Below are 41856 nucleotides of genomic sequence, written 5' to 3'. Positions count from 1 at the left end.
GGCGGACGTGCGCCCTCCGCTGAAACTGATTTGGACATTCCCTTCCGGGAGTTTGAAATGGTGCCGCATCACTCGCCCTCCCCGATCTCTTCACGCCGCTCTTTGATTGCCAGCGCGCGCTTTCGCGTGATGCCGAGCGCTGCCGCCGCCATTTCAATGATCGCGTCGTTCCAAGTGCTGATTGCGCTGGTTTCGGTCTGGAATGGCCGGACGGCAAACCACTCGCCAAGGCATGCGTTCGGAAGGCGACCGCCGCCGATGAAACCACTGTCATCATGACGGCGACACGAAATGGAGTACACGAGGCCGTTATTGCCGAAGCTATGCAGCGTCGTGCGCTGGACATAGACGTTCGCTTCACGGTCGCAGCCCGGGCAACGATAAGGTCGAGTATTGATCATTCTGCTTCCCCGATCTCTTCACGGAGTTCCGGTTCGCGCGGCTTCCGCCTTTTCAGCAGCCGCAGAACCCATGCCTTGAACTGCGCCAGCCCTCTCGCCAGCAACAAAATCGGCAAGGCGAACAAGCGCCGAATTGCTCTCGCCATGACGGGAACGCTCCTCTTCGTACAGCGCGTCGATGCTCCCGCCCGCGCGCCGGAATGCTTCAAGTATCGAAGCCCACGTGCTGAGCTTCATGTCTGGGATTTCGCGGTGACGGAGACGAAGAAGGGTAGTCGCTGGAGCGCCCCACTTGGTCTGGGCGCGTCCGGCAGCAGCTTCTTGCGTGTCTCCAAGGCCGCGATACTCGCGGCGAAGGAGCCATTCGCTCATCGCTTTTGCATCTTTGACGTACGCGACACTCATTTTGTCTTCCACGACATTAGATTTGTTCCGCAAGGCGTTCGCTCCATGTCAATTTCGACTTGCTAGAGCCGAAGGGAGACACAGTGAAACGACCTTCAAAATCCGACGGGAAAGGCCAATCGCTTGCCGGCGATGTGCTGCCCTTCCCGTCCTTGGCCCGGTCCGCTGGGCCAACAACAATTCAATTCTCCAGCCCCGCCGCAAAACTGGCTGGGGATACTGAGGGCGCCGGGGTATCCTCGGCTTCGGCGTCCTCGACTTTCGTTTCCCTCGGTTCCGTCACCCATGCCGTCGTGCTGAGGCTGAGGGGAGGATCCCCGAAGGTGAATGTGTTGGCCGGCGCGCAGAGGGAGGAGTGGCCAACGCGCCGGCCGTTCAATCAGCCGGAGGAGGAGGAGCCGCGCTGACTGAAATGGATCTGGTCATTGTTGGAGTTCTGCCGCTCGTCATCGGTCCCGGCCCAGACGAGCGCGATGGCCGTGAGAAGGCAGACGCCGCAGAAGGCGAGAAGGCCGTAAAGGAACCACGTCATGCTGCCCTCCTCTTCAAAGGCTCAAGGCCTTCCGAGGCGCGAAGCTCGTCGACGAATTCGACAACCTTCGTCCAGTTCGTGGCCTTCGGTCGGCCACGCTGGCCAGGAGCCTTGATGATGTAGCTGGAGGCCCGACCGTGGGTGGTGAGGGTGTAGCCGCGATCGGCAAGGAAGGTTTTCACCGCCTGATAGTCGCCGGATGTGCCAGCGTCGAAACGACGGACGCCGTTGCGCTGGATGTAGGCCTTCACGATGCTGGACACCTCGGCGCGGGCGATCTGCTTTCGGCCGATGTCCTCGACGCCCTCAACGAGGCGCTGCGCGATGGCGTCATATCCCTTTGAAATTCGGAGCGGTTTCATGCGGCCACCTCTTCGCGAGCCTTGAGGCAGGAATGACAATGAGTGGTGCCCGATCCGCCGCAGGTTTCACCGGGATTCCGGCAATAGGGGCGCAGGACGAATTTCGGTTTGGCCGGGAGAGCGCGGGCGGCGCCCTCCCCGTTCTCATCATGGTTTGCGCGCTCCGCGCTGCCATCTACATCGTCGCCTCCTGCGTTGGCGGCGGCGCTCGTCTCGTCGGCGTAGTTGCCGGTCGGCTTGCTACCGTCGCTGGGAAGAACCGTCGCTACAGTCGGGACGGCGTCACTCTCGGAAATGGAATTGGTGGCTTGCCCCGATTTGGCGTTGCAGAATGCCGACGTGTCGTCGGACCGGCCTGGAACAGCGTTAGCAGCGCCGTCCATTTTTTCGCCGCCGGCATCGGGACTTGGTATGCTCGGTTCGCCACCGGGAACCGCGAAGGGCGCGGGCCGGCTAAGCTCTTCCGCCGTTTCCGGCGCTGTTCTGATGTCTTCGTGCTTGGTCTGGATGTTGAGGCCGTTGTCGGAACGGCGTTCGTCGAGGACTTCACCGGTTTCCCGGTCGTAATCCTCTCCGGCCGGCTCCTGCAACATGCCGAGCGCGATCATATAGGTGTCGAGCAGCGCGTCCCGTTCCGCCCGCTCGTTCGCGTCGACCTTGCGGAGCTTGATGATCGCGTTGATGGTGCCGACGTCGAAACCGCAGCCCTTGGCCTCGGCCTTCACATCCTTGATGTCGTCAGCGATAGTCTTCTTCTCCTCCTCCAAGCGCTCGATACGCTCGATGAAGGAGCGAAGCTGGTCGCGGGCTACTGCGCTTGCGTCGGTCATGCTGATACCGCCTTGATCTCAGCGCGGACCTGTTCAATGGCGCGCGCGACGTCGTTCTGGAAAAGCTTGCGGAGGAAAGAGATATGATCGGAGCAAATGGTCTCGCATCGCTCCCTCTCCGCCATAACGGCGTCGTGGATGGCCTTGGCGATGGCCAGATACAGCAGCCAGTCAGGCTCTTGGTCGCCCTTGCTGTAGTCGGCTCTAACGATATCGGTGGCGATGCGGTCGATATCGTCGGGGATGGGGATGGTGGTGTCGGTGCTCATGCGGGCACCCTCCCGTTGGAAGCAACGGCGAGCCGGATTTCACGGGCGAGATATCCTGCACAGAAAAAGATCGCGCCGACGACGAACGCCGTGCATTGCCTCGGGATGTCTACCGCCCAAGGCGCAATCCAGATGCATGCGCCGCCGAAAACCATCAAAGCCATTGGGGGCAGGATGTTGCTCATGCGACGTTCTCCGATATCCCGAAGAACTCGGCCGGCGACAACTCAATGTCGTTTGCTTTTGCGTATGAAAGCAAAGCCGGAGCTTCCGATTGGGGTATCAAACCTCCCGTCCCTCCGCGCTCCTTCGGGTACATCCAGCGATATACGCGGGAGACGTGCTTGCCTGTGATCTCAGACACCTTCTCGATGCCGATCTTGGCGATAATGGACTTGGCTGGGTCGAGGTGCTTTTCGCTCATGTCGCAATATTTGCGATTTTCGCGAGTTTCTGTCAAGTCAAATTTGCGAATTGCGCGATATCAAAATTTGCGAAACTCGCGATTATTCATCGCATGAGTGACCCGCAACACGAAATTCGCGTCTGGATGAAGGAATGCCTTGAGATTATGGGGCACGGCTCGAAAAGCCGACTAGCCGCAGCTCTCAACGTTAAGCCTGATGCCGTCACGCGCATGATGAATACCGAAGCGGACGGCAAAGAAGTTCGCACAATCAAGGCCCACGAGCTGGGGATCATGGCGCGGTTTTTCGGGAAGGACCCGCCGGGCGGAGACCCGACCAAAGTTCCCTTTGTCAAGATACGTGGCAAGGCTGGCGCAGGACCGGACGGCTCCGTCTTGTTCGCAACGGGAGACGGGTACTTTGGTGAAGCCCCTGCCCCGGAGGGCGCGACAGAGAATACCTCAGCGTTGGAAGTAGAGGGGGATTCGATGCGAGGACTGGCGAATGACGGCTGGCTGATTTTCTATGACGAAAAGGAAGCCCCTAGAGCGGAGCATATGGGGGAGCCATGCGTATGCTTTTTGGAGGACGATCGAGTGTTGGTAAAGACGCCCTATCCAGGATCAGAGCCGGGGCTTTATCACCTGGAAAGCGTGAACGCGCCAATGATGCTGGACGTGCCGGTTCGGCATTTTGCTTTCGTGACCGACATCAAGCCGCGTCGGTCGGCGCAGAAGCATATTCGCCGGAATCCAAATGCTGAAATTCAAGACATCCGGCTCGATGGCCATCGGTCATAGGTGATGATCGTCGGGGGTTAGGTAACGTCAATACCTTGCCGTGGTGGTGGCAATCTGCGGGGGCAGAAAATGAACAAGTTGTGGTATGGTGATAATCTCACGATCATGCAGAGCATGAAAAAGCATTCCGTCGATTTAATTTATCTTGACCCGCCATTTAAGTCTGACGCGAATTACAATCTTCTCTATAAAAACCTCACAGGGAAGCCCGTGCCAGAACAGGCTGAGGCATTCTTCGACACTTGGGAGCTTGACGCCGCGAAGTTGGAGGCGGCAAGAACAATGCCAGTCCTTATGCGCGAGCACGGCGTCGATGATAACTACGTTGCTTTCTGGAATATCTGGATATCTGCACTACGTAATTCACAGCCTCAACTCCTAGCCTATCTAATATATATGGTCCAACGGCTTCTTCACATGAAAAGCATCTTACGACCAACTGGTTCTATTTATTTGCATTGCGACCCGGCGGCGAGCCACTACATCAAGGTAATGATGGATGGGATTTTCGGCCATGAAAATTTCCGAAATGAGATCATATGGAAAAGAACAGGCGCGCACGGTGGCGCCACCAGATGGGGCGATATACACGACGTTATTCTATTCTACACAGCGTCGTCCAAATACAAATGGAACAGAGTTCTGCAGGCACACGACCCCGATTACATTGACACGAAATACCGTTTCGTCGATAAAAGAGGGCAGTACAGGCTGGTTGTGCTGACCGGCCCCGGAATAACGCGCGGAGCGTCTGGTCAACCCTGGCGTGGTTATAACCCAACGGATGCAAATCGGCACTGGGCTGTACCGAAGCGTGCCATCCAAGCCTTGAGGGATGAAGGCGTCGAGATACCGGAAGATCTCCACGAGCAACTAGAGCTTTTATACCAACACGATCTTATCCGCTTCCCTGAGCGCGGTCGCGGCGGTGGTCCTGGCGTCCCCGAATTCAAGTTGCACCTCGAAAAAGGGCAGCCAATTCAGGACATGATACTTGATATCCCGCCGATTAACTCGCAGGCAAAGGAGCGCCTTGGATACCCTACTCAAAAACCGATAGCGTTGCTGGACAGGATAATACAAGCTTCGAGCGATAAAGGCGACGTCGTTTTCGACCCATTCTGTGGCTGCGGAACTACTGTTTATAGCGCCGTGAAAAATGAACGCCAATGGATCGGGTGCGACATTGCGATCCTCTCCATAAAGCTTGTCCGTGAAGTGCTTACCGAGCGCCATCGGTTGGTCGAAGGGCACCATTTCGAGGTGGATGGCATCCCGGTGAGTGTCGAGCAGGCGCAGGAACTATTCAGCCGAGACGCGTTTCAGTTTCAGCATTGGGTCGTTGAGAAAGTTGGCGGGTTCCCGATGCAGAAGAAGGTGGCTGACCGAGGTATCGATGGCCGCATGTACTTCGAGACGAAAGATGCCCTAGGTGAAATGATTATCTCGGTCAAAGGCGGCAAGTTAAAGCCCTCGGACGTGCGCGACTTGCGAGGCGTGATAGAACGCGAACGATCGAGCCTAGGGGGCTTCTTATCTTTGCAGGAGCCATCGAAAGCAATGCGCACCGAGGCGGCAGAAGCAGGGTTCTTCGAATACAACGGCAATCGTTATCCGCGCATTCAGCTGTTGACGGTTCGCGAAATCCTTGAAGAGAAGCGTGAGTTCCATATGCCGACTCGCGTCAATACAAAGATTACGACCGGGCAACAGAGCCTCCCTCTTTAAAGGCATTTCAGTGTTGCACGTCCGTCGCGAAGCCCGCCTCATTGGCGGGCTTTTTCGTGCGCGCGTTTTCCACCCCCAGTTCCCTTTTAATCAACCATGTAAACTATATTCGCGATTTTCGCGATTTTAGGCTTGACTGCTTTTGCGATTTTCGCGAATATCTCCTCAACAGCGACCTACCCATCTGGATCGCTTCACCCAAAGTTGCGGTTGGCCTGCGATTTCTGAACGGCGCGCCTAACCCGACCACGCGAGAGATGAGGAGCCCACCCATGCAGACCGAAGCAGACCGCATTGCCATGGCAATCCAGCGCATTCGCGACGGCGCCATGCTCCGCCCGGCCGGCCAGCGCGCCGGCTATGTCGCTGCCAACATCCTCCGCCAGCAGGAGCAGGCCCGGCGCTTCGTCGAGATGCGCAACCCGCCGGCATCGTGGTCTCTCCCGCAGTCCGAGGCCCTTATCCACGGCCTCGTCGCTCTTGAAGCCGAGTTCCGCAATGCCGGGAGGGTCGCAGCATGACCTTCGACGCCAACACCCTCAAGCGGCTGGCCTACTTCCTTGTAAACACCGACATGTCGGAACTCGTCGAGGCTGGCGTCATCAGCGAAGGCAACAACGACCAGTGGAAGCGCTTCAACCACGACTTCGATGTGTTCGTGATCAAGCTGCCAGACGACCGCAGGCAGAAGCTCTGCGACCTGATCAATGACCGTCTCGGCCTTCGCGCGTCTGTTCTGGAGGCTGCAGAATGATCCTCACCTGCACCAGATGCGAAGGAGAAGGCTCGATCTATGCCAGCCGCTACGGCGGGAACGATCCTGATGTATGGCGCGTCGGCCCCTGCGAGGACTGCGGCGGCTCCGGCAATATGGTGTGCGAAGCCAGAGGCTGCAACGAGAACGCCGTCGCGTTCAACGATGACGGCGAGGCTCTTTGCGAAGACTGCATCTTCGAGTGGACGCTTTCCGGCGCCGATCTGGAGGACGTGGCATGACCCGCTGCGACCTCTCCACCCACCACGAATGCAGCTGCATCGCCTCCAACGTCCCCTGCAAGGTTCAGGCCCCGCTTGATCTCGGAACCTATCGCGGGACGAACCACCCCGGCCCGCTGGATGGGTATCCGAAGCTGGCGCGAGACATGAACGTCGCGCTGATCCTCCTCTCCATCATCGTTTTCGCAATCATCATCGGAGCCGGCGCGACTGTCGGGCCGATCAACGTCTAGGAGCAAGGCATGTCTCAGGAAAACCCATGGGCTTGGTGGCAAGCCGCTCTGGAAGGCAATATCGGCCCGATGCATGAAGGGGACCCCAGACAGGGCTATTACCGCACGCGCTTCGAGGGCGGCCAGTGGGAGCCCGTCGCGATCTGGTTCGAAAACGACCAGTGGAACGCGATGCGCGGCGAGCGCATGGTCGATGCCGCCGACGCCTGGAATTTTTGCCGGACGCACCCTGTCACCTACGAGGCCTATCAGAAGGCAATCGAGGGCGCGGGCTGGGATGACGAGCCGCCGGCACCCGCTATTGGGCACAATCTTCCCTCCGATCCGTTCGAAGCCCTCACGCTCGAATATCAGGCGGAGAAGGAGCAGGCCGAGGCGTTCATGAAGACGCCGATCACGACGCAGGATCAGGCGGACAAGGCCGCGATCTGGTCGAAGCGGCTTGCCACCATCGCCAAGAAGGCCACCGACCTGCACAAAGTCGAAAAGCAACCGTCGCTCGATGAGGGCCGTCGCATCGACGACAAGTGGCGCGGGCTCAAGGAAGAGCCGGCCGAGGTGAGCAAGAAGCTCAAGCGGCACATGGACGCCTATCTCCAAGAACAGGCGCGCATTGAGCGCGAGCGTCAGGAGGCGGCTCGCCGTGAGGAGGAGCGTCTGCGCCGGGAAGCCGCAGAGGCCGCCCGCAAGGCCGCTGAGGCTGACCAGCAGTCCGAGGCCGAGCGCCAGGCCGCTATCGAACGCGCTCGCCAGCTTGAGCAGGAAGCCGCCGCCAAGGCCAAGGAAGCCGAGGCGAAGAACGCTAGCGCCGGCCGCACTGGTGCGCGTGTCGCGCTTCGCACGTTCGTCTCAGCCAGGGTCAACGACTATCAGGCTGCGGCGACCGCGCTCGTGCTGATGAAGCACCCCGATATCCTCGCCATCATCGACCAGCTTGCCAACCGCGCCATTAAGGCCGGCCAATCGCTTCCGGGCGTCGAGCGCATCGAAGAGCAGAGGGCCGCATGATGAACGTCATTGCAAAAATCCACGAGCCTAAACCCCTCATGGTCGAGATGGCCGATAAATACGGCCTTCAGCCAGCAGAGTTCACGGCGACCGTCCGGAGCACATGCGGGATGGGGAAAGCGTCGGCTGAAGAATTCGCGGCTTTCATAATGGTAGCGAAGGAGTACGATCTTAACCCGCTCCTGAAGGAAATCTACGCCTTCCCGGCCAAGGGCGGCGGCATCGTTCCCATCGTGTCGATTGACGGATGGGTCAATCTCGTCAACTCGCACCCTGCGGCTGACGGTTTCGAATTCGAATTCGAGCACGCCGAAAGCGGAGACCTGATTTCCTGCACGTGCCGGATGTACCGCAAGGATCGCGGTAGGCCAGTGACCGTTACCGAGTATCTTGCGGAGTGCGTGCGGTCCACCGATCCGTGGAAGATGAAGCACCGGATGCTTCGTCACAAGGCGATGATCCAGGCCGCGCGGTACGCCTTCGGGTTCTCCGGCATTTACGACGAGGACGAGGGCTCCAAGATTGCGGAAATGCGGGACGTCACTCCTGCCGCATCCAGCCAGACGCCGAGGCCTCCGGCACCGCCCGCCCCCCCGAGCGCGAAGGTTATCGAATCCGACCCCGCACCCGAGTCCGAAGAGCAGACGACGGAATCCGATTTCGACCTCGGCGCTTTCCTCGAAGAACTGGAGACCTCGCTGGCAACGGCGAAGGATTCCGCGTCGGCCGCTGAAATCTGGAACGACTATGACGCGCCGGCCATCCTCGAAAGCAACGGCCACGCCGACATGATCGATGCGGCCTACGCTATTCGCGACCGCGCCTACGCGAAGTTTGAACCTTACAACGGGGGCTGACCATGGCGAAGAACGAGCATCCCCCCATCTATGTCCTTCGCCGTGGCGACAGCCTGATCGGCGAAATGGAAGCAGACCGCGAATGGATCAGGCAACAGCCGCACGACCAGCGCATCAAGGTTCTGATGCATGGCGGGCGCTCGCCTTCCAAACTGCGCTTCTACTGGTCATTCCTTGGCAAGGTGGTGAAGGCCACGGACTGCGCGCCATCGACCGAAACCCTGCATGACATCGTCAAGCTGCACACTGGATTCGTGGTGCCGATCATGGTGAAGGGTTTTCCCGTCGCCGTTCCTAAGTCGATCAGCTTCACCAGCATGAGCGAGGAAGAGTTTAACGCCTTCCTTGAGAAGGCAATCGAGTGGATTGCGGCCACCTATGATGTAACGCCCGAAATGGCGTTCGGGGAGGCAGCATGAACCTCTCCCGCATCGTATCCGACATCATCTGGTGGTGGCGCAAGGGCCACCCTACCCTTCGAAAACTTCCGAACTGGCGCCGCGCAGCAGATGCCGAGCTTATCGCCAGACACCGCGGCTGCACCCAAGCCATTCACCGCGCCCGCAAGGAAAAGCGCAAGGCCGTCCTTGATGACCTGAGGAGGGTGTGATGGCCCGCACCGAATTCTCCCGCGCCACGAAACGCGCCGCCCTGGAGCGCTCCGGCCATCGCTGCGAGGCCGAGGGCACCCGCTACGGATTCGAGCCCGGGCAACGGTGCAACTGCCACCTCTCGCTCGGCGTCCAGTTCGACCACAACGTTCCCGATCAGCTCGGAGGCGACAACAGCCTCTCGAACTGCATGGCGATCTGCATCCAGTGCCATAAGTACAAGACGCGGAACGACGTGCGCCAGATCCGCAAGTCAGACCGTCAGCGAGATCGGAACAGCGGTGTCATCCGCCCGGCCGGAAAGCTGAAAGGCGCACCCTTCCCGAAATCAGCGAAGCCCGAGCGCGACCCGAACAAGGGTCTGCCGCCTCTCCCGCCGCGCAAGCTTTACGAGGAACGCCCGTGAGCATGACCCTATCCGAACGCATAGAGCTTATCGAGATGGCGATGGACGGCGTGACGCCGGGGCTTTGGTACCTCTGCGAGTTTAAGCGGCCAAACGCATATCACGTTCGGTCAGAGCGTCGCCATTGGAGCATTGTCTCGGCGATGGAGACAGAAGGATGCTCAACACCCAGCATGGATGTCCCCGATGCAGAAGCCCGAGCCAACGCCGCCTACATCGCGGCCTGCTCTCCCGACCGGATGCGTGAAATCCTGTTAGCCTACCGCACTCTGGAGGATGAGGTCGAAAGACTGAAGCTGACCCGCAAGCACAGCCGAATTGCGGCGGCCGGTCTTTATGACGCCTTCGAGGGAGAAAAGAAGCGCGCACAGGCCGCGGAGGCGAAACTGGAGGCGATGGAGCAGGATGTTGCGGAGAAGGATGCAGAGATTGCGAGGCTCCGCAAGATCATTGCCGAATGCCAATGGTACTGGCCCGGCAACGACACCAGCGGCGACTATTGCGAAGGCAGCGCTTGGGAAGTCGTTGAAGCCAACGCAGCCCGCCCCGGCGACGTGACTGAGGTTAAGCGCGGCGGCGTGGTGGAGGTAATGTTCTGCGCCTCGTTGCCAGCCGCCGAGGATTCCGACAGCGATGACGATTTCTGGGTCCAAGAGAAAACCGAGGATGAAGCCCGCGCCAAGATCGAAGCCGAGAACCTCCGCCGCGCCCGCACTCTCCTCAATGGAGGCTCCGATGCGCAGGGATGAGCGAGTGACAGGCGCGTGGCATTACGAGATCCAATACGGCCCCGAGGGCGAAGCCAATTACGCTTGGCTCTACCGTGGGGCCGAAATGGTCGCGACCATGAAGACGCATCATGCCGCCGCCCTCACCGCTGCCCTCGAAGTAGAGCAGCCGGTGGCGGTGGAGCCGGTCGGTGAAGCCGAAGAATTGCCTGGCTCCAACGACGGCTTCACCATAGCCGTGTTCAAGGCGTCCGATGTCCCGCTCGGCACGAAACTCTACACCTCCCCGCCCCTCTCCCGAGAAGGAGAGGACGCGAAGGAAGCGCAATACTGGTCCACGGTAGAGCAACTTGCAAACTGCGAGGACGAGATTTCCCGCCTCCGTGGTTTGCTCGATGCCGCCCAGCAGGATTACGAGACCCGGATAAGGTCGGCGATTGTCGAGGTGGCGGTGGAGGAATGGCAGCCGATCGAGACGGCGCCGAAGGGTGTGAGAGGCGTGGCATGGATGCTGCTGGCCTACGGCCCAGAGGGCGACCAGACCGTAGGCGTCGGGATGCGCTTCCATGATCAGTTTTTCGCGGCGAGCACGTTTTATACCGGTGGCCCGCACGATGGTCGTCAATTCGAATTTCGAGAGCACGAAGTTCGACCCACCCACTGGCGCCCTCTCCCCACCCCTCCCTCATCCCCCCGTACCTCAGCCTCCAGTGCAGAGGCGGGCGGTTCCGCCATATCTACGTCTGGAGCCGGCGAATGAAACGGGCGACACGCAGCTGGCTCCCCCTATTCCAGCACCCCTACTACGCTCGGTTTGGACCCGAACTGCGCACTGCTTACCTGGGCAATGCCCATACGTGCCAGCATGAGAGCACATCACCAAACAGTGAATTTTTGGCAAAAGGACGCGCCGAATGAAGATCGACAGCAGCGTGCAGATCCTTCGCGACGCGATCGATCAGTTCAACCCGACGCATATCGTCTCCATGGTCTCCGGCGGCAAGGATAGCGCCGCATCGGATCAGGTGGCCGAGGAGCTTGGCGTCAAGATCGACTTCCGTATCCACGGCAACACCCGCTGCGGCATCGCCGAGACCAGCCAGTTCGTTCGCGAGACCTACGGCCAGAAAGGTGAATACGTCGAAGCCGATGCCGGCACGGCCTACGAGGACTATGTCCTGCGCAAAGGCTTCTTCGGCAAGGGCCGTGATGCCCACGGCTACGCCTACCGCGTGCTGAAGGCCACACCTTTCCGCAAAGCAGTCTCGCGCGAGATCCGGCAGGGGAAACGCGGCGTTCGCGTCCTGCTGCTCAACGGCGCCCGCAAGGACGAGAGCGAGAACCGCAAGAAGAACCTGAAGCTTTTCCGCGCCGATCCGGCATCGCCTGGAAACATCTGGGTCAACATTATCCACGATTGGACGCAGGAAGATCGGGACGAATACCTCGAACGCTGCCAGACGCCGATCAACCCGGTGGCCAAGGCCCTTTGCCGCTCCGGCGAATGCATGTGCGGCACGATGCAGACGGCCGAGGAGCGCGTCGAGGCGGCGGCGCTCTACCCGAAATGGGGCGAGTGGCTGACCGAACTGGAGAAAGAGGCCATGCGGCTGCACGGCTTCGGCTGGGGGCAGACCGCGCCGAAGACCATCTCCGGGCAAAAGGTGCACGGCGATCGTGGAGAGCTCTTCCAGCCCATGTGCAAGGATTGCATGGCGCGAGGTGGCGCGGAATGACCGAGAAAACCACCCCGTCGTTCAATGTTGACATTCACATGGCCGGCGACATCAACGCCGCTGCCCTCATCATTCAGCGCTACGCCGCCGAGACCGGACTTTGCGTGACGCTCATGCCGCAGTCGTTCATTTACACCGGCGGGCGCGAGGAAGGTTTTCGCGTCGGCTTCATCAACTATCCGCGCTTTCCGAAGGAACCGGGCGACATTGTTGCTCGCGCGACAGACCTCGCCCGCAACCTCATCGTCGGCTTGGGCCAGCACTCCTACAGCATCGTCACGCCGCTGGAGACCACCTGGTACTCGCGCCGGCCGGATGACGCCATAAGCACAAGTGGGGGCGACCGTGAAGTTTAAAAGCGCCTATCCTATGCTGATGCTCACTGCAAAGAAGCTTGAGGTTGCGGGTGATTTTCACGGCGCGGCCGATGATTACTACGAGGCCCATCAATGCGCCCTCTACGATCTCATGCTTAGCGTCTCCAGCGACTTAGCACGCGCCGCGCAGGAGGGGCGTCAGCGATGCTTTCGGCAGATGACCACCAGAAGCACGGGCGGAGCCCACCCAGGAGGCAACCATGACACATGATCTGGTAGAGCGGCTGCGGGAAATGGGTTCCGTCAAAACCTCCGCGCTGTATTTCCAGCGGAAGACGCTCAACGGAGCCGCCGACCTCATCGAAAAACTCGAACGCGAGAACGCAGCTCTCCGCGCAGAGAAGGACGAGATACGGAAGGCTGCCATTGAGGAAGCGGCCAACTTGGCTGAAAACGCCACGATTTTCGTTCAGCACGACTGGGCGGCGGGTCCAGTATCGATGCCGATCGATCATCGCAAAAACATCGCGGCCGCCATCCGCAATATGGGAGATCGGGAATGAAGCTGACCGAACTCGAAGCGGAGTTCATCGCGGAGATGCGCGCGGAGCCGGGATCAGACAACGAGTGGGCGCATTTCGATCCACCCTTCATCCGTAAGGCCTACGACCGCTTTGTCCGTAGAGGATGGATCGAATACAAAGGTGATGGACCGGACCGTGAGTTTCGCTGGACAGCCGCCGGCCGCGCAGCGCTGGAGAAGGAGACGCGAGGATGACGGCTCCGGCTATCGACATTTTCGACGACGAGCCAATGACCCTTGCCGAGGCTTGCGAGATTGTGTTCAAGGGCGCAATCAAGCCGGCCACCTTGCGGGCGGAAGCAGCGAGGGGCAATCTCGTTATCGAACGTATCGGGCGCAGGGATTTTGTCACGCGCTCGGCCATCAGGGAAATGAGGGAGAAATGCCGCGTCCAGCAAAAGGGGCCCGTCTCTGGTACGATAAAACCTCCGGCCTCTGGTATATCCGAGACGGATCGACAAAGCGCGGCACTGGCTGCGGCCTTGAGGAGCGCGCGCGAGCTGAGGAAGCCCTCAGGGAATACATCGCGCAAAAATACGAGCCGCCGACCGACAATCGTCCGTCTCGGCTCCTAGTCGCTGACGTTCTCACATTCTACAACCGCGAGATCGCTCCGGGGCAGAGGTCTCAGACAACGAGCTATGCCGTTGACAGGCTAATTGACTGGTGGGGGGCAAGACCGCTCTCCGATGTGAAGAGGTCAACCTGTCAGGAATATGTCGCCAATCGCATGTCGCAGCCCATCAGGCAGGCTAAGAAGGCGGAAGAGCCAAAGAAGGTCAGCGCGGAAACTGCCCGTCGTGAACTTACTGTGCTGCGGGCCGCGATCAACGCCTATCACGCCGAAACACCCTTGGAGGCGCTGCCCGTCGTCACTTTGCCGAAGGCATCCGAAGCAAGGCCGGACTGGCTTCGGCGTGATCAGGTTGCCAAGCTCATTCGCGCCACGCGCAAATTTGACGACAAGGAAGCCGCTAGGGCATTACAACGCTTTATCCTGCTCGGTGTCTATACCGGCACCAGATCAGGCGCGCTGAGGCGTCTGGGGTGGCTGCCAAACACCCTCGGCGGTCATATCGACGTTGACGCAGGGGTCATCCATCGTCGCGGGGACGACGAAGAGGAGACGAAGAAGCGCCGGCCGACCGTGAGGATACCGCAGAGACTTGCCGGGTTCCTAGAGCGTTGGCGCAAGCAGGACATGGAGAAGGAAAAGCCTATCGCCTATGTCATCCACTACAGGGGTAGCCCGGTGGACAAGCAGCGGAAGGCGTGGGCGTCAGCTAGGGACGCGGCGGGGCTGGGGAAGGAAATCACGCCTCACATCCTTCGCCACACTGCTGCTTCATGGCTGATGCTGGCAGGGGCCGACATATGGGATGTGGCAAACTATCTCGGCATGAGCCCAAAAATGCTGGAGGATGTGTATGGCCATCACCATCCCGACTTCCAGAAGGACGTGGCTTCCAAGGTCGGCAAACGGCGATAACTGTCAGCGTATCTGTCAGGACAGAAATAGGGCTGTAATCTAAGTTATTGAAAAGAATGGTGCTGCTAGAGAGATTTGAACTCTCGGCCTCTCCCTTACCAAGGGAGTGCTCTACCCCTGAGCTATAGCAGCATCCGGCGAAACGAAGGTGTGTTCCGCGTGAGCGAGGGCCTATTGCCATAGGTCACCCGGCAGTGCAAGCGGCGATTTTACGATTGTTGCAACAAATCTGGTGATGACGGCGCTTTTTTGCCGGAATGGATTTCGTTAAAAGAACGGGCATGAGCGGCAAGGACGAGATGAAAAGCGGAAAGATCAGGACCGAGGCGGAGATTCGCGCGGAGCGGCTGGCCAAGACGCTGCGCGACAATCTCCAGCGCCGGAAGCAGCAGGCGCGCGCCCGGCGGGCCGGTGCGGCAGACGAAACGTCGGGGCTTCCCGGCGGGCTTCCTGCCGCAAAAAAAGACGAATCGGGCGATTAGACCGGCATGTCTTCAGCACGAAGGCGACGGGGGTGATTTTCCGACGGGGCGCGCGCAAGGGCGGCCGGCCGGCATGGTCTTCATTTTTCGATCGCGATGCTCTAAAGAGGCCGCCATCTCCGAAAGCCGACATTCTAGGAAAGGCGGGCCCGGCCCGTAATCGTACATGGATCGCATCCGAATTGTAGGCGGCAACGAATTGACGGGCACCATCCCGATTTCCGGCGCCAAGAATGCCGCGCTGCCCCTGATGATTGCCTCGCTCCTCACGGACGACACGCTGACGCTGGAAAACGTGCCGCATCTTGCCGACGTCGAGCAGCTCATCCGCATCCTCGGCAACCACGGCGCCGACATTTCCGTCAACGGCCGCCGCGAGCGCCAGGGCGAGGGTTATTCCCGCACGATCCATTTCACCTCGCGCAACATCGTCGACACGACGGCGCCCTACGAACTCGTCTCGAAGATGCGCGCCTCCTTCTGGGTTATCGGCCCGCTGCTCGCCCGCGAAGGCAAGGCCCGTGTCTCGCTGCCGGGCGGCTGCGCCATCGGCACGCGCCCGGTGGACCTCTTCATCGAGTCGCTCGCCGCGCTCGGCGCGAAGATCGAGATCGACGGCGGCTATATCGAGGCGACGGCGCCCGAAGGCGGCCTCATCGGTGCGCGCTATACCTTTCCGAAGGTCTCCGTCGGCGCGACGCACGTCCTGATGATGGCGGCGACGCTCGCCAGGGGCACGACGGTCATCGGCAATGCCGCCCGCGAGCCGGAGGTGCAGGACCTCGCCAAGTGCCTCAACGCCATGGGCGCAAAGATATCGGGCGCCGGCACCGCGACGATCACCATCGAGGGCGCCACCCAGCTTTCCGGCGCGCGCCACCGCGTGCTGCCCGACCGCATCGAGACCGGCACCTATGCCATGGCCGTCGCCATGACCGGCGGCGACGTGACGCTCGAAGGCACCGATGCCGCATTGCTCGAAACCGCGCTCGAAGCGATCCGCCGCTCCGGCGCCGAAATCACCTCGACGGAAAGCGGCATCCGCATCGTGCGCAATGGCGGCGGCATCAAGCCGGTCGACATCGTCACAGACCCCTTCCCCGGGTTCCCGACCGACCTGCAGGCGCAGTTCATGGGCCTCATGACCAAGTCGAGCGGCATTTCGCACATCACCGAGACGATCTTCGAGAACCGCTTCATGCATGTGCAGGAGCTGGCCCGCCTCGGCGCGAAGATCTCGCTCTCCGGCCAGACGGCCAAGATCGAGGGCGTCGAGCGGCTGCGCGGCGCCCCGGTCATGGCGACGGACCTGCGCGCCTCGGTCTCGCTGGTCATCGCCGGCCTTGCTGCCGAAGGCGAGACCATGGTCTCGCGCGTCTACCACCTCGACCGCGGCTTCGAGCGGCTCGAGGAGAAGCTCACCCGCTGCGGCGCCGTCGTCGAACGCGTCAGCGACTGATCTTCCTTGCGCGGCGGGCGTTGCAGTCTGCCGCGCGCCGTCCTATCTCGTGGAAAAGACCGGGATGCCGCAAACCGCGGCGTCCCCAAGCATTTTCCCGCAATGCCGCTTGCGAAGGCGCCTTCCGCTCCCTTGCCGGCTTGCCCCCGAAGGACGCACCATGGACAGCCTGAAACTGCTCGCCCTCGATACGGAAGACCTCTCCGTCGTTTCCGCCCACCTGCAGGACGCGGTCTTCAAGACCGACGGCCTTTCCTATGACGCCCGCCACGGTGTCTTTTCCGTCGTCGTCAACCGCTTCGTCTGGGAAAAGGCGGTCGGCCGCGGCAAGGCCTTCGAGCGCCGCCGCGCCGTCGTCGCCTTCAAGCGCGTCAATGCCGTGCGCTCGCTCGGCATTGACCGAAAGAACCAGGACGCCGTCTTCTCCCTGCTCGCCGTGAATTTCACCCGGAAGGGCGAGGGCCCGGACGGCACGCTGGAACTCGTGCTCTCCGGCAGCGCCTCCATCGCGCTCGATGTGGAATGCGTCGAAGTTCAGCTTGCAGATACCGGCGGGGCATGGGAAACCAGCTTGAAGCCCCGCCATCCGGCGGTTTGAAGGATTTTGCCGGCACTTTGGCCGGAAGACGACAGGACGGACGACTTGGCGATCAGACTTGACTACCAGAGCAGTGATTTCGAAAGCCGGTTCGCTGCCTTCCTGACCACCAAGCGCGAGGTCTCCGAAGACGTCAATGCCGTCGTGCGTGCGATCATCGACGATGTGCGCGCCCGCGGCGACGCGGCGCTGGCCGACTATTCGAAGAAGTTCGACGGCCTCGACTTTGCCGTCACCTCCATGCGTGTCTCGCTGGAGGAGATCGAGACGGCCTATGACGCGGTCGATCCGAAGATCATCGCCGCGCTCGAACTGGCCGCCCAGCGCATCGAAAAGCACCATGCCCGCCAGCGGCCGAAGGACGACATCTACGAGGACGACATCGGCGTCGGCCTCGGCTCGCGCTGGACGGCGATCGACGCCGTCGGCCTCTACGTGCCGGGCGGCACCGCGAGCTATCCAAGCTCCGTGCTGATGAACGCCGTGCCGGCCAAGGTCGCCGGCGTGCCGCGCCTCGTCATGGTCGTGCCGGCGAAGGACGGCGAGATCAATCCGGCGGTGCTTGCCGCCGCACGCATCGCCGGCGTCGACGAGATCTATCGCATCGGCGGCGCGCAGGCCGTCGCGGCGCTTGCCTACGGCACGCAGACGATCGCGCCCGTGGCCAAGATCACCGGCCCCGGCAATGCCTTCGTCGCCGCCGCCAAGCGCCAGGTCTTCGGCACCGTCGGCATCGACATGATCGCCGGTCCCTCCGAAGTGCTCGTCATCGCCGACGCCGACAACGACCCGGACTGGCTCGCCGCCGACCTTCTCGCCCAGGCCGAGCACGATGTCGGCGCCCAGTCGATCCTCGTCACCGACAGCCCGGTGCTCGCCGATGCCGTCGAGGCCGCCGTCGAGCGGCAGCTGAAGACGCTGGAGCGCGCCGAGACCGCCGCCGCCAGCTGGCGCGATTTCGGCGCCATCATCCTCGTGCCCGACCTTGCCAAGGCCGTGCCGCTTGCCAACCGCATCGCCGCCGAGCATCTGGAGATCGCCACCGCCGATCCCGACGCGCTGATGCCGAAGATCCGCAATGCCGGCGCCATCTTCGTCGGCCGCCATACGCCCGAGGTCATCGGCGACTATGTCGGCGGCTCCAACCATGTGCTGCCGACCGCACGATCCGCCCGCTTCTCCTCCGGCCTTTCGGTGCTCGACTACATGAAGCGCACCTCGATCCTCCGGCTCAGCGCCGACCAGCTCTGCGCCCTCGGCCCTGCCGCCATCACGCTTGCCGAGGCCGAGGGGCTCGGCGCGCATGCCCGCTCCGTCGCCATCCGGCTCAACCTGGAGACATAGGGCATGGGCAAGAAGGGCAGCTTCCGCCTCTGCGACGTGGTGCTGGACGACACGATCGGCCGCGCCACGCCGGATGTGGAGCACGAGCGTGCCGTTGCCATCTTCGACCTCATCGAGGAGAACTCGTTCGAGCCGATCGGCCATGCCGGCGGCCCCTACCGCCTCAACCTCTCGCTGCTCGATTCCAAGCTCGTCTTCGCCATCCGCACCGAGGCGGGCGAGGAGGTGGCCACCCATATCCTCTCGCTGACGCCCTTCCGGCGCATCGTGAAGGACTATTTCATGATCTGCGAGAGCTATTACCAGGCGATCCGCTCGGCGACGCCCAGCCAGATCGAGGCGATCGACATGGGCCGGCGCGGCATCCACAACGAGGGCTCGCAGACGCTGATGGACCGGCTCTCGGGGAAGATCCGCTTCGATTTCGACACGGCCCGCCGGCTTTTCACGCTCGTCTGCGTTCTCTACTGGCGCGGGTGAGTGGATGGAGGGCGTCTTCCCGGCACCACAGGAAGCCCGGTCGCGAACGCCCCGTTCGATTCTCTTCATGTGCCGCATGAATGCGGTGCGCTCGCCGATGGCCGAGACGATCGCCCGCAGCGTTCTGCCCGGCACCTATGTCGCCTCCGCCGGCGTGCGCCCCGGCGAGCGCGACCCCTTCGTCGATGCCGTGCTCGGCGAGGTGGGCCTCTCGCTCGGCCGCCATGCGCCCCATTCGCTCGACGAGCTGGAGGACGATTATTTCGACCTCATCGTGACGCTCGCCCCGGAAGCGCACCATGCCGCGCTCGAGCTCACCCGGTCCATGGCCGTCGACGTCATGTACTGGCCGACGCCCGACCCGACGGTGGCGACCGGCACGCGCGAGCAGATTCTCAGCGCCTACCGCGAGGTTCGCGAATTCCTGAAATTGCTGATAGAGAAGCGTTTGAAGGCCCCCGGCTAGGCGCAGGACAGCCCTGTTTCCGGCAAATGCAGAAAGCCGGCGCTTCGGTGTTCACAAAGCACTGGGGATTGTGTAGTTTCCGGCAACTTTTTCGAGGCGGGCATCCGGCCTCCCCGAATCCACCCTACAGGAATATCGCTCAAAGATGGCAAAAGAAGAAGTCCTCGAATTTCCCGGCGTCGTGACGGAACTGCTCCCGAACGCCACCTTCCGCGTCAAGCTCGAAAACGAGCACGAGATCATCGCGCACACCGCAGGCCGCATGCGCAAGAACCGCATTCGCGTTCTCGCCGGCGACAAGGTGCTGGTCGAGATGACGCCCTACGACCTCACCAAGGGTCGCATCACCTACCGTTTCAAGTAAGCTCCTCCCAGCGGGACCTGCGGCCGCGCCCTTGCCCGGCCCGCGGCCCGAGAGCTGAAACCGGCGCACCCCGGAGACCCCATGGCGCAGACCGACACGCTCATCCTGGCATCCGGCTCGCCGCGCCGCGTCGAACTGCTCGCGCAGGCGGGCATTGAGCCCGCGCGCCTGATGCCCATGGATATCGACGAGACGCCGAAGCGTTCCGAGCATCCCCGCTCGCTGGCGCGCCGGCTCTCCACGGGCAAGGCACAGGCGGCGCTCGCCGCCATCAAGGGGGACCCCGCCTTTGCCGGCAGCTATATCCTGGCCGCCGACACGGTCGTCTCGGTCGGCCGGCGCATCCTGCCCAAGACGGAGATGATCGACGAGGCCTCCAGCGCCCTGCACCTGCTCTCCGGCCGCAGCCATCGCGTCTTCACCGGCGTCTGCCTCATCACGCCGGACCGCACGGTGCGCCAGAAGGTCATCGACACGAAGGTGCGCTTCAAGCGCCTCTCGACCACCGACATCGAGGCCTATCTTTCCTCCGGCCAATGGCGCGGCAAGGCGGGCGGTTATGCCATCCAGGGCATTGCCGGCAGCTTCGTCGTCAAGCTGGTCGGCTCCTACACCAATGTGGTCGGCCTGCCGCTCTACGAAACCCTCGCCCTGCTCTCCGGCGAAGGCTTCGACGTGCATGCCGGCTGGACGGACGCCTGACATGACGAACGAAAGCGAAAAACCGGCGGCTATCGTCGCCCCGCTGCGCAAGGCCGTGCCCTGCCCGATCTGCAAGCGCCCCTCGGCGCGCGAGCACTATCCCTTCTGCTCGAACCGCTGCCGCGACGTCGACCTCAACCGCTGGCTCTCCGGCTCCTACGCCATCCCCGTCGCCGACGACGAGACAAAGGCCGACGAAGACGATTTGTGACGTCCCTGTCACACGTCGAAAACACAATCTTTTCCGCCACTTGCAAAGCCAGCCATTTTTCCCGCAAAAAACGCCCGGGAGGGCTGGACACATTTTCGCAAGATGCTATAACCCCGCTCGCTTCCGGGGCGAAACCAAGCGCCCCACGGATTTCCAACCTGAAATCCAACCGGATGCCCGGATAGCTCAGTTGGTAGAGCAGCGGATTGAAAATCCGCGTGTCGGTGGTTCAAATCCGCCTCCGGGCACCATTTCTCTCTCAAGAATGCTGGTTTTTCAGGTGTTTGCGGGCGTCCGCTCTGTTTCAATCCACCCCTAAATCCACCTTTCAGCGCTCGCTTAGCCTCGATCACGGTTTCGTTATCGGCCGGTGAGCCTGACGCGATTGCCGCCCGCATGTTCGATACGTCTCTCGTATTCGAGGCTGCGAGCGCATTGACGATTTGGTGCTCGGTGAAGACCAGGGTCGGGCCGATAAGGTAGAGGTCGGATTATCCGCGGCGCACCCTGTGGCGATCAATTCCCGCATCGCAGCTTCCTTGCCGCATCGGTAGTCCGCACCGTCCTCATCCTGGCATATCTGCCAGCTCTCCGGCGCGTCGATGCCGTTGAAACGGATGCGCTCGCCGCTGATCTCGATCGTGCCGCCGTCGATCACGCTAGCGCGGCCCACAATGTCCTCCGCCAGGACAGAACTCGTTACCAGCAGGCCGCCAGCCATAATCAAATAGCGAAAGAGCATCAATCGCGGGAGCATTTCCGCTTCGAGGCGCTAATTGTCCCATTCTGACAGAGGAATTTCCCATCTCTGGTGCAAGATTTAACGCCGCCTTTTTTACCGGAACAAGGTTGGTTCCTAGCTTCGACGGCTGGCGTCCCAGCAAGCGCCAATGCAATCGCAGCGAAGATGACATGGCGAATTTTCATACCCCCTCGTTATGGTTGAATCAAATACTAACAGGCCGCTGCGCTAAGTCGAGAGGCTACGTCTAGGCGTCACCTTTATTCCAAGCAAACTCCGCAGCATCGCCACATCCGTGACCTCGCGTCGCCCAGAAGGAATGTTAGCTTCCCACTGCGGCATACGCCGCGGGTCCATGCATCGCCCTCTGTTGATTGCGTAGACGATGAGCGCCGCCCGCTAATTTGAGGCGGAGCAACTCCGTATTGCTGCCCCTCGGCGCCGACGCGACCACAATTTCCGCTACCAATTAATTGCGAGGAGATAGCGATGGCTAATCTACTGTCGATCATCCGTGAGCGAACCGGCGACGCACCAAGCCTAGGGCAAAAACGTTGGCTCGATAGCGTCGAGAAAGCGCACCGCCTAGGGCATGAAACAGCGCAGCACAAAGACGCGGGAGAAGACTCCTGCCCATATAGCAAGACCCCTCATCGGGAATGCTGGCTCCAAGCCTTCAGGCACGCGAGAGGTCGAGAGGACGCCGCCGACAACATCAATCGATTTGGCGTGCCTGTCTGTGAATGGATCGCAATGGCGGAGTCCGACCGTCAGCGTATTCGCCTCAGAGGCTGGTATCGCAGAATGAAAACGAACCCCCTACTGCTTGCCAGGCACAAGGCCCGAGAAGCAAAGGTGCGCGTGCGTATCAGGGAACGTTGGAGGGAAAATCCCGAGCCCTTTCGCGCGAAGATGCGCGAGATTTATTGGGCCGATGTCGAGACGACCAGAGCAAAAGGGCGTGAGAAGTATCGTCGAAACCGTGACAAGGAGCGCGCTCGGAAGCATCGGAGTGCGATGGCGAAAAAAGCAAAGCGAGAGATCAATCGATCGCCAGACCAGATTTTCACCTTGATCGACAAAGCGGTGCCAAGGGCGCTTCCAGGGTTCGCGAGAGACGAAATCGTTTCCTCCATGTGCCTAGCCGTTCTCGAAGGCAAACTATTCATCGAGAACATCGGCCAGGAGGCGCGAAAATATCTCACTGCCTACAATCGTGAGTTCGACAACTTCAAGACAGCCTCCCTCGATGCGCCTGTAAATGGTCATGACGGAACGACATTCCTCGATTTATTAGCAGACGAAACTGGAGGCGACCGGTAGCACCGAGTTTGCAAGCGGGCGCTCGCGCTTATTGGGGGCGCCCACCCCTATGTCATCTCCCTGACCCGCCCCCGTATCGTCCAGAGAAACCATATCGGAAAACCGAACTCGACCAAAAGGATGGCGACGAGCACGACTAGGTAATGAGGGTCAAGAAGGGCCAGCAGCAGCACAAGGGGTATAGCAGAGGCCATCCCTGCCATGAGGATCCAGAGCGCACGGCGGCCCGCGGGCGCAACCGGAACCAGGCGTCGGGGATGATGCGGGTCCGTTTCGAACTACGGCTCCAAGCCCGTTTCCAGTTGCCATTTAAAGAAATCGCTCATGTGTCTCCCCTGATGACGTCAGACTACCCGCGCCGGCCGTAAACTATCAAATCCTCGTGGGTTTATCACCGCTGACAGGCTTGCACGCGATGCCGACTTGCGAGAGCATCGTGGCGCTACTGATCGCAGGGAGGGGTGAATGCGATTTCTGATAGTGCTGGTGGGGCTGGCTGTCACGTTTCCGGCCGCGGCGCAGGAGCTGACGGCGAAACAGTACAAGGAGGTTCAGCGAAATCTCCGAAAGAAGTCGGGCCTTATCGACAGCATCATCTCGAACTGCGCCACGCAGATGCATGCGCGTGGTCGCATATCGAGCGAAATGGCGGCGAGCGTCGGCGCGGACGAGAAAGGCGCCGCGAGGATTTATTGCTCACGGCTTTTTACCGCCGTTGCGGCCGAGCGGCTCTCCCTTAAGGATTTCAACTCGCTGGAGAGAGGAAAGCCCACCGCCAACGCTGACAAGATCCTGCGCGGCGGATAGGAGCGCTGCCCCCGCCACGCGCACGAAAAGCCTACCGGCAAGGGAGAAATGAGGGCAGGTGTTGGAAGGGTGGAGGAAGGTCAGTAACCTGCTCGTCTCCAGCCAGCCGCTTGCGCATCAGCTTCCGAGCAGAACCACCGCTCCCCTTTGGTTAGGTGGATACGAGTTTCGACGTAATAGTGCTGCCCAGGGACGTGGTAGATCCGCTGGCCGCCATTGTAGGAGATATTGCCCTTGATGTTGCAGGCCGGGTCGTAAAATTCCCGCGGGATAAGCGCGTAGCCGCCGGTTGCAAGGAAGCTCGCGACTGAGGCGCCAATGACGAGGTAGGTGAAGTTGCTCATGCAGGCAGAATGACCGAGGGATGTTTCCTGCCGGTTGATGCGTTACGTAAAGTTGTAGGCGCTGGCAACGAAAAGCCCGCCGGTGAGGGCGGACTGGTGGAGCAAAATCTTGGCTGTTGCCATCCCAGCCATAAAATTCAGCTTGCTTGCGAGGCCCCGTTAATCTCGTCTCCAAGCTGCCGCTGCATAAATTTGTAAGTTTTGGGCCGGGGTAGGTGATGGAGTTTCTTAAGTGCCTCGGAACCGGACATCTCCTGAGGCCAGTCCAGATTTACAACGACAACAACATCATCTTGCTTGTTTCTGCGCTGGATTCGTAAAGCGCCTAAGTCCTTCAGGTTTATAACGTCGCGCACATAGGCTGACCATGGGTCGCCAAGGTTTATGTAGAGCGGTCGAAGCGAGTTGAATAACTGGTCTACCTCAACGGCGCCGTTGTCTAACGTGTAATTTAGAAGCGCGACCTGACGCTTGGCGATAACTCGCTTGCGAGTACTTGTCATTCGATTAAACAGGTCGTAAGCCATGTCGCGGAACAGAGCTTTTCTAATCTCAAGATTGATTTCCCGCAGGAGCCGGTCGCACTGTTTCTTAATCCCCGTGAGGGTGAACTTGAAAAAGGAAGTCAAATCATGACCGTTTTGGCCGGCGTCCGCCAAAACGGTCAAATATCCCTCTTTTTCATCATAGTAATAGTTTGATAGTGCTATAAATAGTGTGTTTCGAAGCCCAGCCTTTTGCAGGACGAAGGCTTCTAATGCTCTGGCCGTGCGCCCGTTACCGTCGCCAAAAGGATGCATTGCGCCCATGTGATAGTGGATAGCGGAGGCTTGCAGCAAAATATCGTGATCTTTGAAGGCGGTATTCGCAGCATTCATTAGTTCAGAAAATGCCGATGAACACTCTCTGCCTCCTTGCGCGCCGCGATGCCGTGGTGTGCCAAATGTCACATTGTGCTCATCAGCCCGCAATCTTCCGGGTTCGCAATGGTCGTCGTCACAGCCGGTAACAAGGCGTCGGTGGAGATCGAGGACAAAATCCTCAGAGATTGGGCGATCGATCGGCATCTCGGAGAGCCATCTATAGGTATTGACGGCCGCCCTCGCTTGACGCTGAGAGCGGGTCATCGCCTCCTCCGCAGACTCCCCAGAAATGGCGTCATCGAATTCACGTTCGGTGAATTCAGCGCCCTCAATTCGAGAGGTGCCCGCGACTTCCATCTTAAGCTGGATTTCTTGGAGTTTTTGAGCCCATGAGCGCTGATAGGGGATACTGCTCAAAGACAGCACGGAAGCCTTCGCCTCCATTAACTCGCGCGCGATGCTAGCGAAGTCGTAGGCGATCCAATTGTCTGGTTTAGTGTATTTTACTATCATGCTGAAGCTTCGCATGTATGCGAACTTTCTTCAACCAGCTTCATCAAAAAAAAGATTCAATGAAATCAACGAAATATTTGGCATTCCTGCGTTTTCATACGGCGGTCATTTTTGACCTATTTGACGCGATGTACGAGCCAGAAATTGTGAGTGCTTGGCGGGCGTACGGCAGGCTGTAATGAGAACCCGTTCCGTGCAGCAATGTTCCAAGGAAAAAAGTGGGGCGAGCAGCCCTAATGCGTCGTTCCCTTACGCCTGGCGATGTACACCTCGTTCAATTCTTTCGCCATAAATCGAGCAACGACGTCAGACTGCCCGTCTTGCGGAATGCCGTTTACCTCGGCTGTCAGCCCCGTGAAGATATCATAGACGGCCCTTCCGCCAACGGCCGACACGCAAGGGCAGGCCGAGCAGTCGGCAGCGATTGAATACGTTCGTACGCGGCTGCCCAACCTCCTTGGCGATGACGTCATAGGGGGCGCCGTCGATGTAGAGCCGGATGATTTCGGCATCGTCTTCCGGGGTGAAGACCGCGGCTTTGCTGCCCGGCTTCCTGCCTCGATAGTTCCCCTTGCGGCGCGGTGTCTCCGGGGCAGTATCGCCGCTCCGCCGTTCTGCTCCTGCATATGCGATCAGCATGCCCGCCTCCTCAACGTGGAACGAGCGTCGTGAAAACGCTGCCATCTTGGAGACGGTGATGGCGGGTACCGATGATTTCGCTGTAGGGCTCACGGCGGGCCTTGGCACGCCGCAGCATTTCCCCCGCCTTGGCAACTCCGGTCCCGTCGAACTGCATTCCCGGCTCAAAGGGATGCCACTCGTCTTCGGATCGGCAGCAATCCTGCTCATCGCCGTTCTGGTCGAGTTCATCGTCGTCGTGCGGCTCGTCAAGGATATCGCCACCGTGCTCGTCTTCGGCCTCGCATTCATCGAGCCCAGACGACTGCGCCCAAAACTCCTGGGACCGACCCTCGTGGTCATTCTCAGCGCCCAAGGTGGGCTCATCGTCGTGGCCGTCCTCGATGTCCGCGTCATCGTCCAGCAAATCGAGCAGGGCAATCATCTCCTCAATGCGGCGCTCCAGTTCGGAACGGCGGAAAGTCTCCAGCGCGGCCATCACAGCACCTCCCCTTCCTCAAGGTCGCCCCACATGGATTTTGCCAGCCAGAGGCTTGCCGAGAAGCGTTCGTCGGCGCCAAGCGCGGCATATGCGGCCGTCGCCCGTACCTTGATGCCGAGACCGGCCGGCGTGCGGGCTCGGGTCTGCGACATGTCGTAGATGACGCGGCGCAACGTTCCGTCCGCGTTGTGGTGCTCTTGGAGCGCGGTGGCCAATCCACTTGATTGCAGGGCGGCGTCTGTTGCCCCTTCGAAGTCGAAAGCAAGGCGGTACAGTCGCTCGATGCCTTTTGGCATCTTCTCGCCCTTGAAATGACGCTCAAGGGCATGGGACGATATGACAAGCATCCGCCTCCCATCGGCTCCCTTCATGTCTTCGACCTTGGGCGATGCCGGGTCACGGTAAATGTCGCCATAGCCCCACCCGTTGAAGCGGTCGAACTCGCTTCCGACAATCTCCGGCGGAATTGTCGGCGCCATCGCTCGGAAAACCGGCTGCAGTTCGGAAACCCGCTCGCTGGTGGCGAAGTAGTCGGCATGAGCTGCCTCAAACCGTGCTCCGAGGCGGAGCAGTTCGGGGTTCTCTTCGGGACCGCTTGCCGCCGCGACCGGGGCAGCAGCAAGCGCCGAGGCGGCGGCAACGCCGCCCATGCGAGACAGGAAGAAGCGACGGGAAAGGTTTGCGGGCATAGCTTCGCCGGCAACCGGAACGGATTCGTTCGGCATGGGGTTCTCCAAATTTCTGATGAGGTTGGCGCTTATGCGTCCAGGCGAGGGTCGCCGATGGTGAGCACGAAGTGGTGCTTGTCGTCGATCACGCTACGCCAAGACTGATCGGGGTGAATTTCGGCCATAGCCTCCTTGAGCGCGTCCGCGTGATATCGGGCCCGCTCTGCCGGCGTGGCGACGGCGAGGAACTGGTCAACGGAAGGAGTTTCCGGTTCTGCGGCAGCTACCGCCATGGCGGCCGGCGGAATGGATACTGCAGCAATACCGCCAAGGAAGGTGCGACGGGTCGTGGTCATCTATGCGGCCTCCTGATTGCTGGCGAGCGCCAGGGCTTCGATTTCGGTGATGATGGCGGCAGGGTTGCCGCTGAACTGGTGAGCGCGGGCCTTGATGAGAAGGCCGGCGAAGCAGGCGGGGCGCATCGGCGCGATGGCCTGCGCCAGATCCTCCAGCTTCTCGTAGAGCGAATTGACGTGGTGCACGGTGCGGCCGGTCACGGCAAAGCGGTGCTCGGACCATGCAGAGGAGCCGTAGACTAAGCCGGCGTCGGCGGCCGTGCGGTCGGCTTCGTGCTGGAGCGCGGCAAGCTGAGACTGCGCGGCGCGGTAGTCGGCCATGAGGGCGGCGAAGGTGGCGCCGAGGCGTGCGAGTGCTTCCGTCATGCGGATGCCCTTCCTGCCGTGTCCTGCCACCGAACAACATCGGCAAGAGACGACAAGAGGCCGGCCGTCACCTCGGCGTCGAGGGTGCCGTGGTTCTCGTCTGCGAGAGCGGCAAGGAAGCTGGCCTTGGTTTTCGCTTCGTACCTCCATTTCGGCACAAACGCGGCAATCGCCGCCTCCGCATCGCGAACACGCTCCCCAGCTTCGATCTGGGCCGCGAGCGCGGCGGCGTGTTCCGCCGTCTCGCGCTCGGTCGCATCTGTGCGCGTCATGGCCTCGGTGAGTTCGTCCATGCGCTGCCAATAGGTGGCGAGCAGGAGATAAATCGACGTGGGCTTTTCCATTATGCTGCCTCCAGCTTGGCAAGCTCGACGACAAGTGCGCGGCGCTCGGCACCGATGCGCATGCCGAAGGGCTTGCAGTCGAGGGTGAGGATTTCGGCCTTCAGGGCGTCGATGCGGGCGACCACGGCTGCATCCAGCTTCGCCTTGGCGACCTGGGCCTTAGCGCGCTTCCATTCCGCCTTGAGGCAATCACCGAAGCGGACGAGCGTGCCGCGCAGGTAGGGATTGCTGGCAACATAGGCCTGTGCACGGCGGTAGTGCGCCCAGGCGGCTTTCATGATTTCCGAGCGGTTGAATTTAGGCATACCTCCGGCGGCGGCCGGAACGGGGGCGTTCGGCATTGGCTATGCTCCATTGCATTTTGATCCGTTAGGGATTATTTAATCCATATGGGATCATATTGCAATACCATAGGGATCAAATTATCCGAAAGGGATCATTTTAATGGATGCTGAGCAGATGCGAGCCGCCCGCGCCTTGCTGCGCTGGTCACAGCAAGACCTTTCCGACCGATGCGGAGTGTCAGTCCCGACCATCAAGCGCTTGGAGGCTATGGAAGGGGAGCTTACCGGCCACCTCAATACGATCCGCGCTATCGAGCGGTCACTTGTTGAGGCTGGCGTTGATTTCATACCCGAGAACGGAGGCGGCGCCGGTGTCAGGCTGGCGAAGCCGAAGAGGATCTAGTCATATGGCGAAGCTTCCACCGAACCTCATTCGAGCGATGAGAAATTTGCAGCTTCGGATGGACGTCGAGGACTTGCAGAGCGCCTATCGAGCATCACTCATCGGCCTCGTACATCGCGAATCCGAAATCGAGGACATGGTGAGGGCTCAACTCGGCCTTGGGCCAGATGATCCGTGGCCCGATGGCAATGAAGAAGATCCTGAAGACCCCGTTTCCCTCCTCTATGCTCGCGCTGGCGAGCTTGACGCCCAGGCGAAGCGCGGTGCGCCAATGGTGCGGATCGCATTCCTGATTGCGCTCTTCCATGCTTGGGAGCGGCACTGCAATGCCAGGATGAAGACCGGGAAGTACCTTACCGAGAATGTAAACGTCATCCTGCGAGGAGAGGGCCACAGCGCATTTTGTGACGCGCTCGAACATCTGCAACTAGCAGCAAATTGCGCGAAGCATGGTCCCGGCCGTTCATGCAGCTCGCTGTTCGACAAGCGCCCCGACCTTTTCCCCAACGCAAAATCGGCAGAAAAAGCGAGCGAGACGACGCTGTCGGTTGATGAAGACACGCTGATGGACTTTTTCAACACCGTCCTTTCAGTTTCCCGCTGATGTCGGTGAAGCGATGAGTTGCAGATACTAGGTGTCTCGGTACGCTTATGTATGAACGAGCCTTTTGATCTCGCACTATTGCTGCCCTCAAGCTGCCTTGCGGCGCTGTACTGCATTGCGGCAACCGCGATTATCCATCGACTCGAAAAGAACGACCTCGCGAACGGCGAGACAAGCTGGCGGAAACTCCTCGTAGCGGGAGCTTTCATCGTGCCAGTCGGTGCCGGCGCAATGAACCATGTGTGGCTGACAGCGTGGTCCCCAGCCCTTGGGGCTATCATCGCGATAATCATGGGCATCGTGTTTGCTGCTGGCGCGGTCTACTCTTTGCACGCGGTCCTTGCCCGGAAAAACTCCGCCAGCTTCGCAGAGCGCACATATATGGGCTGCATGGCTATCGGCATTCCGACATGCGCAATCGCCTTCCTCATCATGAGATAGCAAGCTCGACGTTTGGCGTCGGGGTTTTCGGCCCGCGGCAAGGATGCGACGGACGACTTGTCCACTGCATCCGCCTCGCGCGCGTGCGCGTATCTCTCCCAAATATCCCCTCCATTCATCTCACGCATATCATTGCGTATCACGGCGACACGCTGCAACGCGCTAAATTTGATTGCGGACGATGCGTGACACTGATTGACAACCTGCGCGCAGTGTGGAATGCGCAATGCAACGTGGGGGCCATAAATGGGATTTGCAGAGCGGAAGCCGCTTTACGAAGCGATCGAACACGAACGAAATACGAAGATCATCTCGTACGTGACGGGCGACAGGGCGAACGCCGAAACCCAGATCGGTCCGGATTGTATTGATATCTTCGTCGACGCTCTGGACGCCATAGGACCCACAAAGAAGATTTCACTGCTTCTGCATACCAATGGCGGGAACACGGCGGCGGCCTGGCGCCTGGTCAACCTCATCAAGACATTCTGCGACGAGTTCGAGGTCCTCATACCCTACAAGGCGATGAGCGCCGGCACTCTTATTTCGCTTGGCGCGCAGAGCATCGTGATGACAAAGCAGGCCGCACTCGGCCCAATCGACCCGAGCCTGATCCATCCCCTGGGCCCTCAAGTCCCGAACGGTAATCAACTGGCCCGCGTTCCGGTATCAGTTGAGGCCGTACGAGGGTTCTTGGACGCCGCGAAGGTTGACCTCGAAATCAAGGACGATGGCCTTCTAGCGAGGATCTTGAACGACCTCTCAAACAAGGTTCATCCTCTGGTGCTCGGGGAAATTTTCCGGTCTCGCGCCCAAATTCGCTTCCTGGCGGAGAAACTTCTTAACGAACACGTGCAAGATTCGGAAAAGGTTCGCGCGATAGTGGACTTCCTATGCGCGGACTCCGGGAGCCACGATTACACCATCAATAGGCGGGAAGCGGCCGCGCTAAGCTTGCCCGTCGAAAAGCCAAGCGCGGACTTCTACGGACAGCTCAAAGCGATCCACAAGGACTACAGTAGCGAGATGGAATTGGCCGTCCCATTCAACCCGATGACCATGGTAGCGCCGAATTCGGCTGCTAACTATCGAATGGTGCGTGGACTGGTGGAGAGCGTGAATAACGGATCGTTTGGCTTCGTATCTGAAGGAACAATGGTCCGCAGCACCGTAGGCACACCCCAAGGCCCGCAGGAACAATTGGAAGATCGACGCGTATTTGAAGGATGGAGGGCGCTATGAACACGTTCTATGAGAATACGGACGCTACCAATATTTATCACGAAACCTCCGGCCTTACCGCTATCCGAATGGATCGAACGAGTGACACCGGCAGCTTGCTTGACGTCATGAGAGACGCTGTTCTCATTCTGGGGCCACCTTGTCATGAAGCTTCGCAGGAGAAGATTCCGGACAACCCGCGCGGTACGATTGACGCTTATAGCCGCGGCTAACCGTCGCAGCGCCGTTAATTCAAGCGGCTGGGCGGGCTATGCTCATTCGGGCCTTCCAGAAGCTTCCCGATGAAATCCGTTCCCTTGCTGAGGTAGATCACGCCCTGGGCTAGAACCTCGACGCTCGGGGCTTCGCCGTTGACGACATCCGCAAGGGCGGAATGCCAAAGACGCCGCGCCAGTGCAATGTAGGCGTAGGCATCGACTGGGCTCCGGCAATCCTTCCCGTCGAGAATATTGAAGAATGCCTTGATCCTCTCGGCGGTCTCCTCGTCCCTGTGCTCGTCGTCGGCAGCGAGGAATATCCGCTCGATAACGGCAGCGGCGGAGAGGTGGTTTGCTTCAGTCTGTGCCGACATGGCGGTGCCTTTCGTTCGATGCGGAAGCGGGGCGATTGATTTCCTTTGATTGTTTTCAAAGCTGACCCGCTCGCGCGTATGATGTGGAATAAATCGGTGATCGACCTTCACCGCCCGATTGATGTTGCTCCGCTGAGGAGGAGCGCGCGCGCCACCTGCTCCACGCCCGGCGAGAACCGCGGCCCGGCCTGACGATCGATAAGGGCCTGAACGACGGCCTGCCGGTTGCTGGCGAGGATATCGGCAAGGTCAGCGTTCTTCACCGCCCTGCGCGTCTCGGCCGCTTTCCCGAACACCTTGTCGATGCCTTTCAGGGCCGCGCCACGAATACCGCCGAGCGTGCCGCCCGACTGCCAAGCCTCTCGGATCCCGAATGACGGATCGCCGCCGCCGCCAAGCTCTCGCATGCTTTCCGTTCGTCCAGCGGTGAAGCTGTTGCCGGTGGCGAATTCTCGGGTCTGCGCATATTTCAGTTCGCCGTCCAGAACCCGGAAAAGCTGATCGGCCTTATCCTCCCCGAACATGGTGGCCAACCCTCGTTTGCCTCCGATCAAGCCGAGAATGCTTGGTAGGTCGCTAGCGCAAAAACAGTCAATACGAGGAATACGGCGTGTCCGATCTAGTAGACCTTATGCGCATGGGAACCGCCTGAATCCACTTGCTCGTTTCAGCCCTGAATTGATCCGCAGCACCCTCAAATTCCAGCACATAGACCGAGTGAATCCACATAGGCAGGTGGCGGCCTCACGATCAGTAAAGTCCTACACTGTCGCGGGCGCGATCTGCCTGGGAGCGGCTTCCGTCGCCCTGATTTCCGCCGAAAAGGCTGCTGAGGAGGCCGCCGGTCCCGCCGCCGCCGCCGACCGTCTGGCCGTCGCGGAACAGGGTCTCAACGCCGTTTCGGTCGATGCGGGAGACGAGGCCGCCGCCAAGCGACGTGATGCGGGAGCCATCGGTCGCAAAGGCCGTGGTGCCCTTCGGGCCGCCCCACGCGCCATAGGCCGCCTGTGCGCCGCTGCCGATGTTGTTCAGCGTGCCAACGCCAGCCCATGCGCCTTGACCACCACGGCCGCCGAGGAGACCACCGAGACGCCCCCCAAGCAGTCCCTGCTGCTGGTTGTTTGCGCCAAAAGCCTCACGCGCGAGCGCGCCGCCGATCAGAGCGCCGACCGGACCGCCGAGCGCCCCTCCGGCCACGCCGCCGAGCAAGGTCGCACCGAAATTTCGAGCTTTCGCCCCGAGCCGAGACGGGATGCCCGTGGTCTGTTGCTGCGTCGTGGTCTTCGGCGTGGCTTCAATGCCGGCACTCACCGGCCCCTCAACGACACCCACCCGCGCGCCCGGCTGGGACAGGAGATCCACATCAACCGTCTTCACGCGGTTGGGCTTCATGCCGAGCTTTTCAGCATTCAGCAGGCCGGGATTACTCAGGAGGCCGACGTTTTCGTTCAATGACAAAGGCGCGGACAGATCACGGATATTCGGGTTCATATCGGTGACGGACACGGATTTCGTCATCGTCGGCGCGAGGCTCGTAAGGCGCTCGGTGGCTGCTACGTTCCGCGGATAGTCTACCGGATCTACAAGCCCGGCCGTCATTGCCTCGCCACCCATGGTGTCGATCTGACCGGGCGTCGATACCGTCGCCTGGGTGGGGTTCATGCGCTGTGCCAGAAGGCCCATGGCATTGTTGCGGCGTTCCGCAAAGACGGACTGCTGATCCGGCGTCAGGCTGAGGCTGCCCCGCATCCGCGCTTCCATCGCCTGGCGGGACCGGTTCGCCTCGTCCTGTAGCGCCGCCATCTCGGCTTCGGAGGCACGCTGTACGCCCGTGTCGCCGAGCATGGCGTCCCGCAGGCCATCCCGTCCCATCGCGATATCGGCGTTTCCCATCATCCGACCAGCCGCGCCGAGATCCGCACCGACCCCGGACAGGTTAAGGCTCGAGGTCTGACGCATCGTGTCGGCAAGCAAGCCATAGCCGGTGAGCTGCTGCTCGGGCGTTGTGCCAAGGCTGGGGAGCGATTGACGCTCAACAGCCATCGGCACCGCGCTCTCCCATGGGCTGGGGCGGTCTTCCGGCGTCGGGACACGGGCCTCGGAATTGAAGTCGACGACGGTTCGCGGGTCCACGGGGTTACCCTGCCGATCGAGGGTTTCGAAATGGAGGTGCGGGCCACGGGAGCGGCCGGTGTTTCCTAGAAGACCGATGGGCGTTCCTCGTGCAATCTGATCACCGATTGCAACATTACCCACCTCCTGCAAATGGCCGTAGCGGGTTCGGGTCCCGTCTTGGTGCTCGACTTCGACCATGTTGCCGTAGCCTCGCGCAGGGCCGGCGAAACTGACTACGCCGCCGCTGGCGGCCTCGACTGGATAACCTGAAGCGTTCGGCTGAAGGGACATATCAATCCCTTCATGGTACGACGATCCAAACCCCAACGGCGTCCTGGGACCGACGCGCCGACCAAAACTACTGGTGATCCGATCCCCAAGCGCCCCGAATGGAGAGCCATAGCCTTCACGAGTGACGCCAAGCAGCCCCGAGGCCTCGCCGACATTGGAGCCGAGCCAAGAGGAGAGCAGGCCTTGGCCGCGTGCAAGCCCCTGCTGAGGGTTTGCGGAATACCCTCCGAAAAGGGCATCAAATGCGGATGGCTCGGCGGTGGTGCGCTCTTCCGGTGCGTAGCTGGCAAGCACAGCCCCGCTCGCGTCAGGCTGTACAAAGCCTTGCGCCGTGCGGATGGACCGCCTTTCCGGGTCGTTGAAAAACTGGTGGCCGGCTGTCTCCGTCTCGGGCTGAAGCCCATCGGGGAGCCGATGGGCTGCTTTCGGCGTGGCGTAGAACGTAGCGTCATGCACCGGCCCGTTCTTCTGCACCTCCTTAAGCGCCCGCTCGGCCAAAGCTCGATACTTCTCCACCCCAGGCGGGAAAGCTTTCCCATAAGCATTGAACTCGCTCGGAACGCTGATGATATCCTCAAGGGGCTTACCGAGTTGAACAGCGCGGTTGAGCATCACGGAGGCAATCGCCTTCATGTCCTCCAGCCGCTCCGCTGGAGTGCTGCCGCCGGCTTCGGCAAGGATGGTGTCAATGACGGTGCTGACCTTGGCCATGATGGCTTACTCCGTTTCTGCCGCCACGGAGGAAGGAACCACCAGGCGAATGATGAGGATATCGTTGCCGGCGGGGCTCGTATCGATACCCATTGCCTCAGCTTCCCTATAGGCGGCCTCTTCCTCGCCCTGGTTGGTGACGAGCCGGACAACGCGGGGATATGGCCGGTCTCTCGACGCGGCGGTTGCCTCCAGCTTTTCGAGGCGGTTCAGAAGATTGGCGCTCATTTCTTCGTCATCCTTTCTTCAAGTGCAGCGACACGAGCGGAAAGCTCGCTCGTCTCGATAGCCTTCCGATGCGCCTCCAGAAGCGTGACGACGGTGGCGCCTTCATCCGGTGAGATTTCACCCTCTGCGACCTGGCGCGTGACGGCGGCCACGGCGTCAGGCAGATCCTCGGCGGTTTTGACCTCAGGAAGATCGAATGTCAGACGAGCGCCTTTCCGTGCCGGCCACACACGGTCAAGGATAGTCCGCGCCGCGGTTGCATCGCCACCTTTTGCCTTCTCGACCATGGCCACCACGATTGCCTCCGCTTCGCCTTCGCCGAGGGCATCAAGCGCCACCAGCGCCTTTGAACGGGAACCGGCGCGGCGCCCGCCTGGATTGCCTGATCGTCCGCGCTTGAACCGAGTATCCTTCGACTGTTCTTTTTCCGTCGTCATGCCCTGTTAATTCCCTGTTTTGGCAGACTTCAACGGACGCCAATCGGCACCGTGATTTCCAGCGGCATCTTGTCGGTGTCACCGTTGCCCTGCCCTCTCCATCGAGAGGCGGGAGTGTTCGGGGTTTGCCCGAGCGTGCCTTCAAGGATGTAGCGGATTGCCGCCGCCTTATCGGCCTCGGAGAGGTTCATGCGCTCCAAGCCGATGAGGTCTTTCATGAGCCTGCCGGTAGCCCCGGAGCGATCCGAGCGTAGGGCATCCATGACGCCGCTGATTTCATCGTCACCCATTTCGCCGAAGGTGCTGAGGCGCTGCGCAATCCACTGGTGCGTTTGATTGCCGCCGCCGAGCCGGGCCGCTTTCTTCTGGCGCTCGCCACCGTCCTGAACGGTTCCCGCCGTGGCAACGGGCACGCGACGATAAAGCTCCGTCAGCCGATCAAGCGCGCCGCTTTCGACGTTCTTCGGCATCTGCTGCAACAGGAGCTTGGCGCGCGCCGGGTTCAGAAGGGCGTCGGCGAGAATGTCGTCGACGCTCTGGAAACCGGCCTCGCGAAGGGCTGACGCCATCTTTCCACCCACCGCGGACACGATGCTGCCGCCCGTCGCATACGCCCCCAGGATCCGAGAAAGAACCGAGCCGGCCGCATCGCTCTTGGCAGCGGCGTAGATATCCTGGGCGGTGTTGCTGCTGCCGGGAATGCGTACTGCAGAAATCGAGCGGTTCGACCGGCGAATGTCGGCGGCAATGTTCTGGATGGTCCGGATTTCATCATCGGTGAAGCCGGCGGATCGCAGCGCACCCACCTTTTCCTTCACGAACGTCTGGAAGGCCTCGCCCCTGATGAGGGATTGGCCGCTCGTACCGGCCTCAGCATTGCCAACGAATTTCCCGAGAATGTGGTCCACCACTGCACGGCGGAGCCCGGCCCGCGCCTCCGGGTCGCCCCGCGTGGCAAGGTTCAGCTTCATCATCTCCGAACCAGCATCCTGCCGGGCAAAGACGTTGCCGATCTGCCTGACGACGGCTTCACCGCTGTCTGCGTTCATCACCTTGCCCAGGCGGCTGCGCTGCGCCGCGTCCGTCATGAGGCGCTGGCGACGGGCGGCGGCGGCAATCTCCGCGTTCGAGGCCTTCGTGGCATCCTTGCCAATTCGAGCGGCCGCCTCCGTCCGATCGGCAAGACCGCGCGCGGACATGGCAAGCTGGTCAACCTGCTGGCGGAGGGCGGGAAGCTTGGCGAGAGCATCGGCATGCGAGCGACGCCAGGTGTCCAGCTTGGACAGGTTCACGGAACCATCGGCATTGAACGCGACTTGTCTCAGCCTCGAAACGGCATACTGCTGGATTTGCCGGTCGGCGACTTCCTGCCCGACTGCCCGGCGATACTGGTCAATGGCACGCGCGCTTTCCGGTCGGCCATAGAACACCTTCGCCGGGACGGTTTCCGCCGCCATATCGTAGGGGGCGGTATAGGCCGGCCGGCGGCGCATCGGGCCGAGCGTCTTGTTGTCGAAGGTCTCGGCACGCTCACGGGTGGCGGCACGGGCGGCGTCTAGTCGGTCTCGGGCGCCGGGGTCGAAGTTGGGGAGGAGGCCTGTTTCCTGTACGCCCGGATTGCCCGAAGCGTCGTTATGTCCGCTCCGCGCTTGGCTTCCACCTCCAGATGCTGGAGAAATAAAGGCCTGTCGGCCGGCTCCAACGGTTCCAGTGCTTTCGAAAGCTCCCTCACCAGCTCCGCGTCCGCGATTTTCGAGCCATCGATTTCGAGATTGTTCGACAAGGGAGCCCCAACGCGCGGCGAGCGTGTCAGCCTCAGCCATTTGCCCGTTGGCAACCGCCTGCGCTTCCTGTTGGATCCTGCCCGCGACTGCCATTTCAATATCAGCATCGGTCGCCTTGCTCAACATGGACAGGCGGCCCCATGCTGTGCTCTCGCCGTTATTCATCTTCTCGGCCCGCATCTCGGTCTTGATGCGGCTCTGGAGCGCGGTCAGTTCGGAAAACGGGATCGTGTCGCCATACTGATCCACCACGTCGAAGATAGCCGCCTCCTCGCCGCTCGGCGGCTTGGCGGATCGGGGAAGTTCGGCGATCAGTTTGCCGGCCTGCTGCCGCGTGTTCTGCGCAGGAAGGGCGAGGGAGCCATCGGGGTCTACAGCCTCCCACAACGAGCGTTCTGCGGCCTTGGCGGCGGCGCGGGCCTCCTCAAGGGAAGAGCGCATCGCGTCACCGCTGGCACGCGCACCGACGCCTTCGCCCATGCGCTGAGAGAGGATACCGAGACCACCAGCCGCGTCTTCAACCGGTCGGCGGGCGTTCGCAGCGGCTTCATCGGCCTTCGCCGTTGCCCTGGTCACCACATCGTCATAGACGGCCTGCGCCCGCTCGCTGACAGCCTGGACAATCTGGCGCGCGGCATCAGCCACCTTCTCGGGAGAGCCGTCGCGCTGCACGCCCTCCAAGGCGGCAAGCCGGGCCGAATTCTGATCAACGCGCCGCTGCTGGAAGGCCTCTGGCCGTTTCGTCTGGATGCCGCGCTCCAGGCCGCCAATGCCCATATCGCCCGTTGCCTGGAAGGTGGTGGGCTGGGAACCTGCCACCAGATCGGCGGCGGGCTCCTCCAGGGAGCGGCGGAAAGCGGTAAGGTCGGTGGCGCTATCGGCGAGCTGGCGTGCTGCAAGGCGCTCCCTGCCGGCTTGGTAGAGGGGAGCCGCAGCGTCTCGGGTCATGCGATAGCCGCTCTGGAGCATGGCAGGAACACCGGCCGCAACCGCACCAACGCCGCCGCCTGCCATACCGCCGCCGATGCCCGCCAAAGCGTCGTATTCGTCCGGGGTGGCTTCCATGGCAACGGTAGCGCCAGCACCGGACGCACCACCGACAATGGCGTCACCGACCATCCGCCCGACGCTGTTGCTGGGACCGAACATCCGCGTGGCCGTATCGAGGGCGCGGCCGGTCAATGCGCCCGTGCGAGCGGCACCCCCGACGATGCCGGCGGGCGTGACGGTATAGCCGACGCCTTCGCCGACGCCGCGGGCAACGCGCTCTTCGGGGGTGAGTGCCTGAATGTCCTTCGGTTCGGGAACACCCACCGCGCCGAACATGCTGGAAATGGACTCACTGCCCCCGAAACTGTCGGTCGGGATGGTGCTCATTTCCGAGCCGGTGACGTAGTTCGCGCCCTCGATGCCCTTGTTGATCAGCCAGCGGGAGAAATCGACCGGAGCGCCGAGGGTGTTATAGATGCCCTGGTTGAGGCCAGCCGTCGCGTTTAACGCCAGCCCATCGCCTTCCGGTGACGGATCCTGCGCGACCGACTGCTCCCGGCGCATGCGGCCGACCTCGCGGGCAAGCTCGGTTGCCGCCTCCGTATCGCCGGCAGCGTCAGCATTGATGAGGGCCGTTTCAAGCTGTTGAAGCGTGGCCATGCTCAGCCCCCGTATTTCTTCACGAGTTCGTCAATGCGGCCCGAACCCTGCTGAGGCGATTGGAAGCCACCACGGCCCTTACCAGCTTCCGAAGCGGTGGCCTGTAGCTCTGCGGTGAGGCGGTCCAGCTTTTGAACGGCTGTTTCGGCCGTGTCCATGGTGCCCGGCAGATACCGGCGGGCGTAGGCTTCTGCCTCGGTTTGGTTCATGCCGGCACCCGTCAGAAGGCGCATCAGAACATCGACGCCGGACTCCAGTTCCTGATAAACTTGGCCCTTGTCACCGATACCGTTCCGGGCCATACGCTGGTCCCAAGGGCCTGTGACATCGCCCTGAGCGAGCCGCTGGCGAAGCGCTGGGGCTCGCTCCAGAAATGATTTGGCCATGCCGATCCGGGCGGCGAGCTCCCCGGGGGTTTCCTCCCCCGGTCCACCGGGGATGGGTTCAAGCGCGGACTGCGTGTCATCGGTCCAACGGTAACCTGAAGGAGCCTTACCGCCCTGGCCCCCGTTGGCACCGCCGCTCTTCTTCAACTGAACATAATCGGTGAAGCCGCCTTCAAAACCATTCTCCTTCGCGAACTGGTATTCCTGCGCTAGGGCGGGCTGGGTCTTTTCTTTCGGCGCCGTACCGAGGGGCGTCCACGTCCCTGCATTATCATCTGCCCATCCAAACGTGCCATCGGGCAAGGTCTGGAATTTCCGGCTGGGGCGCTGAGCTTTCTTCGCCTCCTGCGCTTCCTTGTAATGCAGGCTGAAGGCGTCGGAAGGTGTCAGGACGCCGGCCTCGACCGCCCGAACGAGTTGCGGGCTGTCCTTGCCGAGAATTTCCAAGGTGAGGTTCCGCTGGCGCTGATCCTTGCGGACCTGGGCGAAATTCGTGAGCGCGCCGCCGATCTGATCCTGCGGCGTCTTGCCCGTAAGCAGGCCTGTGCCGATTGCCATCAGGACATCGGGGTTGAGGCCGCTGAGAAAACCGCCGGCCTGCGCGCGCTGAGGTGCGGCGGCTGGCGTTTGCGTGCCCCCGGCATTGCCGGCGCCCATGCCGCGGAAGAGATCCAGAAAAGTGCCTGCCATGGCGGAAATCCTTGGTTCGAATTTCGAAAAATATACAGCGTTTTCAGTTCCTTATCAACGTGGACACCGTTGGACATAGTTGCCCACCGTTGGACATAGTTGGACATTGGGGCAAACTTTTTTTGGTCAATCGAGGTCGGCGAGCACTCGATAGAACGTCACAAGGCGGTGAGCGCGGTCGCCAGCCTTCAGCCGCTCCAATGCCGGCCAGTCGCCATGGATCACCATGTCGAGCGCAATCCGGGAGACCTGAACCGGGGAATTCTTGCGCACCTGTCGAGAAATGCCGAATTCGTCGCACCATCTCCGAATGGTCTTGGTGGTCTTGCCAGCGTGGATAGCGGCCTCGGCAATCGTCATCACCTCGTCGGGGAGGATGTGGAGCCTGACCGTCGAAGCATCAACGAGCGCGATAACGTTGCCCTCCTCGGGCTCGATCCGATTGGCGGCGTTCATCGGTACAGCCTCCAGACGGTGAGGCCATAGGCCGGAACGATGCAGACAGCGAAGACGGTGAGGCAGGTTTGCAGGTAGTCACCAAAAGACATGACCGCCCCCTCAGATCTGCGCTCGGCGGGCGGCTGGGAGCGTGCAGTCGGCCAGAGGGACACCGAAGCTCTCGGCAAGGCCAATAGCGCTTTCCCGGATCTCAGCCAGCGGCGTGCTGAGAGCGATGCCCACGGCCGTCCGGTTGTCATTGGCGGAAACCAACTCCAGAACGATGCACGGCATATCGCTGATGGTGGTGACGAGCATGAGGTCATTCTTGCTGTCCTCGCGGAAATAGCCGCCAATCGTGGCGCTTACGATTTCGAGCCGCACCCACGGGGCGACGGTTTCAATCTCTTCGTTCATCGTTCTAGCCTCCTGGCTGGGGCGTGATGTTTCTTGCGAGGGCGATGGCCTGGCAGGCTTGGAGCCCGGTCAGGCCGAAGCGCTCCTTTAGGGCGGGGATGACATGCGGGATCGGCTCGGGCTGTGCGGCCAGCCAGAGAGCGGCAGCGCGCATCGGATCGTCAGGCGCCGTCATGCCGCCACCTCGAATTCGGTCCATCCATCACCGTCTCCCGGCTCCAGAAGGCTGGCAGGGACCAAGCAGCCGTCATTGCCGGGGCGCGGTCCCCAGTCTTGCACCGACCATTTCCGAAGGTTGCGGCCCTGGCGAAGCCGCTTCAACCACTTCTCGTCATCGACAGGGACATGCGGGGGGTGCTGGTTGTCGCCGTTCTCCCAGCTTTCGGCATTGAGCCAACGAGCGGCATGGCGGATGAACCGTTTGTCCGCCTTGGATGTCTCACGGCTGTACGCTTCGAGAGCCTTCATGATGGCTTCGAGGGAAACCTTCTTCCGGGCTTTGAGAAAGGCACTGAGCGCGTCCTTGCGATCTACCTTGCGGGGATAGGCTGGCCAGAACGTATTCGTAAATTCCTGCTCGACAGTATCGCCGTGAGGCGGCTCGGAAGCCCGCAAATCCATTTTGCGGGAATATATATTCCTTTCCTTTCCCTTCCTTTCCGCTTTCCCCGCGTGCCCGTCGCGTGAGGCACGCGTGGCGCACGCGTCAGATACGGCAATAAATTCCGAAGGTTCGGGCAAAACGCTGGCCGTTTCGCGGTTGTTTATCACCTGATGGCGATGCCACGATGGGATGAACCCAAATTCACGCCCGTCCGACGTGAGAGCGGCGGTGCAAAAGTCGGCCACGGTAGCGGCGGCATAATGCTGCTGCGGGCGGAGTAAAATCCGGCCACCTATTTCCTTTCTGCAAC

Annotated in this window: 61 protein-coding genes, 2 tRNA genes and 2 pseudogenes; 36 read left to right on the top strand and 29 right to left on the bottom strand. The window is 61.1% G+C overall.

Annotated elements, in window-relative coordinates; all coding sequences use genetic code 11:
* Positions 1-68: 68 nt before the first annotated feature.
* The 7 genes and pseudogenes from EV665_RS28490 to EV665_RS28465 all read right to left on the bottom strand — a co-directional run bounded on the left by EV665_RS28490 (position 69) and on the right by EV665_RS28465 (position 2984).
* Positions 69-401 carry a hypothetical protein gene (locus tag EV665_RS28490; RefSeq protein ID WP_133036721.1) on the bottom strand — a complete coding sequence of 111 codons (333 nt, stop codon included), beginning with the start codon at positions 399-401 and terminating at the stop codon, positions 69-71.
* An 18-nt stretch (positions 402-419) separates the two neighbouring features.
* Positions 420-806 carry a hypothetical protein gene (locus EV665_RS28485; protein WP_133036720.1) on the bottom strand — a complete coding sequence of 129 codons (387 nt, stop codon included), beginning with the start codon at positions 804-806 and terminating at the stop codon, positions 420-422.
* A gap of 379 nt (positions 807-1185) precedes the next feature.
* A complete protein-coding gene (locus EV665_RS32490) occupies positions 1186-1338 on the bottom strand; it encodes a hypothetical protein (RefSeq protein WP_162853196.1) in 153 nt (50 codons plus the stop codon).
* Entirely contained in the window at positions 1335-1700 is a 366-nt protein-coding gene (locus EV665_RS28480; RefSeq protein ID WP_133036719.1) for a hypothetical protein, read from the bottom strand. The genes EV665_RS32490 and EV665_RS28480 overlap by 4 nt, the downstream gene beginning before the upstream one ends.
* Before the next feature lie 578 nt (positions 1701-2278).
* Positions 2279-2530, bottom strand: a pseudogene (locus EV665_RS32955) (DUF2312 domain-containing protein); the annotation flags it as partial.
* Positions 2527-2799, bottom strand: coding sequence for a hypothetical protein (locus tag EV665_RS28470; protein WP_133036717.1), 273 nt, complete (start codon positions 2797-2799; stop codon positions 2527-2529). The gene EV665_RS28470 and the pseudogene EV665_RS32955, both read right to left, overlap by 4 nt.
* Positions 2796-2984: a hypothetical protein gene (locus tag EV665_RS28465; protein WP_133036716.1), complete on the bottom strand. Its 189-nt coding sequence runs from the start codon at positions 2982-2984 to the stop codon at positions 2796-2798. The genes EV665_RS28470 and EV665_RS28465 overlap by 4 nt, the downstream gene beginning before the upstream one ends.
* A 155-nt stretch (positions 2985-3139) precedes the next feature.
* Between EV665_RS28465 and EV665_RS28455 the strand changes: the two genes are divergently transcribed.
* The 19 genes from EV665_RS28455 to EV665_RS32480 all read left to right on the top strand — a co-directional run bounded on the left by EV665_RS28455 (position 3140) and on the right by EV665_RS32480 (position 14698).
* A complete protein-coding gene (locus EV665_RS28455) occupies positions 3140-4006 on the top strand; it encodes a S24 family peptidase (RefSeq protein WP_162853195.1) in 867 nt (288 codons plus the stop codon).
* 69 nt (positions 4007-4075) lie between these two features.
* Positions 4076-5734 carry a DNA methyltransferase gene (locus tag EV665_RS28450; RefSeq protein WP_133036713.1) on the top strand — a complete coding sequence of 553 codons (1659 nt, stop codon included), beginning with the start codon at positions 4076-4078 and terminating at the stop codon, positions 5732-5734.
* 272 nt (positions 5735-6006) lie between these two features.
* Positions 6007-6255, top strand: a complete 249-nt coding sequence (locus EV665_RS28445) for a hypothetical protein (RefSeq protein WP_133036712.1) — start codon at positions 6007-6009, stop codon at positions 6253-6255.
* On the top strand, positions 6252-6488 hold the full coding sequence (locus EV665_RS28440) for a hypothetical protein (protein ID WP_133036711.1): 237 nt from the start codon (positions 6252-6254) through the stop codon (positions 6486-6488). Before EV665_RS28445 ends, EV665_RS28440 begins: the two co-directional genes overlap by 4 nt.
* Positions 6485-6730 (top strand): hypothetical protein, encoded by a 246-nt coding sequence (locus tag EV665_RS28435; protein ID WP_133036710.1) that lies wholly within the window; start codon positions 6485-6487, stop codon positions 6728-6730. Before EV665_RS28440 ends, EV665_RS28435 begins: the two co-directional genes overlap by 4 nt.
* The gene (locus EV665_RS28430) at positions 6727-6963 is read left to right on the top strand and encodes a hypothetical protein (protein ID WP_133036709.1); all 237 of its coding nucleotides are present in this window, start codon (positions 6727-6729) and stop codon (positions 6961-6963) included. Before EV665_RS28435 ends, EV665_RS28430 begins: the two co-directional genes overlap by 4 nt.
* Positions 6964-6972: 9 nt before the next feature.
* Positions 6973-7971, top strand: coding sequence for a hypothetical protein (locus EV665_RS28425; RefSeq protein WP_133036708.1), 999 nt, complete (start codon positions 6973-6975; stop codon positions 7969-7971).
* Positions 7968-8828 (top strand): RecT family recombinase, encoded by an 861-nt coding sequence (locus EV665_RS28420; protein WP_133036707.1) that lies wholly within the window; start codon positions 7968-7970, stop codon positions 8826-8828. Before EV665_RS28425 ends, EV665_RS28420 begins: the two co-directional genes overlap by 4 nt.
* A 2-nt stretch (positions 8829-8830) precedes the next feature.
* Positions 8831-9247, top strand: a complete 417-nt coding sequence (locus EV665_RS28415) for a hypothetical protein (protein WP_133036706.1) — start codon at positions 8831-8833, stop codon at positions 9245-9247.
* Entirely contained in the window at positions 9244-9438 is a 195-nt protein-coding gene (locus EV665_RS28410; protein WP_133036705.1) for a hypothetical protein, read from the top strand. The genes EV665_RS28415 and EV665_RS28410 overlap by 4 nt, the downstream gene beginning before the upstream one ends.
* Complete coding sequence (locus EV665_RS28405) at positions 9438-9845, top strand: HNH endonuclease (protein WP_133036704.1); 408 nt, start codon at positions 9438-9440, stop codon at positions 9843-9845. The genes EV665_RS28410 and EV665_RS28405 overlap by 1 nt, the downstream gene beginning before the upstream one ends.
* 2 nt (positions 9846-9847) lie before the next feature.
* Positions 9848-10594, top strand: coding sequence for a hypothetical protein (locus EV665_RS28400; RefSeq protein WP_133036703.1), 747 nt, complete (start codon positions 9848-9850; stop codon positions 10592-10594).
* Entirely contained in the window at positions 10581-11333 is a 753-nt protein-coding gene (locus tag EV665_RS28395) for a hypothetical protein (protein WP_133036702.1), read from the top strand. The genes EV665_RS28400 and EV665_RS28395 overlap by 14 nt, the downstream gene beginning before the upstream one ends.
* A 154-nt stretch (positions 11334-11487) precedes the next feature.
* Complete coding sequence (locus tag EV665_RS28390) at positions 11488-12309, top strand: phosphoadenosine phosphosulfate reductase family protein (RefSeq protein ID WP_133036701.1); 822 nt, start codon at positions 11488-11490, stop codon at positions 12307-12309.
* Entirely contained in the window at positions 12306-12665 is a 360-nt protein-coding gene (locus EV665_RS28385) for a hypothetical protein (RefSeq protein WP_133036700.1), read from the top strand. Before EV665_RS28390 ends, EV665_RS28385 begins: the two co-directional genes overlap by 4 nt.
* 221 nt (positions 12666-12886) lie before the next feature.
* The gene (locus tag EV665_RS28380) at positions 12887-13189 is read left to right on the top strand and encodes a hypothetical protein (RefSeq protein WP_133036699.1); all 303 of its coding nucleotides are present in this window, start codon (positions 12887-12889) and stop codon (positions 13187-13189) included.
* Positions 13186-13404 carry a hypothetical protein gene (locus EV665_RS28375; RefSeq protein ID WP_133036698.1) on the top strand — a complete coding sequence of 73 codons (219 nt, stop codon included), beginning with the start codon at positions 13186-13188 and terminating at the stop codon, positions 13402-13404. The genes EV665_RS28380 and EV665_RS28375 overlap by 4 nt, the downstream gene beginning before the upstream one ends.
* Positions 13401-13784, top strand: a complete 384-nt coding sequence (locus EV665_RS32485) for a hypothetical protein (RefSeq protein WP_162853194.1) — start codon at positions 13401-13403, stop codon at positions 13782-13784. Before EV665_RS28375 ends, EV665_RS32485 begins: the two co-directional genes overlap by 4 nt.
* Positions 13785-13939: 155 nt before the next feature.
* Positions 13940-14698, top strand: coding sequence for a tyrosine-type recombinase/integrase (locus tag EV665_RS32480; RefSeq protein WP_162853193.1), 759 nt, complete (start codon positions 13940-13942; stop codon positions 14696-14698).
* Positions 14699-14755: 57 nt separating this feature from the next.
* Here the strand turns inward: EV665_RS32480 and EV665_RS28365 are convergent.
* Positions 14756-14830, bottom strand: a tRNA-Thr gene (locus EV665_RS28365).
* Positions 14831-14979: 149 nt separating this feature from the next.
* On the opposite strand from EV665_RS28365, the gene EV665_RS28360 reads away from it, so the two are divergent.
* The 10 genes from EV665_RS28360 to EV665_RS28315 all read left to right on the top strand — a co-directional run bounded on the left by EV665_RS28360 (position 14980) and on the right by EV665_RS28315 (position 21055).
* Complete coding sequence (locus tag EV665_RS28360; protein ID WP_064328786.1) at positions 14980-15180, top strand: hypothetical protein; 201 nt, start codon at positions 14980-14982, stop codon at positions 15178-15180.
* Positions 15181-15346: 166 nt separating this feature from the next.
* Entirely contained in the window at positions 15347-16639 is a 1293-nt protein-coding gene (gene murA, locus EV665_RS28355; RefSeq protein WP_133036696.1) for a UDP-N-acetylglucosamine 1-carboxyvinyltransferase, read from the top strand.
* A gap of 160 nt (positions 16640-16799) precedes the next feature.
* On the top strand, positions 16800-17237 hold the full coding sequence (locus EV665_RS28350) for a DUF2948 family protein (RefSeq protein WP_133036695.1): 438 nt from the start codon (positions 16800-16802) through the stop codon (positions 17235-17237).
* A gap of 45 nt (positions 17238-17282) precedes the next feature.
* Positions 17283-18581, top strand: a complete 1299-nt coding sequence (hisD, locus tag EV665_RS28345; protein ID WP_133036694.1) for a histidinol dehydrogenase — start codon at positions 17283-17285, stop codon at positions 18579-18581.
* A 3-nt stretch (positions 18582-18584) separates the two neighbouring features.
* Positions 18585-19061: a UPF0262 family protein gene (locus EV665_RS28340; protein ID WP_133036693.1), complete on the top strand. Its 477-nt coding sequence runs from the start codon at positions 18585-18587 to the stop codon at positions 19059-19061.
* Positions 19062-19065: 4 nt separating this feature from the next.
* The gene (locus EV665_RS28335; protein ID WP_133036692.1) at positions 19066-19527 is read left to right on the top strand and encodes an arsenate-mycothiol transferase ArsC; all 462 of its coding nucleotides are present in this window, start codon (positions 19066-19068) and stop codon (positions 19525-19527) included.
* Positions 19528-19672: 145 nt separating this feature from the next.
* Positions 19673-19891 (top strand): translation initiation factor IF-1, encoded by a 219-nt coding sequence (infA, locus tag EV665_RS28330; RefSeq protein ID WP_004435948.1) that lies wholly within the window; start codon positions 19673-19675, stop codon positions 19889-19891.
* Between the two features lie 81 nt (positions 19892-19972).
* Complete coding sequence (locus tag EV665_RS28325) at positions 19973-20593, top strand: Maf-like protein (protein WP_064328780.1); 621 nt, start codon at positions 19973-19975, stop codon at positions 20591-20593.
* A gap of 1 nt (position 20594) precedes the next feature.
* A complete protein-coding gene (gene yacG / locus EV665_RS28320) occupies positions 20595-20804 on the top strand; it encodes a DNA gyrase inhibitor YacG (RefSeq protein WP_133036691.1) in 210 nt (69 codons plus the stop codon).
* Between the two features lie 175 nt (positions 20805-20979).
* Positions 20980-21055 (top strand) — tRNA-Phe (locus tag EV665_RS28315).
* A gap of 98 nt (positions 21056-21153) precedes the next feature.
* Here the strand turns inward: EV665_RS28315 and EV665_RS33210 are convergent.
* Positions 21154-21546, bottom strand: a complete 393-nt coding sequence (locus tag EV665_RS33210) for a thermonuclease family protein (protein WP_342636239.1) — start codon at positions 21544-21546, stop codon at positions 21154-21156.
* Between the two features lie 489 nt (positions 21547-22035).
* On the opposite strand from EV665_RS33210, the gene EV665_RS28300 reads away from it, so the two are divergent.
* Together EV665_RS28300 and EV665_RS28295 are read left to right on the top strand one after the other, a co-directional pair.
* The gene (locus tag EV665_RS28300) at positions 22036-22869 is read left to right on the top strand and encodes a hypothetical protein (RefSeq protein ID WP_133036689.1); all 834 of its coding nucleotides are present in this window, start codon (positions 22036-22038) and stop codon (positions 22867-22869) included.
* A gap of 465 nt (positions 22870-23334) precedes the next feature.
* The gene (locus tag EV665_RS28295) at positions 23335-23676 is read left to right on the top strand and encodes a hypothetical protein (protein ID WP_133036688.1); all 342 of its coding nucleotides are present in this window, start codon (positions 23335-23337) and stop codon (positions 23674-23676) included.
* 80 nt (positions 23677-23756) lie between these two features.
* Here the strand turns inward: EV665_RS28295 and EV665_RS28290 are convergent, their stop codons facing one another.
* From EV665_RS28290 to EV665_RS28250, 9 genes are all read right to left on the bottom strand, one after another.
* A complete protein-coding gene (locus EV665_RS28290) occupies positions 23757-24020 on the bottom strand; it encodes a sunset domain-containing protein (protein ID WP_133036687.1) in 264 nt (87 codons plus the stop codon).
* Positions 24021-24157: 137 nt separating this feature from the next.
* Entirely contained in the window at positions 24158-25396 is a 1239-nt protein-coding gene (locus tag EV665_RS28285; protein WP_162853192.1) for a Fic family protein, read from the bottom strand.
* Between the two features lie 363 nt (positions 25397-25759).
* A complete protein-coding gene (locus EV665_RS28280) occupies positions 25760-26035 on the bottom strand; it encodes a hypothetical protein (protein WP_133036685.1) in 276 nt (91 codons plus the stop codon).
* 10 nt (positions 26036-26045) lie between these two features.
* Positions 26046-26513, bottom strand: a complete 468-nt coding sequence (locus tag EV665_RS28275) for a hypothetical protein (RefSeq protein WP_133036684.1) — start codon at positions 26511-26513, stop codon at positions 26046-26048.
* Positions 26513-27241, bottom strand: a complete 729-nt coding sequence (locus EV665_RS28270; protein WP_133036683.1) for a hypothetical protein — start codon at positions 27239-27241, stop codon at positions 26513-26515. The genes EV665_RS28275 and EV665_RS28270 overlap by 1 nt, the downstream gene beginning before the upstream one ends.
* Positions 27242-27273: 32 nt before the next feature.
* The gene (locus tag EV665_RS28265) at positions 27274-27540 is read right to left on the bottom strand and encodes a hypothetical protein (RefSeq protein WP_133036682.1); all 267 of its coding nucleotides are present in this window, start codon (positions 27538-27540) and stop codon (positions 27274-27276) included.
* Positions 27541-27906: a hypothetical protein gene (locus EV665_RS28260; protein ID WP_133036681.1), complete on the bottom strand. Its 366-nt coding sequence runs from the start codon at positions 27904-27906 to the stop codon at positions 27541-27543.
* Positions 27903-28250 (bottom strand): hypothetical protein, encoded by a 348-nt coding sequence (locus EV665_RS28255; protein WP_133036680.1) that lies wholly within the window; start codon positions 28248-28250, stop codon positions 27903-27905. The genes EV665_RS28260 and EV665_RS28255 overlap by 4 nt, the downstream gene beginning before the upstream one ends.
* Positions 28250-28528, bottom strand: a complete 279-nt coding sequence (locus EV665_RS28250; protein ID WP_133036679.1) for a hypothetical protein — start codon at positions 28526-28528, stop codon at positions 28250-28252. Before EV665_RS28250 ends, EV665_RS28255 begins: the two co-directional genes overlap by 1 nt.
* A gap of 166 nt (positions 28529-28694) precedes the next feature.
* On the opposite strand from EV665_RS28250, the gene EV665_RS28245 reads away from it, so the two are divergent.
* From EV665_RS28245 to EV665_RS28225, 5 genes are all read left to right on the top strand, one after another.
* Positions 28695-28937: a helix-turn-helix domain-containing protein gene (locus tag EV665_RS28245; protein WP_133036678.1), complete on the top strand. Its 243-nt coding sequence runs from the start codon at positions 28695-28697 to the stop codon at positions 28935-28937.
* 4 nt (positions 28938-28941) lie between these two features.
* On the top strand, positions 28942-29541 hold the full coding sequence (locus EV665_RS28240; RefSeq protein WP_133036677.1) for a hypothetical protein: 600 nt from the start codon (positions 28942-28944) through the stop codon (positions 29539-29541).
* A gap of 51 nt (positions 29542-29592) precedes the next feature.
* Positions 29593-29982, top strand: coding sequence for a hypothetical protein (locus EV665_RS28235; protein ID WP_133036676.1), 390 nt, complete (start codon positions 29593-29595; stop codon positions 29980-29982).
* A gap of 246 nt (positions 29983-30228) precedes the next feature.
* A complete protein-coding gene (locus EV665_RS28230; RefSeq protein ID WP_133036675.1) occupies positions 30229-31224 on the top strand; it encodes an SDH family Clp fold serine proteinase in 996 nt (331 codons plus the stop codon).
* Complete coding sequence (locus EV665_RS28225) at positions 31221-31436, top strand: hypothetical protein (protein ID WP_133036674.1); 216 nt, start codon at positions 31221-31223, stop codon at positions 31434-31436. The genes EV665_RS28230 and EV665_RS28225 overlap by 4 nt, the downstream gene beginning before the upstream one ends.
* 14 nt (positions 31437-31450) lie before the next feature.
* Here EV665_RS28225 and EV665_RS28220 read toward each other — a convergent pair whose 3' ends face one another.
* The 11 genes and pseudogenes from EV665_RS28220 to EV665_RS32470 all read right to left on the bottom strand — a co-directional run.
* Entirely contained in the window at positions 31451-31906 is a 456-nt protein-coding gene (locus EV665_RS28220; RefSeq protein WP_133036673.1) for a hypothetical protein, read from the bottom strand.
* A complete protein-coding gene (locus EV665_RS28215; protein WP_133036672.1) occupies positions 31903-32328 on the bottom strand; it encodes a hypothetical protein in 426 nt (141 codons plus the stop codon). Before EV665_RS28215 ends, EV665_RS28220 begins: the two co-directional genes overlap by 4 nt.
* Before the next feature lie 217 nt (positions 32329-32545).
* Entirely contained in the window at positions 32546-34912 is a 2367-nt protein-coding gene (locus tag EV665_RS28210) for a peptidoglycan DD-metalloendopeptidase family protein (RefSeq protein WP_133036671.1), read from the bottom strand.
* 6 nt (positions 34913-34918) lie between these two features.
* The gene (locus EV665_RS28205; protein WP_133036670.1) at positions 34919-35140 is read right to left on the bottom strand and encodes a hypothetical protein; all 222 of its coding nucleotides are present in this window, start codon (positions 35138-35140) and stop codon (positions 34919-34921) included.
* Complete coding sequence (locus tag EV665_RS28200; protein WP_133036669.1) at positions 35137-35577, bottom strand: DUF5681 domain-containing protein; 441 nt, start codon at positions 35575-35577, stop codon at positions 35137-35139. The genes EV665_RS28205 and EV665_RS28200 overlap by 4 nt, the downstream gene beginning before the upstream one ends.
* 29 nt (positions 35578-35606) lie before the next feature.
* Complete coding sequence (locus EV665_RS28195) at positions 35607-39011, bottom strand: hypothetical protein (protein WP_133036668.1); 3405 nt, start codon at positions 39009-39011, stop codon at positions 35607-35609.
* A 2-nt stretch (positions 39012-39013) separates the two neighbouring features.
* Positions 39014-40087, bottom strand: coding sequence for a hypothetical protein (locus EV665_RS28190; protein WP_133036667.1), 1074 nt, complete (start codon positions 40085-40087; stop codon positions 39014-39016).
* A gap of 126 nt (positions 40088-40213) precedes the next feature.
* Entirely contained in the window at positions 40214-40543 is a 330-nt protein-coding gene (locus EV665_RS28185) for a hypothetical protein (protein WP_133036666.1), read from the bottom strand.
* A 102-nt stretch (positions 40544-40645) separates the two neighbouring features.
* Positions 40646-40942, bottom strand: a complete 297-nt coding sequence (locus tag EV665_RS28180; protein WP_133036665.1) for a hypothetical protein — start codon at positions 40940-40942, stop codon at positions 40646-40648.
* Positions 40943-40946: 4 nt separating this feature from the next.
* Entirely contained in the window at positions 40947-41117 is a 171-nt protein-coding gene (locus EV665_RS32475; RefSeq protein ID WP_162853191.1) for a hypothetical protein, read from the bottom strand.
* Positions 41114-41856, bottom strand: a pseudogene (locus EV665_RS32470) (hypothetical protein); the annotation flags it as partial. The gene EV665_RS32475 and the pseudogene EV665_RS32470, both read right to left, overlap by 4 nt.

The organism is Shinella granuli (assembly GCF_004341885.1).
Classification (GTDB): domain Bacteria; phylum Pseudomonadota; class Alphaproteobacteria; order Rhizobiales; family Rhizobiaceae; genus Shinella; species Shinella granuli.
Note: the sequence above shows the minus strand (reverse complement) of the source record. Positions and strands in the feature narration are given on the sequence as shown.

What these genes read in the sequence shown, in the direction of transcription:
- EV665_RS28490 (WP_133036721.1), bottom strand. Translation starts at nt 401, where the DNA reads ATGATCAATACTCGACCTTATCGTTGCCCGGGCTGCGACCGTGAAGCG.
- EV665_RS28485 (WP_133036720.1), bottom strand. Translation starts at nt 806, where the DNA reads ATGAGTGTCGCGTACGTCAAAGATGCAAAAGCGATGAGCGAATGGCTC.
- EV665_RS32490 (WP_162853196.1), bottom strand. Translation starts at nt 1,338, where the DNA reads ATGACGTGGTTCCTTTACGGCCTTCTCGCCTTCTGCGGCGTCTGCCTT.
- EV665_RS28480 (WP_133036719.1), bottom strand. Translation starts at nt 1,700, where the DNA reads ATGAAACCGCTCCGAATTTCAAAGGGATATGACGCCATCGCGCAGCGC.
- EV665_RS28470 (WP_133036717.1), bottom strand. Translation starts at nt 2,799, where the DNA reads ATGAGCACCGACACCACCATCCCCATCCCCGACGATATCGACCGCATC.
- EV665_RS28465 (WP_133036716.1), bottom strand. Translation starts at nt 2,984, where the DNA reads ATGAGCAACATCCTGCCCCCAATGGCTTTGATGGTTTTCGGCGGCGCA.
- EV665_RS28450 (WP_133036713.1), top strand. Translation starts at nt 4,076, where the DNA reads ATGAACAAGTTGTGGTATGGTGATAATCTCACGATCATGCAGAGCATG.
- EV665_RS28445 (WP_133036712.1), top strand. Translation starts at nt 6,007, where the DNA reads ATGCAGACCGAAGCAGACCGCATTGCCATGGCAATCCAGCGCATTCGC.
- EV665_RS28440 (WP_133036711.1), top strand. Translation starts at nt 6,252, where the DNA reads ATGACCTTCGACGCCAACACCCTCAAGCGGCTGGCCTACTTCCTTGTA.
- EV665_RS28435 (WP_133036710.1), top strand. Translation starts at nt 6,485, where the DNA reads ATGATCCTCACCTGCACCAGATGCGAAGGAGAAGGCTCGATCTATGCC.
- EV665_RS28430 (WP_133036709.1), top strand. Translation starts at nt 6,727, where the DNA reads ATGACCCGCTGCGACCTCTCCACCCACCACGAATGCAGCTGCATCGCC.
- EV665_RS28425 (WP_133036708.1), top strand. Translation starts at nt 6,973, where the DNA reads ATGTCTCAGGAAAACCCATGGGCTTGGTGGCAAGCCGCTCTGGAAGGC.
- EV665_RS28420 (WP_133036707.1), top strand. Translation starts at nt 7,968, where the DNA reads ATGATGAACGTCATTGCAAAAATCCACGAGCCTAAACCCCTCATGGTC.
- EV665_RS28415 (WP_133036706.1), top strand. Translation starts at nt 8,831, where the DNA reads ATGGCGAAGAACGAGCATCCCCCCATCTATGTCCTTCGCCGTGGCGAC.
- EV665_RS28410 (WP_133036705.1), top strand. Translation starts at nt 9,244, where the DNA reads ATGAACCTCTCCCGCATCGTATCCGACATCATCTGGTGGTGGCGCAAG.
- EV665_RS28405 (WP_133036704.1), top strand. Translation starts at nt 9,438, where the DNA reads ATGGCCCGCACCGAATTCTCCCGCGCCACGAAACGCGCCGCCCTGGAG.
- EV665_RS28400 (WP_133036703.1), top strand. Translation starts at nt 9,848, where the DNA reads ATGACCCTATCCGAACGCATAGAGCTTATCGAGATGGCGATGGACGGC.
- EV665_RS28395 (WP_133036702.1), top strand. Translation starts at nt 10,581, where the DNA reads ATGCGCAGGGATGAGCGAGTGACAGGCGCGTGGCATTACGAGATCCAA.
- EV665_RS28390 (WP_133036701.1), top strand. Translation starts at nt 11,488, where the DNA reads ATGAAGATCGACAGCAGCGTGCAGATCCTTCGCGACGCGATCGATCAG.
- EV665_RS28385 (WP_133036700.1), top strand. Translation starts at nt 12,306, where the DNA reads ATGACCGAGAAAACCACCCCGTCGTTCAATGTTGACATTCACATGGCC.
- EV665_RS28380 (WP_133036699.1), top strand. Translation starts at nt 12,887, where the DNA reads ATGACACATGATCTGGTAGAGCGGCTGCGGGAAATGGGTTCCGTCAAA.
- EV665_RS28375 (WP_133036698.1), top strand. Translation starts at nt 13,186, where the DNA reads ATGAAGCTGACCGAACTCGAAGCGGAGTTCATCGCGGAGATGCGCGCG.
- EV665_RS32485 (WP_162853194.1), top strand. Translation starts at nt 13,401, where the DNA reads ATGACGGCTCCGGCTATCGACATTTTCGACGACGAGCCAATGACCCTT.
- EV665_RS32480 (WP_162853193.1), top strand. Translation starts at nt 13,940, where the DNA reads ATGTCGCAGCCCATCAGGCAGGCTAAGAAGGCGGAAGAGCCAAAGAAG.
- EV665_RS28360 (WP_064328786.1), top strand. Translation starts at nt 14,980, where the DNA reads ATGAGCGGCAAGGACGAGATGAAAAGCGGAAAGATCAGGACCGAGGCG.
- murA (WP_133036696.1), top strand. Translation starts at nt 15,347, where the DNA reads ATGGATCGCATCCGAATTGTAGGCGGCAACGAATTGACGGGCACCATC.
- EV665_RS28350 (WP_133036695.1), top strand. Translation starts at nt 16,800, where the DNA reads ATGGACAGCCTGAAACTGCTCGCCCTCGATACGGAAGACCTCTCCGTC.
- EV665_RS28340 (WP_133036693.1), top strand. Translation starts at nt 18,585, where the DNA reads ATGGGCAAGAAGGGCAGCTTCCGCCTCTGCGACGTGGTGCTGGACGAC.
- EV665_RS28335 (WP_133036692.1), top strand. Translation starts at nt 19,066, where the DNA reads ATGGAGGGCGTCTTCCCGGCACCACAGGAAGCCCGGTCGCGAACGCCC.
- infA (WP_004435948.1), top strand. Translation starts at nt 19,673, where the DNA reads ATGGCAAAAGAAGAAGTCCTCGAATTTCCCGGCGTCGTGACGGAACTG.
- EV665_RS28325 (WP_064328780.1), top strand. Translation starts at nt 19,973, where the DNA reads ATGGCGCAGACCGACACGCTCATCCTGGCATCCGGCTCGCCGCGCCGC.
- yacG (WP_133036691.1), top strand. Translation starts at nt 20,595, where the DNA reads ATGACGAACGAAAGCGAAAAACCGGCGGCTATCGTCGCCCCGCTGCGC.
- EV665_RS33210 (WP_342636239.1), bottom strand. Translation starts at nt 21,546, where the DNA reads ATGCTCTTTCGCTATTTGATTATGGCTGGCGGCCTGCTGGTAACGAGT.
- EV665_RS28300 (WP_133036689.1), top strand. Translation starts at nt 22,036, where the DNA reads ATGGCTAATCTACTGTCGATCATCCGTGAGCGAACCGGCGACGCACCA.
- EV665_RS28295 (WP_133036688.1), top strand. Translation starts at nt 23,335, where the DNA reads ATGCGATTTCTGATAGTGCTGGTGGGGCTGGCTGTCACGTTTCCGGCC.
- EV665_RS28290 (WP_133036687.1), bottom strand. Translation starts at nt 24,020, where the DNA reads ATGAGCAACTTCACCTACCTCGTCATTGGCGCCTCAGTCGCGAGCTTC.
- EV665_RS28285 (WP_162853192.1), bottom strand. Translation starts at nt 25,396, where the DNA reads ATGATAGTAAAATACACTAAACCAGACAATTGGATCGCCTACGACTTC.
- EV665_RS28280 (WP_133036685.1), bottom strand. Translation starts at nt 26,035, where the DNA reads ATGCTGATCGCATATGCAGGAGCAGAACGGCGGAGCGGCGATACTGCC.
- EV665_RS28275 (WP_133036684.1), bottom strand. Translation starts at nt 26,513, where the DNA reads ATGGCCGCGCTGGAGACTTTCCGCCGTTCCGAACTGGAGCGCCGCATT.
- EV665_RS28270 (WP_133036683.1), bottom strand. Translation starts at nt 27,241, where the DNA reads ATGCCGAACGAATCCGTTCCGGTTGCCGGCGAAGCTATGCCCGCAAAC.
- EV665_RS28265 (WP_133036682.1), bottom strand. Translation starts at nt 27,540, where the DNA reads ATGACCACGACCCGTCGCACCTTCCTTGGCGGTATTGCTGCAGTATCC.
- EV665_RS28260 (WP_133036681.1), bottom strand. Translation starts at nt 27,906, where the DNA reads ATGACGGAAGCACTCGCACGCCTCGGCGCCACCTTCGCCGCCCTCATG.
- EV665_RS28255 (WP_133036680.1), bottom strand. Translation starts at nt 28,250, where the DNA reads ATGGAAAAGCCCACGTCGATTTATCTCCTGCTCGCCACCTATTGGCAG.
- EV665_RS28250 (WP_133036679.1), bottom strand. Translation starts at nt 28,528, where the DNA reads ATGAAAGCCGCCTGGGCGCACTACCGCCGTGCACAGGCCTATGTTGCC.
- EV665_RS28245 (WP_133036678.1), top strand. Translation starts at nt 28,695, where the DNA reads ATGGATGCTGAGCAGATGCGAGCCGCCCGCGCCTTGCTGCGCTGGTCA.
- EV665_RS28240 (WP_133036677.1), top strand. Translation starts at nt 28,942, where the DNA reads ATGGCGAAGCTTCCACCGAACCTCATTCGAGCGATGAGAAATTTGCAG.
- EV665_RS28235 (WP_133036676.1), top strand. Translation starts at nt 29,593, where the DNA reads ATGAACGAGCCTTTTGATCTCGCACTATTGCTGCCCTCAAGCTGCCTT.
- EV665_RS28230 (WP_133036675.1), top strand. Translation starts at nt 30,229, where the DNA reads ATGGGATTTGCAGAGCGGAAGCCGCTTTACGAAGCGATCGAACACGAA.
- EV665_RS28225 (WP_133036674.1), top strand. Translation starts at nt 31,221, where the DNA reads ATGAACACGTTCTATGAGAATACGGACGCTACCAATATTTATCACGAA.
- EV665_RS28210 (WP_133036671.1), bottom strand. Translation starts at nt 34,912, where the DNA reads ATGGCCAAGGTCAGCACCGTCATTGACACCATCCTTGCCGAAGCCGGC.
- EV665_RS28205 (WP_133036670.1), bottom strand. Translation starts at nt 35,140, where the DNA reads ATGAGCGCCAATCTTCTGAACCGCCTCGAAAAGCTGGAGGCAACCGCC.
- EV665_RS28200 (WP_133036669.1), bottom strand. Translation starts at nt 35,577, where the DNA reads ATGACGACGGAAAAAGAACAGTCGAAGGATACTCGGTTCAAGCGCGGA.
- EV665_RS28195 (WP_133036668.1), bottom strand. Translation starts at nt 39,011, where the DNA reads ATGGCCACGCTTCAACAGCTTGAAACGGCCCTCATCAATGCTGACGCT.
- EV665_RS28190 (WP_133036667.1), bottom strand. Translation starts at nt 40,087, where the DNA reads ATGGCAGGCACTTTTCTGGATCTCTTCCGCGGCATGGGCGCCGGCAAT.
- EV665_RS28185 (WP_133036666.1), bottom strand. Translation starts at nt 40,543, where the DNA reads ATGAACGCCGCCAATCGGATCGAGCCCGAGGAGGGCAACGTTATCGCG.
- EV665_RS28180 (WP_133036665.1), bottom strand. Translation starts at nt 40,942, where the DNA reads ATGAACGAAGAGATTGAAACCGTCGCCCCGTGGGTGCGGCTCGAAATC.
- EV665_RS32475 (WP_162853191.1), bottom strand. Translation starts at nt 41,117, where the DNA reads ATGACGGCGCCTGACGATCCGATGCGCGCTGCCGCTCTCTGGCTGGCC.